The 55,673-nt window shown below is 74.0% G+C and carries 51 protein-coding genes (2 of these 51 running past the window's edge); 29 read left to right on the forward strand and 22 right to left on the reverse strand.

Annotation, left to right across the window (positions count from 1 at the left end; translation table 11 throughout):
* On the forward strand, nt 1–731 hold the 3' portion of the coding sequence (gene purU, locus ACIQUQ_RS14910) for a formyltetrahydrofolate deformylase (RefSeq protein ID WP_403975435.1). The gene continues 154 nt to the left of window position 1, outside the view; the window shows 731 of its 885 coding nt (coding positions 155–885); its start codon lies beyond the left edge, outside the window; the stop codon is at nt 729–731.
* Between the two features lie 16 nt (nt 732–747).
* Here purU and ACIQUQ_RS14915 read toward each other — a convergent pair whose 3' ends face one another.
* Nucleotides 748–1,230, reverse strand: coding sequence for a carboxymuconolactone decarboxylase family protein (locus ACIQUQ_RS14915; protein WP_403975438.1), 483 nt, complete (start codon nt 1,228–1,230; stop codon nt 748–750).
* 46 nt (nt 1,231–1,276) lie between these two features.
* Between ACIQUQ_RS14915 and ACIQUQ_RS14920 the strand changes: the two genes are divergently transcribed.
* Entirely contained in the window at nt 1,277–2,692 is a 1,416-nt protein-coding gene (locus ACIQUQ_RS14920; protein WP_403975441.1) for a PLP-dependent aminotransferase family protein, read from the forward strand.
* A 641-nt stretch (nt 2,693–3,333) separates the two neighbouring features.
* Here ACIQUQ_RS14920 and ACIQUQ_RS14925 read toward each other — a convergent pair.
* Both ACIQUQ_RS14925 and ACIQUQ_RS14930 read right to left on the reverse strand, forming a co-directional pair.
* Nucleotides 3,334–4,536: a maleylpyruvate isomerase N-terminal domain-containing protein gene (locus tag ACIQUQ_RS14925; protein WP_403975671.1), complete on the reverse strand. Its 1,203-nt coding sequence runs from the start codon at nt 4,534–4,536 to the stop codon at nt 3,334–3,336.
* A 128-nt stretch (nt 4,537–4,664) separates the two neighbouring features.
* On the reverse strand, nt 4,665–5,249 hold the full coding sequence (locus ACIQUQ_RS14930; protein ID WP_403975444.1) for a sigma-70 family RNA polymerase sigma factor: 585 nt from the start codon (nt 5,247–5,249) through the stop codon (nt 4,665–4,667).
* 255 nt (nt 5,250–5,504) lie between these two features.
* On the opposite strand from ACIQUQ_RS14930, the gene ACIQUQ_RS14935 reads away from it, so the two are divergent.
* Nucleotides 5,505–6,023, forward strand: a complete 519-nt coding sequence (locus ACIQUQ_RS14935; protein ID WP_403975447.1) for an EF-hand domain-containing protein — start codon at nt 5,505–5,507, stop codon at nt 6,021–6,023.
* Nucleotides 6,024–6,174: 151 nt separating this feature from the next.
* On the opposite strand, the gene ACIQUQ_RS14940 is transcribed toward ACIQUQ_RS14935, so the two are convergent.
* Entirely contained in the window at nt 6,175–7,719 is a 1,545-nt protein-coding gene (locus ACIQUQ_RS14940; protein WP_403975450.1) for a class I adenylate-forming enzyme family protein, read from the reverse strand.
* Nucleotides 7,720–7,859: 140 nt separating this feature from the next.
* Here ACIQUQ_RS14940 and ACIQUQ_RS14945 point away from each other — a divergent pair, with 140 nt between their 5' ends.
* The 5 genes from ACIQUQ_RS14945 (at nt 7,860) to ACIQUQ_RS14965 (ending at nt 12,675) form a co-directional block, all read left to right on the forward strand.
* Nucleotides 7,860–9,068 (forward strand): amidohydrolase family protein, encoded by a 1,209-nt coding sequence (locus ACIQUQ_RS14945; protein ID WP_403975452.1) that lies wholly within the window; start codon nt 7,860–7,862, stop codon nt 9,066–9,068.
* Nucleotides 9,068–10,237 carry an acyl-CoA dehydrogenase family protein gene (locus ACIQUQ_RS14950; protein ID WP_403975455.1) on the forward strand — a complete coding sequence of 390 codons (1,170 nt, stop codon included), beginning with the start codon at nt 9,068–9,070 and terminating at the stop codon, nt 10,235–10,237. The genes ACIQUQ_RS14945 and ACIQUQ_RS14950 overlap by 1 nt, the downstream gene beginning before the upstream one ends.
* Before the next feature lie 6 nt (nt 10,238–10,243).
* Nucleotides 10,244–11,134 (forward strand): acyl-CoA dehydrogenase family protein, encoded by an 891-nt coding sequence (locus ACIQUQ_RS14955; protein WP_403975458.1) that lies wholly within the window; start codon nt 10,244–10,246, stop codon nt 11,132–11,134.
* Between the two features lie 342 nt (nt 11,135–11,476).
* On the forward strand, nt 11,477–11,905 hold the full coding sequence (locus ACIQUQ_RS14960) for an ATP-binding protein (RefSeq protein WP_403975460.1): 429 nt from the start codon (nt 11,477–11,479) through the stop codon (nt 11,903–11,905).
* Between the two features lie 221 nt (nt 11,906–12,126).
* The gene (locus ACIQUQ_RS14965; RefSeq protein WP_403975463.1) at nt 12,127–12,675 is read left to right on the forward strand and encodes a GNAT family N-acetyltransferase; all 549 of its coding nucleotides are present in this window, start codon (nt 12,127–12,129) and stop codon (nt 12,673–12,675) included.
* Between the two features lie 41 nt (nt 12,676–12,716).
* Here the strand turns inward: ACIQUQ_RS14965 and ACIQUQ_RS14970 are convergent, their stop codons facing one another.
* The 3 genes from ACIQUQ_RS14970 to ACIQUQ_RS14980 form a co-directional block, all read right to left on the reverse strand.
* On the reverse strand, nt 12,717–13,229 hold the full coding sequence (locus ACIQUQ_RS14970; RefSeq protein ID WP_403975465.1) for a YcxB family protein: 513 nt from the start codon (nt 13,227–13,229) through the stop codon (nt 12,717–12,719).
* Nucleotides 13,230–13,239: 10 nt separating this feature from the next.
* Nucleotides 13,240–13,659 (reverse strand): hypothetical protein, encoded by a 420-nt coding sequence (locus ACIQUQ_RS14975; protein WP_403975467.1) that lies wholly within the window; start codon nt 13,657–13,659, stop codon nt 13,240–13,242.
* Nucleotides 13,660–13,816: 157 nt separating this feature from the next.
* Nucleotides 13,817–14,743 (reverse strand): cyclase family protein, encoded by a 927-nt coding sequence (locus ACIQUQ_RS14980; protein WP_403975470.1) that lies wholly within the window; start codon nt 14,741–14,743, stop codon nt 13,817–13,819.
* 107 nt (nt 14,744–14,850) lie between these two features.
* On the opposite strand from ACIQUQ_RS14980, the gene ACIQUQ_RS14985 reads away from it, so the two are divergent.
* From ACIQUQ_RS14985 to ACIQUQ_RS14995, 3 genes are read left to right on the forward strand one after another with little or no spacing between them, the layout of a single operon-like run.
* Entirely contained in the window at nt 14,851–15,762 is a 912-nt protein-coding gene (locus ACIQUQ_RS14985) for an SDR family oxidoreductase (protein ID WP_403975472.1), read from the forward strand.
* A 13-nt stretch (nt 15,763–15,775) separates the two neighbouring features.
* On the forward strand, nt 15,776–16,972 hold the full coding sequence (locus ACIQUQ_RS14990) for an acyl-CoA dehydrogenase family protein (protein WP_403975475.1): 1,197 nt from the start codon (nt 15,776–15,778) through the stop codon (nt 16,970–16,972).
* Complete coding sequence (locus tag ACIQUQ_RS14995; RefSeq protein ID WP_403975478.1) at nt 16,969–18,036, forward strand: Zn-dependent alcohol dehydrogenase; 1,068 nt, start codon at nt 16,969–16,971, stop codon at nt 18,034–18,036. Before ACIQUQ_RS14990 ends, ACIQUQ_RS14995 begins: the two co-directional genes overlap by 4 nt.
* Nucleotides 18,037–18,088: 52 nt before the next feature.
* Here the strand turns inward: ACIQUQ_RS14995 and ACIQUQ_RS15000 are convergent, their stop codons facing one another.
* Nucleotides 18,089–18,694 (reverse strand): flavin reductase family protein, encoded by a 606-nt coding sequence (locus ACIQUQ_RS15000; RefSeq protein ID WP_403975673.1) that lies wholly within the window; start codon nt 18,692–18,694, stop codon nt 18,089–18,091.
* Between the two features lie 226 nt (nt 18,695–18,920).
* Between ACIQUQ_RS15000 and ACIQUQ_RS15005 the strand changes: the two genes are divergently transcribed.
* From ACIQUQ_RS15005 to ACIQUQ_RS15015, 3 genes are read left to right on the forward strand one after another with little or no spacing between them, the layout of a single operon-like run.
* Entirely contained in the window at nt 18,921–19,838 is a 918-nt protein-coding gene (locus tag ACIQUQ_RS15005) for a hypothetical protein (protein WP_403975480.1), read from the forward strand.
* Between the two features lie 17 nt (nt 19,839–19,855).
* Nucleotides 19,856–20,335 carry a hypothetical protein gene (locus ACIQUQ_RS15010; protein WP_403975483.1) on the forward strand — a complete coding sequence of 160 codons (480 nt, stop codon included), beginning with the start codon at nt 19,856–19,858 and terminating at the stop codon, nt 20,333–20,335.
* Nucleotides 20,332–20,769, forward strand: coding sequence for a hypothetical protein (locus tag ACIQUQ_RS15015; protein WP_403975485.1), 438 nt, complete (start codon nt 20,332–20,334; stop codon nt 20,767–20,769). Before ACIQUQ_RS15010 ends, ACIQUQ_RS15015 begins: the two co-directional genes overlap by 4 nt.
* Nucleotides 20,770–21,216: 447 nt before the next feature.
* Here ACIQUQ_RS15015 and ACIQUQ_RS15020 read toward each other — a convergent pair whose 3' ends face one another.
* The 4 genes from ACIQUQ_RS15020 to ACIQUQ_RS15035 all read right to left on the reverse strand — a co-directional run bounded on the left by ACIQUQ_RS15020 (nt 21,217) and on the right by ACIQUQ_RS15035 (nt 27,260).
* Nucleotides 21,217–22,044 (reverse strand): enoyl-CoA hydratase/isomerase family protein, encoded by an 828-nt coding sequence (locus ACIQUQ_RS15020; protein WP_403975487.1) that lies wholly within the window; start codon nt 22,042–22,044, stop codon nt 21,217–21,219.
* On the reverse strand, nt 22,041–24,275 hold the full coding sequence (locus tag ACIQUQ_RS15025; protein WP_403975489.1) for an acetate--CoA ligase family protein: 2,235 nt from the start codon (nt 24,273–24,275) through the stop codon (nt 22,041–22,043). The genes ACIQUQ_RS15020 and ACIQUQ_RS15025 overlap by 4 nt, the downstream gene beginning before the upstream one ends.
* Nucleotides 24,276–24,551: 276 nt before the next feature.
* Nucleotides 24,552–26,012 carry a hypothetical protein gene (locus ACIQUQ_RS15030; RefSeq protein WP_403975491.1) on the reverse strand — a complete coding sequence of 487 codons (1,461 nt, stop codon included), beginning with the start codon at nt 26,010–26,012 and terminating at the stop codon, nt 24,552–24,554.
* 54 nt (nt 26,013–26,066) lie between these two features.
* Complete coding sequence (locus ACIQUQ_RS15035; protein WP_403975493.1) at nt 26,067–27,260, reverse strand: flavin-containing monooxygenase; 1,194 nt, start codon at nt 27,258–27,260, stop codon at nt 26,067–26,069.
* 161 nt (nt 27,261–27,421) lie between these two features.
* Between ACIQUQ_RS15035 and ACIQUQ_RS15040 the strand changes: the two genes are divergently transcribed.
* Nucleotides 27,422–27,874, forward strand: coding sequence for a DoxX family protein (locus ACIQUQ_RS15040; protein ID WP_403975496.1), 453 nt, complete (start codon nt 27,422–27,424; stop codon nt 27,872–27,874).
* Complete coding sequence (locus ACIQUQ_RS15045) at nt 27,871–28,296, forward strand: Zn-ribbon domain-containing OB-fold protein (RefSeq protein ID WP_403975498.1); 426 nt, start codon at nt 27,871–27,873, stop codon at nt 28,294–28,296. Before ACIQUQ_RS15040 ends, ACIQUQ_RS15045 begins: the two co-directional genes overlap by 4 nt.
* 139 nt (nt 28,297–28,435) lie before the next feature.
* Here ACIQUQ_RS15045 and ACIQUQ_RS15050 read toward each other — a convergent pair whose 3' ends face one another.
* Nucleotides 28,436–29,155, reverse strand: coding sequence for a pyridoxal 5'-phosphate synthase (locus tag ACIQUQ_RS15050; protein ID WP_403975500.1), 720 nt, complete (start codon nt 29,153–29,155; stop codon nt 28,436–28,438).
* A gap of 66 nt (nt 29,156–29,221) precedes the next feature.
* On the opposite strand from ACIQUQ_RS15050, the gene ACIQUQ_RS15055 reads away from it, so the two are divergent.
* From ACIQUQ_RS15055 to ACIQUQ_RS15070, 4 genes are all read left to right on the forward strand, one after another.
* Nucleotides 29,222–29,668: a GNAT family N-acetyltransferase gene (locus ACIQUQ_RS15055; RefSeq protein WP_403975503.1), complete on the forward strand. Its 447-nt coding sequence runs from the start codon at nt 29,222–29,224 to the stop codon at nt 29,666–29,668.
* Between the two features lie 211 nt (nt 29,669–29,879).
* Nucleotides 29,880–30,803 (forward strand): MarR family transcriptional regulator, encoded by a 924-nt coding sequence (locus ACIQUQ_RS15060; RefSeq protein WP_403975506.1) that lies wholly within the window; start codon nt 29,880–29,882, stop codon nt 30,801–30,803.
* Nucleotides 30,800–31,240 carry a roadblock/LC7 domain-containing protein gene (locus ACIQUQ_RS15065; RefSeq protein WP_403975508.1) on the forward strand — a complete coding sequence of 147 codons (441 nt, stop codon included), beginning with the start codon at nt 30,800–30,802 and terminating at the stop codon, nt 31,238–31,240. The genes ACIQUQ_RS15060 and ACIQUQ_RS15065 overlap by 4 nt, the downstream gene beginning before the upstream one ends.
* A 130-nt stretch (nt 31,241–31,370) precedes the next feature.
* Nucleotides 31,371–31,808, forward strand: coding sequence for a hypothetical protein (locus tag ACIQUQ_RS15070; RefSeq protein WP_403975511.1), 438 nt, complete (start codon nt 31,371–31,373; stop codon nt 31,806–31,808).
* Nucleotides 31,809–33,159: 1,351 nt separating this feature from the next.
* Here the strand turns inward: ACIQUQ_RS15070 and ACIQUQ_RS15075 are convergent.
* Nucleotides 33,160–34,386 carry a thiolase C-terminal domain-containing protein gene (locus ACIQUQ_RS15075; protein WP_403975514.1) on the reverse strand — a complete coding sequence of 409 codons (1,227 nt, stop codon included), beginning with the start codon at nt 34,384–34,386 and terminating at the stop codon, nt 33,160–33,162.
* A 121-nt stretch (nt 34,387–34,507) separates the two neighbouring features.
* Here ACIQUQ_RS15075 and ACIQUQ_RS15080 point away from each other — a divergent pair, with 121 nt between their 5' ends.
* Both ACIQUQ_RS15080 and ACIQUQ_RS15085 read left to right on the forward strand, forming a co-directional pair.
* On the forward strand, nt 34,508–35,800 hold the full coding sequence (locus tag ACIQUQ_RS15080; protein ID WP_403975516.1) for an acyl-CoA dehydrogenase family protein: 1,293 nt from the start codon (nt 34,508–34,510) through the stop codon (nt 35,798–35,800).
* The gene (locus ACIQUQ_RS15085) at nt 35,800–36,273 is read left to right on the forward strand and encodes a nitroreductase family deazaflavin-dependent oxidoreductase (RefSeq protein ID WP_403975519.1); all 474 of its coding nucleotides are present in this window, start codon (nt 35,800–35,802) and stop codon (nt 36,271–36,273) included. Before ACIQUQ_RS15080 ends, ACIQUQ_RS15085 begins: the two co-directional genes overlap by 1 nt.
* Nucleotides 36,274–36,588: 315 nt before the next feature.
* Here ACIQUQ_RS15085 and ACIQUQ_RS15090 read toward each other — a convergent pair whose 3' ends face one another.
* Nucleotides 36,589–37,236 carry a TetR family transcriptional regulator gene (locus ACIQUQ_RS15090; protein ID WP_399955904.1) on the reverse strand — a complete coding sequence of 216 codons (648 nt, stop codon included), beginning with the start codon at nt 37,234–37,236 and terminating at the stop codon, nt 36,589–36,591.
* 567 nt (nt 37,237–37,803) lie between these two features.
* On the opposite strand from ACIQUQ_RS15090, the gene ACIQUQ_RS15095 reads away from it, so the two are divergent.
* Together ACIQUQ_RS15095 and ACIQUQ_RS15100 are read left to right on the forward strand one after the other, a co-directional pair.
* Nucleotides 37,804–38,583 carry a VOC family protein gene (locus tag ACIQUQ_RS15095; RefSeq protein ID WP_403975521.1) on the forward strand — a complete coding sequence of 260 codons (780 nt, stop codon included), beginning with the start codon at nt 37,804–37,806 and terminating at the stop codon, nt 38,581–38,583.
* A gap of 273 nt (nt 38,584–38,856) precedes the next feature.
* A complete protein-coding gene (locus ACIQUQ_RS15100) occupies nt 38,857–41,343 on the forward strand; it encodes a PQQ-binding-like beta-propeller repeat protein (protein WP_403975524.1) in 2,487 nt (828 codons plus the stop codon).
* A gap of 352 nt (nt 41,344–41,695) precedes the next feature.
* Here ACIQUQ_RS15100 and ACIQUQ_RS15105 read toward each other — a convergent pair whose 3' ends face one another.
* Nucleotides 41,696–42,478 carry a hypothetical protein gene (locus tag ACIQUQ_RS15105; RefSeq protein ID WP_403975526.1) on the reverse strand — a complete coding sequence of 261 codons (783 nt, stop codon included), beginning with the start codon at nt 42,476–42,478 and terminating at the stop codon, nt 41,696–41,698.
* A gap of 153 nt (nt 42,479–42,631) precedes the next feature.
* Here ACIQUQ_RS15105 and ACIQUQ_RS15110 point away from each other — a divergent pair, with 153 nt between their 5' ends.
* On the forward strand, nt 42,632–43,243 hold the full coding sequence (locus ACIQUQ_RS15110) for a hypothetical protein (protein WP_403975529.1): 612 nt from the start codon (nt 42,632–42,634) through the stop codon (nt 43,241–43,243).
* Here ACIQUQ_RS15110 and ACIQUQ_RS15115 read toward each other — a convergent pair.
* The 3 genes from ACIQUQ_RS15115 to ACIQUQ_RS15125 are packed head-to-tail and all read right to left on the reverse strand — an operon-like array spanning nt 43,194 to nt 45,654.
* Nucleotides 43,194–43,997, reverse strand: coding sequence for an enoyl-CoA hydratase/isomerase family protein (locus ACIQUQ_RS15115; protein WP_403975531.1), 804 nt, complete (start codon nt 43,995–43,997; stop codon nt 43,194–43,196). The two genes, ACIQUQ_RS15110 and ACIQUQ_RS15115, sit on opposite strands and share 50 nt — an antisense overlap.
* Nucleotides 43,994–44,476 (reverse strand): Zn-ribbon domain-containing OB-fold protein, encoded by a 483-nt coding sequence (locus ACIQUQ_RS15120; protein WP_403975533.1) that lies wholly within the window; start codon nt 44,474–44,476, stop codon nt 43,994–43,996. The genes ACIQUQ_RS15115 and ACIQUQ_RS15120 overlap by 4 nt, the downstream gene beginning before the upstream one ends.
* Nucleotides 44,477–44,502: 26 nt before the next feature.
* Nucleotides 44,503–45,654: a lipid-transfer protein gene (locus ACIQUQ_RS15125; RefSeq protein ID WP_403975535.1), complete on the reverse strand. Its 1,152-nt coding sequence runs from the start codon at nt 45,652–45,654 to the stop codon at nt 44,503–44,505.
* Between the two features lie 108 nt (nt 45,655–45,762).
* Here ACIQUQ_RS15125 and ACIQUQ_RS15130 point away from each other — a divergent pair, with 108 nt between their 5' ends.
* Nucleotides 45,763–47,379, forward strand: a complete 1,617-nt coding sequence (locus ACIQUQ_RS15130) for a FadD3 family acyl-CoA ligase (RefSeq protein WP_403975538.1) — start codon at nt 45,763–45,765, stop codon at nt 47,377–47,379.
* 79 nt (nt 47,380–47,458) lie between these two features.
* On the opposite strand, the gene ACIQUQ_RS15135 is transcribed toward ACIQUQ_RS15130, so the two are convergent.
* The 3 genes from ACIQUQ_RS15135 to ACIQUQ_RS15145 all read right to left on the reverse strand — a co-directional run bounded on the left by ACIQUQ_RS15135 (nt 47,459) and on the right by ACIQUQ_RS15145 (nt 51,998).
* Complete coding sequence (locus tag ACIQUQ_RS15135; RefSeq protein ID WP_403975540.1) at nt 47,459–48,187, reverse strand: class I SAM-dependent methyltransferase; 729 nt, start codon at nt 48,185–48,187, stop codon at nt 47,459–47,461.
* 260 nt (nt 48,188–48,447) lie between these two features.
* Nucleotides 48,448–48,693, reverse strand: coding sequence for a hypothetical protein (locus ACIQUQ_RS15140; RefSeq protein WP_403975543.1), 246 nt, complete (start codon nt 48,691–48,693; stop codon nt 48,448–48,450).
* A gap of 227 nt (nt 48,694–48,920) precedes the next feature.
* Nucleotides 48,921–51,998, reverse strand: a complete 3,078-nt coding sequence (locus ACIQUQ_RS15145; protein WP_403975546.1) for a BTAD domain-containing putative transcriptional regulator — start codon at nt 51,996–51,998, stop codon at nt 48,921–48,923.
* Between the two features lie 162 nt (nt 51,999–52,160).
* On the opposite strand from ACIQUQ_RS15145, the gene ACIQUQ_RS15150 reads away from it, so the two are divergent.
* The 3 genes from ACIQUQ_RS15150 to ACIQUQ_RS15160 all read left to right on the forward strand — a co-directional run.
* Nucleotides 52,161–53,381: an amidohydrolase family protein gene (locus ACIQUQ_RS15150; RefSeq protein ID WP_403975549.1), complete on the forward strand. Its 1,221-nt coding sequence runs from the start codon at nt 52,161–52,163 to the stop codon at nt 53,379–53,381.
* Nucleotides 53,382–53,674: 293 nt separating this feature from the next.
* Complete coding sequence (locus ACIQUQ_RS15155) at nt 53,675–55,645, forward strand: sensor histidine kinase (RefSeq protein ID WP_403975551.1); 1,971 nt, start codon at nt 53,675–53,677, stop codon at nt 55,643–55,645.
* A protein-coding gene (locus ACIQUQ_RS15160; RefSeq protein WP_403975553.1) for a response regulator crosses the window boundary here: on the forward strand, nt 55,642–55,673 show its 5' portion. 622 nt of this gene lie beyond the right edge of the window; only the first 32 of its 654 coding nucleotides appear in the window; the start codon lies at nt 55,642–55,644; the stop codon falls past the right edge of the window. The genes ACIQUQ_RS15155 and ACIQUQ_RS15160 overlap by 4 nt, the downstream gene beginning before the upstream one ends.

Raw genomic sequence — 55,673 nt, forward strand, 5'->3', positions numbered from 1 at the left:
ACGAGACCGGCCTGTTCTTCATGCGGGTGCACTTCTCCGCCGAGTCCCCGGTGACGCTGGAGAAGCTGCGCGCGAGCTTCGCCGCCATCGGCGACTCCTTCCGGATGGAGTGGCAGATCCACCGCGCCGACGAGCGCATGCGGATCGTCCTCATGGTCTCCAAGTTCGGCCACTGCCTGAACGACCTGCTGTTCCGGTCCCGCATCGGCGCGCTGCCGGTCGAGATCGCGGCCGTGGTCTCCAACCACACCGACTTCGCCGAACTGGTCGCCTCGTACGACATCCCCTTCCACCACATCCCGGTGACCAGGGACAACAAGGCCGAGGCGGAGGCCAGGCTGCTGGAGCTGGTCCGCGAGGAGAACGTCGAGCTCGTCGTGCTCGCCCGCTACATGCAGGTGCTCTCCGACGCCCTCTGCAAGGAACTCAGCGGCCGGATCATCAACATCCACCACTCCTTCCTGCCGAGCTTCAAGGGCGCCAAGCCCTACCACCAGGCGCACGCGCGCGGCGTGAAGCTGATCGGCGCCACCGCGCACTACGTGACGGCCGATCTCGACGAGGGCCCGATCATCGAGCAGGAGGTCGAGCGCGTCGGCCACGAGGTCACGCCCGACCAGCTCGTGGCGATCGGGCGCGACGTGGAGTGCCAGGCGCTCGCGCGCGCCGTGAAGTGGCACAGCGAGCACCGGGTGCTGCTGAACGGCAGCCGCACGGTGGTCTTCGCGTAGCGCCGCCCTTTGTCTCCTACTTCTTGCGCTCGTCCGTGCCGGCGATCTTGCCGGTGGCGATCGAGAAGCGGTTCCAGGTGTTGATCGCGCAGATCGCGGCCACCACCTGGGCCGTCTTCTCCTCGCCGAGCACGTCGGCCGACTCGCGGTAGACCGCGTCCGGGACGCCCCGCTCGGCGATCAGGGTGATCGCCTCGGTCAGCGCGAGCGCCGCGCGCTCCTCGGCCGAGAAGAAGTGCGCCGCGTCGCGCCAGACGGCGACCATGTGCAGCCGCTCCTCGCTCTCGCCCGCCTTCCGGGCGTCCGAGGTGTGCATGTGCAGGCAGTACGCGCAGTTGTTGAGCTGCGAGGCGCGGATCTGGATCAGCTCCACGAGGGAGGGCTCCAGACCCTGGCGGGCCGCCGCGTCGAGACCGATCTGCGCGCGGTAGACCTTCGGGGCGACTTCGGCGATGTTGATGCGGCCGGGGGTCTGGGTGAGCTCGTTCGTCGTCGTCATGTGATCAATCTATGAGCCGTATCGACCGGCTGTAGGGTGCATTTCCATGGCGGAATCCTGGGTCAATTCGGCGGAGCTGACCGGCAGCGACCTGCACCTGGAGCTGGCCCCCACCGGCAGCCGCCGGGCCGCGCTGGCCGATGCGCTGCGCGCGGCCGTACGGGAGGGCCGGCTGCCGCCCGGCACGCGGCTGCCGCCGTACCGGTCGCTGGCCGCCGACCTCGGGGTGGCCCGGAACACCGTCGCCGACGCGTACGCCGAGCTGGTCGCGGAAGGCTGGCTGACCGCGCGCCAGGGCTCGGGCACGCGGGTCGCGGAGCGGGCCGCGCCGCGGGCGGCGGTCCGCCGGCCGAAGCCGGTGCCGGCCCCGGCGGCGCCCTCGTACAACCTCCTCCAGGGGCAGCCCGACGCGGGCTCGTTCCCCCGTACCGGCTGGCTGGCGGCCGCCCGCCGGGCGCTGACCGCCGCCCCCAACGAGGCCTTCGGCCCGGGTGACCCGAGGGGCCGGGTGGAACTGCGGACGGCCCTCGCCGAGTACCTCGCGCGGGCCCGGGGGGTACGGACGGACCCCGAACGGATCGTGGTGTGCGCGGGCTTCGCGCACGGACTGCGGCTGCTGTACGAGGGGGGCGTGCTGCGCGGGCCGCTGGCGGTGGAGGAGTACGGGCTGCCGTACCACCGGGGGCTGCTGGAGCGGGCGCGGGTCCGGCTGCTGCCCCTGCCGGTCGACGGGCGGGGCGCGGACACCACCGCCCTGGCGGGGCTGCCGGGGGTGCGGGAGGTGCTGCTGACGCCGGCCCACCAGTTCCCGACGGGTGTGCCGCTGCACCACGACCGGCGGCGCACCGCCACGGACTGGGCGCGGGCGCGGGGCGGGCTGGTGCTGGAGGACGACTACGACGGGGAGTTCCGGTACGACCGCCAGCCGGTGGGCGCGCTCCAGGGCCTGGACCCGGAGCGGGTGGTCTACATCGGCTCGGTCAGCAAGTCCCTCTCCCCGGCGCTGCGGCTGGGCTGGATGGTGCTGCCGGACGCGGTGCTGGACGGGGTGCTGGCGGTGAAGGGGCAGCGGGAGGCGTGGGTGAGCGTGCCGGACCAGCTGACGCTGGCCGAGTTCGTCACGTCCGGCGGGTACGACCGCCACCTGCGGAAGATGCGGCAGCGGTACCGGCGGCGGCGCGACCAGCTGACCTCGGCGCTGGCCGAACAGGCCCCGCACATCACGGTGAGCGGGGTGGCCGCCGGGCTGCACGCGGTGCTGCGGCTGCCGGCGGGTACGGAGCGGGCGGTCGTGCAGGCCGCCGCGCGGCAGGGCCTGGCGGTGGACGGCCTCTCGGCCCACCGCCACCCCCGGGCCGCCGGCCCGGCCCCGGACGGCCTGGTCATCGGCTACGCCACGCCACCGGACAGCGCGTACACGGCGGCCCTGGCCACCCTCTGCCGCATCCTCCCACCGCCGTAGCCCCGGCGGGCCTGCCGCAAAGCACCGGGGCCGCGCCCGCAGATACGGGCCGAGCACCCGCCGGCCCTACGGGGGCTGTGCCGCCGGTACCGGCCATGCGCCTGCCAGCCCGCTCCCCCTGCCGGCCCGCTCGGCGCGCCCCCGCATGAGGGGTGCTTTCCCCCACCCCACCCTTCTCCCGTTCACCGGGGCTGCGCCCCGGACCCCGGGCTGCGCCCGGACCGGCTTGGGGCTGCGTCCCGGACCTCGGGCTGTGCCCGGAGCGGCTTGGGGCTGCGTCCCGGACCTCGGGCTGTGCCTGGACCGGCTTGGGGCTGTGCCCCGGACCTCGGGCTGTGCCCGGGTTCGCTGCCGCGACGTGCCGCAGTTTCAGCCCCTCCGGCGTTTGAGGAGCGGGGGCGCGGGGGCGGAGCCCCCGAGGGGGTCCGGGGCTCGCCCCGGTGAACGGGAGAAGGGCGGGGTGGGGCACTTTCCCAGCGGTAGCCGGGGGAGCCCCGCAGGGCAGCGGCCCGCGTCCCGGGACAGGGGGTACCCCACGGCGCCGGCTGCGGCAGGGGCACGCCCGAACCCCGGCAGGGGCCCGGCGCCCGCGGCCGGCCCGCGGTGGGCCCGCCACGGAGGGGGCCCGGTACCGCCGGAGGCTAGAGGCGGCTGAGGGACGCCGTCGCGAAGAGGACGTCCCTGATCGCCTCGCGGTCGCCGTGCTGGCCCAGCGCCGCTTCCTCCGGGGAGATGTGGCCCGCGGCCAGCCGGCAGAACTCGTCCCCGTCCAGGGCGATGCTGGCCACCGTGTGCTCCTCCGAGGTGGCCGCCGCCGGCGAGTCCAGGGCGATGTCCCACGTACCGCCGCCCAGCCCCTCGATCTCCAGGTGGAGGGTGCGGCCGGGCGCCCCCGCGGCCACGAGCCGACGGGCCGGGGCCGTCAGCCCCTCCCGGCGCCGCTTCGCCAGCGCCACCGGCAGCAGCCGGGCCGCCAGGTCCAGCATCTGGTGCAGGTGGGCGCCGGACGGCGGCTCGTACGGGTAGTCCACCGCGTCCGCGATGTCGCCCGCGTGCACCCAGCACTCGAAGGCCCGCTCCAGGAACGCGTCGCCCAGCGGCAGCGCGAAGCTCCCGTACGAGACGCCGAGTTCGGCCACGCCGCGCCCCGCGAAGGACACCGTGCGGACCAGGGTGTGCCCCTGCTCGCGCCACGGCTCGCGGACCCGCCGCGTCGAGGGCCGGGCGGCGGACTCCCAGTACTGCTCGGTCCGTTCCGCCGGATCCTTCGGCGCGTCCGCGCCCAGCGGGTCGTCCAGCCCGAGCGCGGTCGCCACCAGGCCGTCGACCGTCAGCAGGTGTCCGATGACGCCCGCCACCGTCGTCTTGCGGCTGCGCCTGCGTTCCTCCTCGAACCATTTCAGCCGCACCGGCGCGTGCCACTCCGCGTCCCCGATGTCCCGCAGCAGCGCGTCCAGCCGTGCGGTCTCAGCGTCGTACGGCGCGGCCCACGCCGGTACGGGGATCCGCGCCGGCCGCCGCCCGAGGCAGCCCTCCAGCACCCGCGACCGCAGCAGCGGGTCGAGGTCCAGGGACTCCTCGGGGTGCAGCAGCGCCACCGCGTCCCGCAGCCGCAGCGCCTCCTCGGCGCAGGGCGCGCACTCGGTGAGGTGGTCCTCGACGGCCCGGGTCTCCTCGGCGGAGCAGGCCGCCAGGGCCCACGCGCCCAGCAGGGACTTCAGCACCCCGTGCGAGGGCGGCGGCGGGGGAGCGAGGGACGGGTCCAGGTCGTCGGCCGCCCCGCGCGGTCCCGGTATCCGCGGACCGCCCGCGCCCGGGCGAGGCCCGTGCGGGACGGGTCCCAGCGGCCCGCCGGGGCCACCCGAGCCCGAGCCGCCGGAACCCGGTCCGCCGGAGCCGCCCGCGCCGCCGGGACCCGCGCCTGCGGCGCCGTACAGGGATTCGTCGTCGCCGCTCCAGCGGCTGTGCGCGTTCACAGCGTGCGTCCGTATCCGGACGGCGGTGCCGAGCCGTCCCGTGGCAGGGAGTTGGCGGTCGAGAGGAGCTGCAGGCCGAGCCTGAGTCTGCGCCGGGCCTCGTCCTCGGTCACCCCGAGGTCCGCGGCCGCCTGGCGGTAGTCGCGCCGCTGGAAGTACGCGAGCTCCAGCGCCTTCCGCAGGGGCGCCGGCATGGACGTGACGATGTAGTCGGCCCGGGCCGCGGCCGAGGCCAGCCGGAGCTTCTGCTCCAGCTCCTCGCGCGTGCCCCCGCCGCCCTCCGCGAGCGAGGCCGTCTCCGCCTGCCGCAGCCGGGCCACGGCCTGCCCCTGGGTGATGCGCGCGACCCACGACCGCATGGAGCCCTGCTTGGGGTCGTACGCGTCGGGGTTCTCCCAGATGTAGCCGAACACCTCGCGGGTGATCCGGTCGGCGGCCTTCTCGTCCCCCAGCACGCGGTAGGCCAGGCTGTGCACCAGGGAGGCGAAGCGGTCGTACAGTTCACCCAGCGCCGCCGCCTCGCCGCGGGCCAGCCGCTGCTGCATCCTGCGGTCCCAGCGCGGTGGTGCGTCCTTCGCCATGGCGGCCCCCAGCCCTGTGTCGACCTCTCGAATGTAATGGCCACGCGCCGCCGTGCGCCCGCTTTGGCCGAACTCCCCCCGTACGGGAACCGCCCGTGCTAGCAAGGGGCTCCGCGCGCCCCGGCGCGCTCCCCGTGCGCGGGCCCGGTGCGGCCACCCGCTTGACCGCTTTCCTTAACGCGCAGGCCACGCAGGCCTTACGCTCCGTCCTGACTGAAACGCAACCACCGCATTAGTGAAGGCGGAACGCCGAATATGGACAGCGCAGAGTACGAGCGCAAGATCGCCGCCCGATTCGCCACCTTCGACCAGGACGGCAACGGATATATCGACCGGGAGGACTTCAGCACCGCCGCGAAGGCCGTCCTGGCCGAATTCGGCACTGCCGCCCGCTCGGACCGGGGCCAGGCCGTGTTCATCGGCGCGGAGGCCTTCTGGCAGGGCATGGCCGGCATCGCCGACGTCGACGGAGACCAGCGCGTCACCCGCGAGGAGTTCGTCACCGGGGCCGCGAAGCGGCTGCGGGACAGTCCCCGGCGGTTCGCCGAGATCGCCCGCCCGTTCCTGCACGCGGTGCTCGCGGTGGCCGACCCGGAGGGCGGCGGCGCCACTCCCGAGGCGGCTGCGCGCGTGCTGCGGGTGCTGGGCACGGAGGCCGGCGTGGCCGCCCTGGTCGCGGCGGCCCTGGACACCGACGGCGACGGCCGGATCAGCGAGGACGAGATCCTGACCGCCTTCGCCGGCTACTGCGGCGTCGAACTCCCGGACGCGTAGGAACTCCGTGCCGGGCCCCCGCGGCCCGGCACCCTCCCCCCGGGGGCCCGCACCCTCCCCCTCGGCCCCGGCACCCTCCCCCTGGGCGCACCATCCGGGCCAGGGCGGAGGGTCCTCGCGAACTCCCCTGTGGGTGCGCGGAAGTGCCGGCCTACGCGAAGCGCTCGCGCAGCTTGTACTTGAGGATCTTGCGGAGGGCGTCGTTGCGGGGGAGGGCGGCGACGAGTTCGAGCTGCTCGGGCAGTTTGTGGGTGGCCAGGCCCTCGGCGCGGAGGTACGCGGTGAGGTCGTCCAGCGTGAGGGGGCCGGCGTCCTCGGGCTGTTCCACGACGGCGCAGACCCGCTCGCCCCGGTCGGGGTCGGGGAGGCCGATGACGGCGACGTCGCCGACGCCGGGCAGCCGGTGCAGCAGGTCTTCGATCTCCTTGGCGGAGATGTTCTCGCCCTTTCGGATGATCACGTCCTTGCTGCGGCCGGTGAGGACCAGGTGTCCGGTCCCGGTGAGGCGGCCGAGGTCCCCGGTCACCAGGAAGCCGTCGGCGTCGAAGACCTCCGCGTTCTGCGCCGGGTCGAGGTACCCCTGGCACACGGCCTCGCCGCGCAGCCGGACCTCGCCCTCCGTGCCGGCGGGCAGCGGCTTGCCCTCGGGGCCGGTGATCCGTATCTCCATGCCGGCCGGGGGCCGGCCCTCGGTGTGGGCGAGGTTCTCGGGGGTGTCGTCCGGTGAGCCCATGGTGATCATGGGGACCTCGGTCATGCCGTAGCCGTGGGTGAGCTGGCAGCCCAGTTCGCGGACCACCGCGTGGTAGATCTCGGGCGGCTTGGGCGCGCCGCCGCCCGCGAGCAGGCGCAGGGTGGGGACGAGCTTCTCGCCCGGGGCCTTGCGCTGTTCGGTGAGGAACATCGAGTAGAAGGCCGTGGAGCCGCCGGCCACGGTCACCCCGTGCCTGCGGTAGCCGTCCAGCGCGTCCGGCATCGCGAACTTCTCGAAGAGGACCGCGGGGAAGCCGTACAGCAGCAGCATCACGAGGTAGTCGGGCCCGCCGATGTGGGCGTACGGGAAGGCGATCGAGCCGACGTCGGTGGGCTGCAGGCGGAGGGCGTGGGCCAGGCAGGAGCCGCCGGCCATCAGGGAGCGGTCGGTGTGCAGGACGCCTTTGGGGTCCGAGGTGGTGCCGGAGGTCCAGTAGATCCAGCGGACGTCGGTGCCGGTGCGCGGCGGCCCGGGGAGCCCGGGGAACGCCGCCGGGTCGGCCTCGGGGAGGTCCTCGTACGCCTCGAAGACCCCGGTGGCGCCGAGCCGCTCGGCCATCGCGGTGTGGTCGAAGCCGCGCCAGGTGCCCGGTACGGCGAAGAACGCGGCGCCCGACGCGCGCAGCGCGAAGCCGACCTCGCGGTCGCGGTAGAAGGGGATGACGGGCGACTGGACGGCGCCGAGCCGGGTGAGGGCCACCGACAGCAGCACGGTCTCGATGCGGGTGGGGAGCTGCCAGGCGACGACCGTGCCGGGCCGGACGCCCTTGCCGTACAGCCCGGCGGCGACGCGTTCGGCGCGCTGGTGCAGGGCGCCGAAGGTGAGGGTGCGGCCGGTCTCGGCCTCGATGAGCACGGGGGCGTCGGGGGTGAGCGCGGCCCGGCGGGTGACGAGTTCCCAGAGGGTGGGTGCCTGGGCCAGTTCGTGTGCGGTGTCGGTCATGCCCTGACCTCCGTCGGGATGCTTAGCTGACGTTTCGTCAGATCGACTGGGAAGCGTAGGGCGCTGGCGCTTGTCGGTCCAGGGGTGGCGGAGCTAGCTTGTTTCTGACGGTGCATCAGAAACCCGGTGAGGGGAACCCCATGGAACTGCCCCGGATCATCAGCGTGGACGACCACGTGATCGAGCCCGCGCACCTCTTCGACACGTGGCTGCCCGCCAAGTACCGGGACCGCGGACCCAAGCCGCTCACCGCGGGCATCGGCGAGCTCGTCTACACCGGTGGCAAGTACGTGATCTCCATGGACCCGGACGGCCCGCCGACCGACTGGTGGATCTACGAGGACCTCAAGTTCCCGTACAAGCGGAACATCGCCGCCGTCGGATTCGACCGCGACGAGATGACCCTGGAGGGCATCACCCGCGAGGAGATGCGCCGCGGCTGCTGGGACCCCAAGGCGCGGCTGGCCGACATGGACCTCAACCACGTCGAGGCGTCCCTCTGCTTCCCGACCTTCCCCCGCTTCTGCGGCCAGACCTTCGCCGAGGCGCACGACAAGGAGGTCGCCCTGGCCTGCGTGCGCGCGTACAACGACTGGATGGTCGAGGAGTGGTGCGGCGACAGCGGCGGCCGCCTCATCCCCCTCTGCATCGTCCCCCTCTGGGACATCGGCCTCGCCGTCGCCGAGATCCGCCGCAACGCCGCCCGCGGGGTCCGCGCCGTCACCTTCTCGGAGATCCCCACCCACCTCGGGCTGCCCTCGATCCACTCCGGCTACTGGGACCCCTTCTTCGCCGCCTGCCAGGAGACCGGCACGGTGGTCAACATGCACATCGGGTCGAGCTCCCAGATGCCCGCCGCCTCCCCCGACGCGCCGCCCGCCGTCCAGGCCTCGCTCAGCTTCAACAACGCGATGGCCTCGATGATGGACTTCCTCTTCAGCGGCGTCCTCGTGAAGTTCCCGCAGCTCAAGCTCGCCTACAGCGAGGGCCAGATGGGCTGGATCCCGTACGCCCTGGAGCGCGCCGACGACGTGTGGCAGGAGCACCGCGCCTGGGGCGGCGTCCGCGACCTGATCCCCGAGCCGCCCTCCACGTACTACTACCGGCAGATCTTCTGCTGCTTCTTCCGCGACAAGCACGGCATCGAGGCCATCGACGTCGTCGGCCGCGACAACGCCACCTTCGAGACCGACTACCCGCACGTCGACTCGACCTTCCCGCACACCAAGGAGGTCGCCCTCGACCACGTGAAGGGCCTCGACGAGGAGACGGTCTACAAGCTGATGCGGGGCAACGCCATCCGCATGCTCGGGCTGGACCTCGACCGCGACCGCCGCAGGACGGTCTAGTGGACCTCACGTACACCGAGGAGGAGCGGGAGTTCCGGGCCCGCCTGCGCGAATGGCTCGGCAAGACGCTGCCCGAGCTGCCCCCCGCCCCCTCGCCCGACGACTGGCCGGGCCGCCGCGCGTACGACCTCGGCTGGCAGCGCCGGCTGTACGACGCCGGGTACGCCGGCCTGCACTGGCCCCTCGACGCGGGCGGCCGGGGCGCCACCCCCACCCAGCACCTGATCTTCCTGGAGGAGACCGAGCGCGCCGGGGCGCCCTACGTCGGCGCCAACTTCGTCGGGCTGCTGCACGCCGGGCCCACCATCGCCGCCGAGGGCACCGCGGAGCAGCGGGCCCGCTGGCTGCCGCCCGTGCTGCGCGGCGACGAGGTGTGGTGCCAGGGCTTCAGCGAGCCGGACGCGGGCTCCGACCTGGCCGCGCTGCGGACCAGGGCCGTGCGGGACGGGGACGAGTACGTGGTCACCGGCTCCAAGATCTGGACCTCGCACGCCGAAGTGGCCGACTGGTGCGAGCTGCTGGTGCGCACCGACCCGGCCGCGCCCAAGCACCGCGGGATCAGCTGGCTCGCGATGCCGATGGACGCCCCGGGGGTGTCGGTGCGGCCGCTGCGGACCCTTGCGGGGTCCACCGAGTTCGCCGAGATGTTCCTGGACGAGGTGCGGGTGCCGGTGGCGAACCGGGTGGGCGCCGAGAACGACGGCTGGCGCGTGACCATGGTGACCCTGTCCTTCGAGCGGGGCACCGCCTTCGTCGGGGAGGTGGTGGCCTGCCGCCGGACGCTGGCCGGGCTGGCCCGGGTGGCCCGGGACAACGGCCGCTGGGACGACCCGGTGCTGCGGCGGAAACTGGGGCGCCTGTACGGGGAGTTCGGCGCCCTCTGGCGGCTGACCCAGTGGAACGTGAGCGAGGCCGAGGGGTCGGGCGGGGTGCCCGGCGTCGGCGGCTCGGTCTTCAAGCTGCGGTACTCGCACGCGCGGCAGGAGCTGTACGACACGGCGGCCGAGGTGCTGGGGGCCGGGTCGCTCGTGCTGGGCGGCGACGGGGCGGGCGCGGAATGGGTGCCGGCCCGGCTGTCCTCCCTCTCGTACACCATCGCGGCCGGCACCTCGCAGATCCAGAAGAACATCGTCGCCGAGCGCATCCTCGGCCTCCCGAAGGGCCGGTGAGCCTCGTTGCGGTTCCAGTTGACCGAGGACCAGCGGGACCTGCGGGCGGGGGTGCGGGAGCTGTTGCGCGGCCGGTTCGGGCGGGACGCGCTGCGGGCCGCGGTGGACTCCGGCGAGCCCGTGGACCGGGAGCTGTGGCGGGAGCTGGGGGAGGCCGGGTTCTTCGCGCTGCGGGTGCCCGAGGAGGCCGGCGGGGTCGGGCTCGGGCTGCCGGAGGCCGTGCTGGTCTTCGAGGAGGCCGGGCGGGTGCTGCTGCCGGGGCCGCTGGTGGCCACGGAGCTGGCGGCGGGCTCGGTGCCGGCCGCGGCGGAGGGGGCCGCGGTGGTGACCGCTCCGGACCTCTCCGGGGGGCTGGTGGCGTACCTGGCGGAGGCGGACGTGCTGCTGGGGGCCGCGACGGGGGGCGAGGAGCCCGTACGGTCCGTGGACCCGCTGACGCCGCTGCACCGGGTGCCGGGCGCGCGGCCGCCGGAGGCGTGGCGGGCCGAGGGGGCGCTGCTGACGGCCGCGTTGCAGGTCGGCAGCGCCCTCGCGACCTGTGGGACGGCCGTGCGGTACGCCGGTGAGCGCGAGCAGTTCGGGCAGCCGGTCGGCGCGTTCCAGGCGGTCAAGCACCTGTGCGCGGAGATGCTGGTACGGGCCGAGGTGGCGCGTACCGCGGTGTACGCGGCGGCCGTGACCGGGGCCGCCGGCGAGGTGGCGGCGGCGAAGCTGCTGGCCGACGAGGCGGCCGTGCGCAACGCCCGGGACTGCCTCCAGGTGCACGGCGGCATGGGGTTCACGTGGGAGGCGGACGTGCACCTGCACCTGAAGCGGGCGTGGGTGCGGGCCGAGCAGTGGATGACCGCGCGGGAAGCGGAGGAGGTGCTGGCGGGGGAGCTGCTGGCCACGCTGTGAGGGGTGCAGTGAGCCGTGCTGTGAGAGGGCACCGCGGGTGACGGGTGGGACGGCGCGGGACGCATGTCCGATTACAGAGAGTTGATATCGGTTTGTGTCCTTCGTCCGACTCGTTACGCGGCGGAGTCGGGGGCGCCCTCCGGTACGCTCCCACAAATGCGAGCGGTTGAGCGGCGAGGGCGTCGCACAGTATGCACCACGCTTACTCCTTCGCGCTGGAATATGCCCGAAGCGCTTGTTGTCGTGACTGTATGTCAACCATGCTGCTCCGCAAGGGGGTCACGGTCGGTGATCCCGTTCTCTCGCGAGGCGAAGTGTCCGCCGGTTCGGATGGTGTGAGCGGTGCAGGTGCTTCAGGTTCAGCTGGAAGTCGGTGCGGATCCCGCCGAAGTGGGCCGCGCCCGCAGATGGGCGCGGTCCCGGCTGGCGGGGTGCGGCATAGGAGTGGACGAACCCCTCGCCGAGACGCTGATCCTGTTGATCTCCGAACTCGTGACCAACGCCGTGGTGCACACCGGCTGCCCCGCGGTGCTGCGGATGCTCTTCGGTGAGCCGGGGGTGCGGGTGGAGGTCGCCGACGTGAGCGCCCACCCGCCGGCCCGCCGTCACGCCGACGGCGAGTCCACCAACGGGCGGGGCCTGGAGCTGGTCGACGGCCTCGCGGACCGCTGGGGCTGGCAGCCGGAGGGCGCCGGGAAGCGCATCTGGTGCGAGGTCGACCGCGACGCCAAGGCCGACGATCCGGCGGACGTCCCTCTAACGAGGTGTTGACGGGCCGTCATGCGTTGATCACCCTGGAGGGGAGCGATTCGTCGCGAGGGGACGCCGAGGTATATGCCCTTGGCGAGTGCGGGTCGTGGGGTGGCGGCCCGCCGTGCCGCGCTCGGGGCGAGCACGAAAGCTCGCCGCCACCCGCAGGTCCCGGGGCCCCGCCCGGAGCACGGGCGGAAAGCGGTGGACAGGGGCGCGGTGGTCGGCGAGCATCTGCGGCGATGACCAACGAACTCGTACCCGAACCCAAGCGCGTCCGCTTCGTCGAGCTCAACGCCGAGGCGCTGCGCGCGCTCGCCGACGGGGACCTCGCCCGCGGCAGCGCCGTGGCCGGTGTCGCGCTCGACGAGCACTTCGTCGGCGACCGGGCCCGCCACATCTTCGGCTACCGCGCCGACCAGCTCGCGGGCGACCCGTCCGCCGGCCCCTGGCTCACCCGGGCCGCGGTCTCCGAGCCGGACGGCACGGTCGTCGGCGACGCCGGGTTCCACGGGCCCCCGGACGCGGACGGCGTGGTCGAGGTCGGCTACAGCGTCGTACCCCGCCACCGGCGCCAGGGCTATGCCCGCGCCATGCTGAGGGCGCTGCTGGTCAGGGCCGCCGCCGAGCCGGGCGTCAGGACCGTACGGGCCACCATCGGCTCCGACAACGCCGCCTCCCTGGCCACCATCGGGGGCTTCGGCTTCACGCGCGTCGGCGAGCGGGGCAACGAACAGGACGGCATCGCGTACGTCTTCGAGGTCCCGGCGGACGCGATCACGTCCGGGTGAGCACCGGGGGAGGTCCCTTCCGGAACCTCCCCCGGATGCCCTCAGCCGCGGTCGCCGGCGCGTGCGTGGGCGAAGGCGCCGAACAGGTCGCTCTCGCCGGGGCCGGTGAACAGCCGCTTGGGCAGCACCAGCAGGCAGGTCCGCCGGCCCGACCGCCCCACCAGCACGTGGGTGCCGGGGGTGTCGTGGTACCAGCGCACCTCGTCCCACGTCATGCGCATCGTCTCGCCGCCCCGGGACACCGTGATGCCGGCGTCGTCCACGACGGTGTGCTTCTCCGCGGCGGCCCGGCGCGCGTGGGAGAGCCGTACGAGCAGCCGCGGCAGGACCACGAGCATCACGACCGCGTAGGCCGCCGCGATGACGAGCGGCGCGGGGTGCACCGTGACGCCGTCCGCGTCGAGGGTGATCCCCGCCGCGGCGAACCAGACGGTTCCGAGCACGGCGGCCACGCGTGCCCACCGGAACGTGCCCGCAGCCTTGACGGCTTCCGCGAACTCGGCCCGGCTCACGGCGCCGGTGACGCTGAAGGACGCGTCGTGGCCGCCCGGCACCACCTCCACCTCAGGCGACCGGCTGGCCGACGATGTGGTCCAGCAGCCGGTCGAGTTCCTCGCGCCAGATGCGGTGGACGTTCATGCGGGCCGGCTTGGCCTGGCCGGGCAGCTGGAAGCGGAACCAGCTCCAGAGGGTGTTCCGGTTCACGTCGCTGACCAGCCAGGTGGCCTCGGTGCGCGGTATCGCGAAGGCCAGCTCCTTGGGCCGGTTGCTCAGTTTGCTCGCCTTGTGGACCAGCACGGCCTGCTCGGTGACGGTGATGAAGTAGTACGTGAGGAACGCCTGGCCGATCAGGCCGAGCATGCTCATCAGCCACACGCTCGGGCCCGCGACGGCCTGGATGGTCACGAGCGGCTTGTCGGCGGGGTTGGCCTCGGTGATGGCAGCGGCGACCTGCTGCTGGATGGTGGCCTTCTTGACGGCCATGTACGTCTCCTGAGCGATCTGAACGCCCCCCGGATGCCCGGGGGCACCGCACGCTATCCACCCCCGGGCGAACGGCGGCACCCCACGGAGATCACGAATTGGCCACTGGCGCGATCTGTTCACCTGGTTGGGGAATCGGGGCTGTCTCCCGGGGCGTCTACAGGATCGCCACCGGGGCCACCGGGGTGCCCGTGCCGCCCACGAAGGGTTCCGGCATCGCGCTGAGCAGGAACGTGTACTGCTGCTGGTCCGCGCAGGCCGTGGACAGGGCTTCCAGGTTCCAGTTCTGGCCCTGGTGCATGCCCATTTCCACCAGGTCCAGGGCGTGTACGGGGAGCCACAGGTTCTCGATCTCCGGCGGGAAGATCTCGAAGGTCAGGGTGTCGTTGGCGACCGCGGCCACGTCCCGGGCGTGGAACCACTCCGGGGTGCGCACCGACAGGCCGGGCGACGGGAAGCCGTAGCCGTGCTTGTCGCCCGCCAAGTAGACCTGGACCTGGCCGGTGCGGACCAGCACGATGTCCCCGGCGCGGACCGTGACCCGGCCGAACTCCTCGGCCTCCGCCAGGTCTTCCGGGGTCACCGCGTGGTTCCCCGGCAGCCGGTCCAGGCCCTTGGCGCGGGCCACGTCCAGCAGCACGCCGCGCGAGACGATCGGGCCGGCCTTCTCGATGCCGCTGTACTGCGCGCGGGTGTGCGGGGTGATGCTGTCCGCGGGCCGGCCGTTGTAGATCTTCCCCGAGTGGGAGACGTGCGTCAGGGCGTCCCAGTGGGTGGCCGCCTGCAGGCCCATGGTCACCGCGTCGTCGCTGCAGGCCACCGTGCCGGGGCCGAAGATCTCCTGGTTGATCTGGACCATCGTGTGCAGCGGGTTGATCCGGCCCGGGATCATGCCGGCCTGCACGCCGTCCTCCTTGAGCGGCAGCGCCAGCGGGACGCGGCGCCCGCTCGTGATGCCGGCCGCGGCGGCCCGTACGACCTCGTCGGTGATCAGGTTCAGCGTGCCGATCTCGTCGTCGGCGCCCCAGCGGCCCCAGTTGTTGACGCGCTTGGCGATGTCGTGGAACTCGGCGGGCAGGCTCATCGGTTGGTCAGCTCCTCGATTCCGGGCACGGACTGGGGCTTGTGCGGGTCCGTCCGACTGCCCATAGAATCTAACGGTCCGTCAGAAACCGCGGGAAGGGTCGGGACGTGGGGAACTTCTTGGCAGGCAAGGTCGTCGCCGTCACGGGCGCGGGCCGGGGCATCGGCAGGGCCGTGGCACTCGCCGCGGCGGCCGAGGGCGCCCGGGTCGTCGTCAACGACTACGGCGTGTCCATCGAGGGCGGCGAGCCCACCAGCGAGATCGCCGAGGAGGTGGTCAAGGAGATCACCGCGGCCGGCGGCGAGGCCGTCGCGGTCGCCGACGACATCTCCACCATGGCCGGCGGCCAGCGCATCGTCGACACCGCGCTCGCCGAGTACGGGCGCATCGACGGCGTCGTCTGCGTCGCCGGCATCCTGCGCGAGCGGATGCTCTTCAACATGTCCGAGGAGGAGTGGGACCCGGTCGTCGCCACCCACCTCAAGGGCACCTTCACGGTCTTCCGCGCCGCCTCCGCCGTCATGCGCAGGCAGGGCTCCGGCACCCTCATCGGCTTCACCAGCGGCAACCACCAGGGCTCCGTCGCCCAGGCCAACTACTCGGCGGCCAAGGGCGGCATCATCTCCCTGGTCCGCTCCGCCGCCCTCGGGCTGCACAAGTACGGGGTCACCGCCAACGCCGTCGCGCCGGTCGCCCGGACCCGGATGTCCGCCAACGTCCCCATGGAGCTGAAGGAGATCGGCGAGCCCGAGGACGTGGCGGCGCTCGTCACCTACCTGCTCAGCGACCGGGCCAGGGCCGAGAACATCACCGGGCAGGTCTACACGATCGCCGGACCCAAGATCGCCGTCTGGGCGCAGCCGCGCGAACTGCGCGCCGGGTACGCCGAGGGGACCTGGACCCCCGAGAAGATCGCCGACTTCCTGCCGGGGACCGTCGGCACCGACCCGATGCCCATGCTCGCCCAGCTGGAGGCGATGGCCAGGGCGGCGGCCGCCAAGGACCGCCCCAACGCCTAGAGGGGGGCAGCTCGTGGACTTCGGCTTCGGACCGGCGGACGAGGAGTTCCGCACCCGGGCCCGGGAGTGGCTCGGCGCGCACCTGGTCGGCCCGTACACCGCCGCCGTGGGCCTGGGCGGCCCCGGCAGCGAGCACGAGGGCGTCGCCGGACGCCGCGCCTGGGAGCGCGAGCTGGGCCGCGGCGGCTGGATCGGCCTCGGCTGGGAGTCGGGGGAGTACGGGCAGCAGCGGGCCTCCCTCACCCAGCAGGTGGTGTGGGCCGAGGAGTACGCCCGCGTCCGCGCCCCCGGCCGCGTCGGCCACATCGGCGAGAACCTCCTCGCCCCCACCCTGATCGCGTACGGCACGCAGGAGCAGCGCGACCGCTTCCTGCCCGCCGTCGCCCGCGGCGACGAGCTGTGGTGCCAGGGCTACAGCGAGCCCGGGGCCGGCTCCGACCTCGCGGCCCTGCGCACCGCGGCGGTGCGCGACGGCGCCGGCTGGCGGGTCACCGGCCAGAAGATCTGGACCTCGCTGGCCCAGGACGCCGACTGGTGCTTCGTCCTGGCCCGCACCGAGCCCGGATCGAAGCGCCACCACGGGCTGTCGTTCCTGCTGGTGCCGATGGACCAGCCGGGCCGCGTCGAGGTGCGGCCGATCCGCCAGATGTCCGGCACCAGCGAGTTCAACGAGGTCTTCTTCGACGGGGCCGCGGCCACCGAGGTGGTGGGCGGCGAGGGCAACGGCTGGCAGGTGGCCATGGGCCTCCTCGCGCTGGAGCGGGGCGTCTCCACGCTCGTCCAGCAGATCGGCTTCGCCGCCGAGCTCGACCGCGTCCTGGCCGCCTTCCTCGCCGGGCCCGGCGCGGACGACCCGGTGCTGCGGGACCGGCTGGTCCGGCAGTGGGCCGAGCTGAAGACGATGCGGTGGAACGCGCTGCGCACCCTCGGCGGCTCCGGCGACGAGGGCGCCCCCAGCGTGGCGAAGCTGTTGTGGGGCGGCTGGCACAAGCGGCTGGGCGAGCTGGCCGTGGCGGTACGGGGCGCCGCCGGCGCCGTCGGCCCGTACGACTGGTCGGCGGAGCGCCCGTACGAACTCGACGAGGAGCAGCGGCTGTTCCTCTTCACCCGCGCAGACACCATCTACGGCGGCTCGGACGAGATCCAGCGCAACATCATCGCCGAGCGCGTGCTCGGCCTGCCCAGGGAGCCCAAGGAGGCGGCACGGTGAGAGGTGTGGTGTTCGACGGCAAGCAGGTCCAGGTGGTCGACGACCTGGAGGTGCGCGACCCGGGACCGGGCGAGGTGCTGGTCGCGGTGAAGGCGGCGGGGCTGTGCCACAGCGACCTGTCGGTGATCGACGGGACCATCCCCTTCCCGCCGCCGGTGGTGCTCGGGCACGAGGGCGCGGGCGTGGTGGAGGCCGTGGGGGCGGGCGTGACGCACGTGGTGCCCGGCGACCACGTCTCGCTGTCCACCCTCGCCAACTGCGGTGCCTGCGCGGAGTGCGACCGGGGGCGGCCCACGATGTGCCGCAAGGCGATCGGGATGCCGGGGCAGCCGTTCTCGCGGGGCGGGCGGCCGCTGTTCCAGTTCGCGTCCAACTCCGCCTTCGCGGAGCGGACCGTCGTGAAGGCCGTGCAGGCCGTGAAGATCCCGGAGGAGGTGCCGCTGACCTCGGCGGCGCTCATCGGCTGCGGGGTGCTGACCGGCGTCGGGGCGGTGCTGAACCGGGCGAAGGTGGACCGCGGCGAGTCGGTGGTGGTCATCGGGACCGGCGGCATCGGGCTGAACGTCATCCAGGGCGCCCGGATCGCGGGGGCCAGCACGATCGTGGCGGTGGACGCCAACCCGGCGAAGGAGGCGGTGGCCCGGCAGTTCGGCGCCACGCACTTCATCGACGCCTCGGCGGTCAAGGACACCGTGGAGGCGGTCAAGGGCGTCCTGCCGGCCGGCGCCGACCACGCCTTCGAGTGCGTGGGCAACGTGAAGCTGATCCGGCAGGCCGTGGACCTGCTGGACCGGCACGGCCAGGCGGTCCTGCTCGGGGTGCCGGGCTTCGCGGACGAGGCCTCGTTCCAGGTCTCCTCGCTGTACCTGGACAAGTCGATCCTGGGCTGCCGGTACGGGTCCTCGCGCCCGCAGCGGGACATCGCGCTGTACGCGAAGCTCTACCGGGAGGGCCGGCTGCTGCTGGACGAGCTGGTGACCCGTACGTACCCGGTCGAGGACTTCGCCCTCGCCGCGGAGGACGCGCACGCGGGCCGCGTGGCCCGGGGGGTGCTGACCTTCTGACGCGGGTCCTGGCGTACCGCTGCTGAGCGGCCGGCCCTCCGGGGCCGGCCGCTCAGGCCGTGAAGCGGCCGAACCTGCCCTGGTGGAAGAGGAGCGGGTCGCCCTCGCCCGGGGCGCCGAGGGCCTCGACGCGGCCCACGACGATGAGGTGGTCGCCGCCGGTGTGCACGGCGTGGATCCGGCAGTCGATCCAGGCCGGTACGTCGGCCAGTTGCGGCGAGCCGGTCACCGGGGCGGGCCTGTGGGTGACGCCGGCGAACTTGTCGGCCCCGCTGACGGCGAAGGAGCGGCACAGCTCGCCCTGCCGGGCACCCAGGATGTTCACGCAGAACACCCCGGCGCGGGCGATGCGGGGCCAGGTGGTCGACGTACGGGCCACCATGAACGTGACCAGCGGGGGGTCCAGGGAGAGCGAGGCGAAGGACTGGCAGGCGAAGCCGGCCGGGCCTTCCTCGCCCTCGGCGGCGGGGGCGGTGATGACCGTGACGCCGCTCGCGAAGTGCCCGAGCACGGCCCGGAACTCGCCCGCCCCGACGGGCGTCCGCTCGTCGTCGGCCACTGCGCGCAGCTCGGGGCGGGGGTGCGGGTCCACGGCCGTGGGGGTGCCGGTGTTCCTGAGGTAGCGGATGACGGTGGCCGCCATCCCTGCGTGTCCCATCATGGACCGATTGAACCTGACGGCTCGTCAGATTGGAACCCCGGTGGAGGGGTGGCGGGGCGTCGGCGGGGCGTCGGCGGAGTGTCGACGGAGTCCGGCGGGGGCCTTGAATGCGTTCAGGAACTCGCTTGAACGTGTTCAACGGCGAGGTGTACGCTCCTCGCGGGAACTTGAACATGTTCAAGGCGGTGTCCGGGGCAGCGCTCCGGCCGGGGGTGGGTGGGCTGTGGAGCTGCAGGAAGCACTGGCAGGGCCGGCCGTGGCGGCGCGCGCCGGCGGGCAGCGGGTGCTGTGGGACGGGAGGGCGCTGACGGCCGCATCACTCGTCTCCACGGTGCAGGTGGCGCTGGTCTGGCACACCTGGGCCCTCGATGTGGTGACGGTCTCCGACGAGTACGGCCGTGATCCCGGCTACCTCGCGGACATGATGGTCCTTGCGGCTGCGGTGGTGCTCGGCCCGCTCGTGGCACTGGGGGCGGGCCTGGTCCTGGGTGCGTGCGGGGCGATGCTCGCCGCGTCGCTCGGCCGCCTGCCGGCCGCGCGGATCGGCGGACCCCGGGTGGTCTGGACGGCAGTCGCGGTCGCCGCGGTGGCCGCCGCGGCGGCCGTGCCCCTCAGGGGGCTCGGCGCCTCGTTCCCGGTCCTCTGGGGCTGGGCCGCGGGGATGCTCGCGGTGCCGGTCCTGGCGGCGGAACTCTTCGCGGACGGCCGGCGCCTGCGCGGGCTGGCCGTAGTGGGGGCGATGCTGCTCGTGCTGCCGTTCCAGGGCTGGGCCGCGTCGCTCACCTTCGAGGACTACCGGTCGCCGGAGCTGTCCCCGAAGGACTACGCGGGACTGTGGACCGGCGAGGGCGGGTCGGCCCTCCTGCTGCAGCCTGAGGGGCGCGCCGAATTCACCTCGCTCGCGTACGCCGACGGCCTCGCCGAGGGCGCTTGTACGGGCGAGGGCACGTGGGAGTACCGGGAGCCGCGCGAACGGCAGCGGGAAGGCGTGGCCCTCTCCGCCCCCGGTTGCCCGGAGATGCCGGTGAACGGCTGGGAGATCGCCGGCACCGCCGAACAGCCCGAACTGTTCCTGCTGGTCGGGGACCCGGACGACGGGGACGTCCGGGTGCTGCGCAAGAACCCGGCGGTCGCGCGATGAGCGGGGAGGGGGAAGGGGTGGGGGAGGGGGAGCGGGCGGCCCTGTTCGGGTGCCGGTCGCTGCGGAACGGGGCGGCCGTCGCGGCCGCGCAGTTCACCGTGCTGGGCCTCGGGTACGCCGTGTGGTCCTGGGGCCGGTACGGGCTGCCCGAGTACGGGGCCGACCTGGCCTGCCCGTTCCTCGTCGTACCGGTGGCCGCCGCGGTCTTCGGCACGCTCCAGGCGGTCTTCCTGACCGGCCCGGCCGTGCTGACCGGGCAGTACCTGGCCGGACGGCTGCCGGGTCCCGGCGCCCTGTGGCGGCTGCTGCCGCTGCCGCTGGTCGCGGGGGTCGTGGCGGGGCTGCTCTGCCGCGACCAGGGCCCGTACCTGCCGGACTTCGGCGTGGTGTGGGCGTGCGTGACGGCACTGGGACTGCTGCCGGCGCTGGCAGCGGGAGTCCTCGAACGCCGTGCCGCGGAGAGGGCGGAGAGGGCGGAGAAGGGGGTACGCGCATGATGTTCGGAGGCGGTGACGGATGGCAGGTGCTGGTCTTCCTGCCACCCCTGCTGTGGTTCCTGGGCGGGCCCTTCATCATGCTCGCGACGGGGGTGTGGTGCGCCCGCCGGCCCGGCTGGAAGCCACGGCTGTGGTCGGTGCTGCTGCCGGCGGAGCCGGTGCTCGCGCTGCTGGTCGTGTTCCTGGTGCGGCTGCAGGACCCGGACTCGCGGTGGTGGGACGACTTCAGCGGCTACCTGCTCTGGTACGTCGGGGTGATCACGGCACTGCCGTGGCTGCTCGGCTGGGGCATCACCCGCATCGTCGGCGCGGTACGGGCCCCGCGCGCCCGGCGCCTGGCCGAGCTTGCGGCGCTGGAGGCGGAGGAGGCTGCCGCCGCCGGCCCCGGGGGAGGGACAGCAGGGGCGGGGCCGGCCGAGAAGGCGGCCGAGTAGGCCGGTAGGGGGAGCCGAGTCGGCTGGCCGACCGGGCGGCCCACCTCCGCCGACGCTTCTCGGGCTCGACTCGTCGCCATGGCCTGGCCCGAAGCCGGGCCGGGAGCCGGCATCCGATACCTGCGCGCCCGCATTCCCCCCGCCCCCCTCGGCCGCCACTCCCCTTGGCAGGGCCTGGTGGGTCGTGTGGTGTGTGGGGGAGGTGCTTGAGGCGTCGTGGCAGGCTGGTCCGGAGGCAGGCCCGGGCCTGGGGTGGCCGAAGGCCAGGGCGAAGCCCCAAAGCCCCAGGGGTGGGCCTGCCGCAGGGCCTGCAGGCCACGACGGGTCAAGCACCGAGGGGACCCACACACCACACGACCCACCACCGAAGCTCCGGCGAGCGGCACCCGAAGCTCCGGCGGCCCGAACAGCCCGAAGCTGCAGCTGGCCACCCGGCCACCGCGGCCCCTACAGCCCCCGGTATTTCGGGGTGCGGCGTTCCACGAAGCTGGCCACGCCCTCGTTCGCGTCGGCGGTGGACATGTTCAGTTCCTGGGCCACGGCCTCGGCCGCCAGGGCCGTCGAACGGTCCGTGTCCAGAGAGGCGTTGACCAGCTGCTTCGTCAGGGCCAGGGCGCGAGTCGGGCCCTGGGCCAGGCGCTCGGCCCAGCCGCGGGCCAGGGACTCCAGTTCCGCGTCCGGGACCACCCGGTTCACCAGGCCCAGGCGCAGCGCCTCGGCAGCCGGGACCGAGTCGCCGAAGAACATCAGTTCCTTGGCCCGCTGCGGGCCGACCAGCCGGGGCAGCAGGTACGCGCCCGCCCCGTCCGGCACCAGCCCCCGGCGCACGAACACCTCGATGAACCGCGCCGACTCGGCCGCCAGCACCAGGTCGCAGGCGAGGGCCAGGTGCGCGCCGATGCCCGCGGCCGTTCCGTTCACCGCCGCGATCACCGGCTTCTCGCAGTCCAGTACGGCCGTGATGAACCGCTGCGCGCCCTGCCGGATCATCCGGGCGACGTCCCCCACGACCCGCTCGCCGGCGGCCGGCGAGCCGCGCAGGTCCGCACCGGCGCAGAAGCCCTTGCCGGTGGCGGTGACCACCACGGCCCGGACGGCCGGGTCCGCCGAGGCCTCGGCCAGCAGGGCCATGACGCGTTCCCGCTGGTCCCAGGTGACCGCGTTCATCGCGGCCGGCCGGTTCAGCGTGATCCAAGAGACGCCGTTCTCCAGCCGGTGGAGTACGTCCGGCTCCTTGGCCTCCGGGCTCACCGGCTCCTCCGCCGCCCCGCTCACCGGCACACCGCCAGCGCGTCAAGCGCCACCGCGCCCTGCCCGCGGGGCAGCACCATCAGTGGGTTGATGTCCAGCTCCGACAGCTCGTCCCCCAGCTCCAGCGCCATCCGCTGCACCCGCAGCACCACCTCCACCAGCGCGTCCACGTCCACCGGCGGCGCGCCCCGCACCCCCTCCAGCAGCGCATGTCCGCGCAGTTCGCGCAGCATCGCCCGGGCCTGGTCCTCCCCGAAGGGCGGCACCCGTACCGCCGCGTCGTGCAGCACCTCCACCAGCACGCCGCCGAGTCCCACCGTCACGGTCGGCCCGAAGAGCTGGTCCTGCGTGACGCCGACGACCATCTCCACGCCCCGCTCCACCATCTGGCACACGAGGATGCCGTCGAGCGGGATGTCCTCGTACCGCGCGATGTCCGTCAGCTCCCGGTACGCGTCCCGGATCTGGCTCGCCGAGGTGAGCCCCACCTTGACCAGGCCCAGCTCCGTCTTGTGCGCGAGCTGCGGGCCGGACGCCTTCATCACCACCGGGTAGCCCACCAGCCCGGCCGCGCGCACCGCCGCCGCCGCGCTCGTCACCAGCTGCTCGCGGGGCACCCGTATCCCGTACGCCCTGAGCAGTTGCTTCGCCGCGTGCTCGCTCAGCTGCTGGCCCGGCCGCATCAGCGCCTGCGCCTTGCGGTACGAGGGCGAGGGCGTGCGCGGCGCGTCCTCGAAGGGCGAGCGGTAGCCGCTGGTGAACCGGTGGTGGTCCAGGTAGGCGCGGACCGCCGTGATGCAGTTGCCGAAGGTGCGGAAGGTCGCCACCCGCGACGAGCCCAGCAGGGTGGTCCGGTACGCCTCCTCCGTGCCCACGGGCGAGCCCCACACCACGCAGACCAGCTTGTCCGTCTGCTCGGCGGCGTCCACCAGGTCCTGCGCCAGCCGGTCGCTCATGGGCGGGAACGGCCCGGTGATCGGACAGATCAGCACTCCGACGGACGGGTCCGCCAGGATCGCGTCGATGATCTTCCGGCCGCGCCAGTCGCCCACCGGGTGGCCGCCGTTGTCGACGGGGTTCGCGACGTTCAGGTACTCCGGGATCCACTGGTGCAGCTCGTCCTGCTTGGCCCCGGAGAGCGTGGGCAGGTGCAGGCCGGCCTCCGTCGCCAGGTCGGAGAAGTGCGCGCCCGTTCCGCCGGAGATCGAGTAGACGACCACGCCGTCGGCCTTCGGCTTCCTGGCCCGCGCCAGGAGGGCGGCGGTGTCCTGGAGTTCGTCGAGACCGTCCACCCGGATCACGCCGAACTGCCGCATCGCCGCGTCCACCACCGTGTCCGCGCCCGTCAGCTTGCCGGTGTGGGACGCCGCCATCCGCGCACCGGTCTCCGTACGGCCCACCTTGACCGCGACCACCGGCACGCCGTTGCGGGCGGCCCGGTCGGCGGCGAGCAGGAAGGAGCGGCCGTCCTTGAGGCCCTCGACGTAGCAGGCGATCGCGCCGACCTCCGGGCGCTCGGCGAAGTACGAGATGAAGTCCGAGGTCTCCAGGTCCGCCTCGTTGCCCGTCGGCGCCCAGTGGGAGAGCCGGATGCCCAGCTCCTGGAGGGTGTAGACGGGGCGGCCCTGGTGGCCGGACTGGGTGATCAGGGCGATGGCCGGGCCTTCGAGGTCCTCGCGGAACTCCTCGAAGGCGTTGAGGTTGGTGTTCGGGCCAAGCAGGCGCAGGCCGGAGCGCCGGACCGCGGCCGCCAGCCGCGCCTGCGCGGCCGCGCCCTCGTCCCCGGTCTCCGCGAAGCCGGACGCGAACGCGACCGCGAACTTCACCTTCGCCTCGGCGAGTTCCTCGATCACCGGCAGTGGGTCGCCGACCAGCAGCACGGCCAGGTCTACCTGCTCGGGCAGGTCGGCCACGGACGCGTGGCAGGGGATGCCGAAGACGGTCTCCCGCGTGGGGTGTACGGGGTGCAGCCGTGCCCCGACGCGTCCGGCCCAGGCGATGAGCTGGCGGGTGATGCCGGTGTTGGGTCTGCCCTCGGCGTCGGACGCACCGATGACGGCCACGGACTCGGGCCGGAAGAACCGGTCGAGGTCGGGCACGTCGGCGTGCAGGGGGCGCCCGCTCACATCCAGGTCCGGTGCCCCCTCGGAGGGGGATCCGGCCGTGGAGTGGACGGCCCTGCGGGGGTGCTCCCCGCAGGCCTCGACACGGGCGCGGAAGTCGGTGGTGAGGGTGCCGTGAGTAGATCCAAGCATCGTTCCGCCCGCTCCTGCTCGATGACTCTCCAGGACTGACGCCATAGCTGACGCTTAGTCAGATTACTGAACTGACGGGCAGTCAGGAACAGGTTGCAGTGGCCGGATTTCCCGGCCCTGGCCGAAGAGGCGCGTACGGAGCCCCGCGGGAGGGGTGGGACGGGTGCCCGGGGACGGGGTGGAGCGGGTCCTCGGGGGTGCGACGCCGGCCCGCGGATGGGGTGGGACGGATGAGCGTGACGGGCGCGGGTACGTCGTACCCGCGCCCGCCCCGCATCACGCCCCGCGGACCGCGCCCAGCGGCAGCTTGGCCGAGACCGCGCCCGGAATCGGCTCGTCACCGGTGGTGGTGCCGGTGAACTTCAGCCGCCAGTACCCGGCGCCCCGCCCCGGCACGGTCTGCGTGAAGGCCTTGCCGTACGGGGTGCCGAAGCTGCTCACGGTGGTCCAGCCGGTCCTGCCGTTCGCCGAGAACTGCACCTTGACCTTGGCGGAGGCCGGCGGCAGGGCCGGGCCCTCGTACAGCGCGAGCTTGCCGGCGACGGTCACCTTGCCGTCGGAGCGCTGCCGGGCGCGGTAGTCCTCGAAGGCCGTCCGCGCGGTGGCCGTCACCTCGATCCGCTTCGCCATCGGATCCGGGTACACCCACGGGTTGGCCGGGAGCGCCGGGTCGAAGCCGACCATCCACGTCCCGTCCTCCAGCACCTTCCGGCTCAGCGAGAACCGGCCCTTGGAGTCCGTCTTCACCACCTGGAGGCGCTGCTGCGGCGCGCACCCGGCGGTGGGGCAGTAGCCGGTGCTGACCAGCACGGAGATCCCCGGCACGGTCACCAGCTCCGGCTCGTCGGCACCCTTCCAGGCCTTCCGCACGACCGTCCCGGTGACCTTGGCCGTCGAGCCGTGGCGCGCGGTCAGCTCCGCGGCCGAGTCGAGGCGGATCTCCGGGTAGCGGTTGCTCGACCAGACCTTGCCCGAGGCGCTGACCGTCTGCTCCGCGGGCACGCTGCGGTACGAGACCGTGAACTCGGTCGAGGTCTCGGTGCCCGCGAAGGCGTGCGGCAGCACGAAGCGCCCGTCGGCACCGGTCTTCACCGGCTCCGCCGGCAGGGCGTCCCCGGTGAAGTCCACCTTCACCGCGGTCCCGGGCAGCGGCACCTCCTGGCCGTCGCGCGGGTCCGTGGCGGTCAGCCGCCCCTTCACGGCGGTGCGCAGGGAGTCCAGGGACACCGAGCCGCCGACCGGTCCCACCTCGGAGAGCCAGGGCCTGACCTGGTACGTGAGCCGCCCCAGGTCCTTCCTGAGCACCGGTACGCCCCGGGCGTCCTGGTACTCCAGGTCCAGGGCGTAGTTGCCGAGCTCCGCGAGCTTCAGGGCCGCCGACTGCAGCGGCAGCACCTTCCCGGCCACCGTCTTCCCGCCGTACGGGAACTCCGTCACCGTCGCGAGCCGGGTGTCGCTCCCCGGCATGCGCACGTGCACCGCGAGACCGGCCGGGCGCGGCGCGCCGCCGAGGTCCACGGTCACCCCGTTCCAGCCGAGGCTGGTGCCGAGCACGACCCGTGCGTACGGGTCCTCCGCGGCCGCCCCGAAGGCTGCCCCGGCGGCTCCGGGCACGGGCGCCGCCAGGGCGGCCGGCGCGGCGAGCGCGGTGGTGGTGGCCAGTACGACGGCCGCGGTGCCGAGGCCGGTGGCCGCGGCGCGGGTCAGGCGCGCGGGCAGGCCGAAGCTGAACGTCATGTTCCCCCCATGTTCGATCTTGCAGGGGAGCTTATGGGTACGGATCCGGCCGGGTTACCGGCGGGTCGCGGAAGTGCCCGCTCCACCCCGGGCGCGGGCCAGCGCCTTCGCGATCCGCTCCGCGTCGAGCGCCATCTCGCGGAACATGCCGCTGATCGGGTTCGTGTAACCGGTGAAGTACAGCCCCGGCGCCCCCGCGGGGGTCCGGGCGCCGTGCACCACCGGACGCCCCCGCTCGTCCAGCACCCCGAGGTGCCCGACCAGCCCTTCCAGCGCCCGGCCGTACCCGGTGGCCGCGACGACCACGTCCGGCGTCACCCGGCTGCCGTCCGCCAGCACCACCTCGGCACCCTCGAACGACGCCACGGCCGCCACGGGCTCCACCCGCCGCTCCCGCACCGCGTCGATCAGCCCCACGTCCTGCACGGGGATCGCCCCTTCGCGGACCCGGGTGTACAGCCCGGTGTCCGGGCGCGGGAGCCCGTACTCCGACAGGTCGGGCACCGACAGCTTCCCGACCGCCGCGCCCAGCCGGTCGACCAGCCGCACCGGCAGCCGCCGGCACAGGATCCCGGTGCGCTGGGCCGGCCAGCCCAGGGTGGAGCGGCGCACGATGTGCGGGGCGGTGCGCACCGCCAGCCGCACGCGCCCGGCCCCGCCCGCGGCGAGGTCGACGGCTATCTCGGCGCCGGTGTTGCCGACGCCGACCACGAGCACGTCGAGCCCTTCGTACGGGCCCGGGTTCCGGTACTCGCTCGCGTGCAGCAGCTTGCCGGTGAAGGTGTCCGCGCCCGGCCAGTCCGGCAGTCGGGGGGTGTGGTTGAAGCCGGTGGCGACGACCACGGCGGAGGCGGCGAGCTCCCGTCCGCCGGTGGCGTGCAGCACCCAGCCCGCGCCGTCCTCGGCGGGGTCGACGCGGGTCACCTCGACGCCGGTGACGAGCTCCAGCTCGTGGTGCTCGGCGTACTTCTCCAGGTACCGGACCACGTTGTCGCGGGCCACCCACCGGCCGAACCTGCGGGGCATCGCCAGCCCCGGCAGCGCGGAGAGCCGCCGGGTGGTGTGCAGCCGCAGCCGGTCGTAGTGGCGGCGCCAGGAGGCGCCCACGGCGTCGGACTTCTCGACGACCACGGCCCGTACGCCCCGGGCGCGCAGCGCCGCGGCGGCGGCGAGCCCGCTGGGCCCGGCGCCGATGACGTACACGGGGCGGGGTTCGGTGTGGTTCTCGAGGGGGGTGGTGTCCAGCATGAGCTGTGAGCGTATCGGCACACAGCGTTGATGGGTCTCGGTCAAGGCGGGATCCGGTTGCGAATCGATCACGGCACCGGGGTCTTGTGCGGAACGGGTCCGATCCGCTGAACTGACGTACCGTCAGATACGTGCGTGTGGGTGAGGGAGGTGGACGGGCGATGCGGACCATCCTGCTCGGCGGGGCCGAGTGGGTCGCCGTGCTCCGGATAGGCCTCGGCCTGTGGTGGCTGGAGAGCTGGCGGCACAAGGACAAGAAGGGCTGGTTCGAGCGCGGCACCGGCATCGCGTGGGCGGCGGACGTCGCGAACAAGCACCGCTGGCCGTTCGTGAAGACCGGCTTCGCGAAGGTCGTACAACCCCGCCCGCGGCTGATGGCGTACGTCGTCGTCTACGCCGAACTCGCCCTGGGGCTGGGTCTGGTGGCCGGCTTCCTCACGCCGGTCGCGCTGATCGGCGGCCTGCTGCTCAACCTGCTCTACCTGGTGCTGATGATCCACGACTGGGCCGAGCAGGGGCAGAACGCCATGATGGCGCTGATCTCCCTCGTCGCGCTGTTCACCATGAGCTGGCAGGCCTGGTCGCTCGACCACACGATGGGACTCTTCCTGTGACCGCCGCCGCGCCCGCGCCCCGCTTCGACCTGCCCGACGTGGACGCCTTCACCCGGCCCTGGTGGGAGGCCGCCGCTCAGGGGCGGCTGCTGCTGCGCCGGTGCGGCAGCTGTGGGCGGGCGCACCACTACCCGCGGGAATTCTGCCCGCACTGCTGGAGCGAGACGGTGGACTGGGAGCCCGCGAGCGGCCGCGCCACGCTCTACACCTGGTCCGTCGTGTACCGCAACGACCTGCCGCCCTTCGGCTCCCGGGTGCCGTACGTCGCCGCCGTGGCCGACCTCGCGGAGGGCCCCCGCATGATGACAGAGGTGATCGACTGCGCGGCGGACGGCCTGCGCGTCGGCATGCCGCTGGAGCTCGCCTTCCGGGTGGAGACGGACGGGATCCACGTCCCGGTCTTCCGCCCGGCGCGCGCCTGACCGGGGGCCGTGGCGCGGTCGGCGCGGCGAGAGGGCGGGGCCCCGGCCGGTGCTCCCCGGCCGGTGCTCCTCGGCCGGTACTCCCGGGCCGGTACTCCCGGGCCGGTACTCCCAGGCCGGGACTCCCGGGCCGCGGGCCTCAGGGCCAGAGCAGCTCGCGTACCCAGGCGCCGCCTCCGCCGTGGCCCGCGTCGTCGTCACGGCCCGCGTCGCCGTCGGCGCCCGCGTCGTAGCGGCGGTAGCGGAGCCGGACGTGGCGGCGCTGGGCGTCGCCCTGGAAGAACTCCACCTCGCGCGGCTCCAGCACGTACAGCGTCCAGCTGGGGGCGGGCGCGTCGGGCTCGGAGCCGGCCCGCTCCCAGGCGGCCGACGAGGCGGCGTACAGCTCGTCCAGGGACCCCAGCACCTCGCTCTGCCGCCCGGTGAGCGCGGCGGCGAGCGCCCCGCGCGACCGTACGGCGAGACTCGCGCGGGCCTCCTCGGCGCCGCCGGTCACCACCCGGCCCCGCACCCGAACCTGCCGCCCCACCGCCGGCCAGTAGAAGCCGAGCGCGGCCTCGGGCCGGCCCGCCAGCTGACGCCCCTTTGCGCTGCCGGAGTGCGAGGCGAAGTGCCAGCCGCGCTCGTCGGCGTCGTGCAGCATCAGCGTCCGCACGTCCGGCCGTCCCTCGCCGTCGGCCGTCGCGAGGGACATGGTGTGCGGCTCGGCCTGGCCGGCCGTGACGGCGTGCGCGAACCACTCGTGGAACAGCCCCAGCGGCTCCGCGGGAGCCCGGTCGACGTCGAAGGCGGGCAGCTCGGTGTCCCAGACGCGCAGGGAGTGCAGCGCCTTGCGGAATTCCTCGGCGGTGGTCGTCATGGCCCCATCCTCCCAGCACACAAACACGATTGACGGGCGCGGGCCCGGCCGGGTTGGCTGCCCGCCATGGACCAGCTGCGGATCGTGCGGCCGGTGGGCGACGAGATGCTCGACCACTGGCGGCACGTACACAACACGATCATCCCGACCCACCTGCTGTCCCTGGTGGACGTGCGGGAACGGGCCGGGCGCCACCACCTCGACGTGGCGTACCTGGGCGACGAGCCGGTGGGCAACACGACGGTCCGCCCCCCGGACGAGAACCCCGACGCGGCCATGGTCATCGCCCGCGTCCTCCCGGCGCACCGCGGACGCGGCCACGGCCGGACCCTCTACGAGCACGCCCTGACGACGGCCCGCGCCATGGGGGTCACCCAGGTCGAGACGGTGGTCCTGGAGACCAACAGGTCGGGCCTGGCCTTCGCCCTGGCCCGGGGCTTCGAGGAGTTCGACCGCTACGTCCTGGACGGCGACGAGATCGCGTACGTGGAACTGCGCCGCGCATTGCCGTAATCGCTGCCGACCCCGAAAACAATCGAATAAGCAATCAACCGGGTCCCGAACGCTCGGGTCGTGACATAAGCCGATCACTACTGAATATTCATATCGAATGATCAGTGAGCATGGCTACGGTGCGGTCAGCGAGTTGGCATATGCGACAACGGCTGATTGCAGGGGCATGGCAGAAATCGACGCACCGGCGCCACGTCGGAATCCATCGAGGGTGACGGGGCTCGACCTGGCCAGGGCGCTCACCGAGGCGTCACGCGACCGGCTCTCCGGAGAACTGCTGGTCTCCGGAGAGCCCGGCGGCTCCTTCCACCTCCGCAGTGGCGCACTCCTGGAGGTGGCCTCCCCGGGCGCCCCGGGCGTCGAGACCCTTCTCCTGCGCTCGGGCCGGGTGAGCGAGGCCGAGTGGGCGTCCGTCACCCGCTCCGCGGCCGGTGACGGCCGCCTCGGAACCGCGCTGATCGCCCAGGACCTGGTCGGCAGCGCCGAGTTACAGCTGATGTGCACGATGGCCGCCCTGGACGGCGCGCTGGCCGTCGGGATGGGCCGCATCAACGGCTTCACCCTCGACCGCGACGCGGACACCTGCCGCCTCGCCGCCCCCGCCGGCATCGAACCGGAATGGCTGGTGGAGGAGGCGGGCCGGCGGATCCGCGTGCTCAGCGCCCTGGGCCAGTGCCCCTCCCCGTTCCGCACCCGCATCGCCCGCACTGCCGCGGGCTCGGCCCGGCTCGCCGGCCCGGCCACCGGCGAACGCAGGGAGATCCTGCTACGCGCCAACGGCCGCCGCAGCGTCCGGGACATCGCCTTCCTGCTCGGCCGGAGCCTGTACGCCGTCACCGTCGAGGTCTCCCGACTGCTGGACGAAGGCCTCCTCGAAACGGTGCCCCGGACCGACCAGCCGACGACACCCCCGCCCCCCGCACCTCCGCCCCCGGGCCAGCCCTCAGGCCGGCCCGGCCACGCCCGGCTCCCACAACGCCGCCCCGGCGCGAGCGGCATCGGCGACGTACTGCCGCTGCGCCCCGTGACCGGGCCCTGGGAGCCCCCACCGGCGTTCCTCGCCAGGTACCGGGCGCTCGGCGGCACCCGCTGGGCCCACGAACAGGCAACACGCAGCGCGACAGGAGAAACGTGACCACCAGGAATGCCCAGCTCGCCACGGAGATGCGGGAACTGCGGGACCGCGTCGTGGGCGTCACCGACGTCGTGGTGGCGTCCGCCGACGGTCTGCTGATCACCGCGGAGACCGACGACACCGCGGACGCGGAGAGCCTGGCCGCACTCACCGCAGCGGCCGTCAGCCTCGCCCGCCGCGCCGGCGCCATGACCAGCAAGGGGCTGCTGCACCACACCGTGTCGCGCTTCACCGGCGGCTACCTGGTCGCCCACCCCGTCGGCGACATGGCCCTGATCGGCGTACTGGGCGACACGGGCCTGGACGTCCGCCGCCTCCACACCGAGACCCAGGCCACCCTCCAACGCCTGACGGCGCTGCTGACGGCGCCGGAGGGGCCGGAGGGGCCGGAGAGGCCGGAGGCACCGGAGGCGCCGGAGGCGCCGACGGGCACGTGACGCGGCCGGCAACGCCCCGGGAATCCCACCACCACACTGCATCGCCACGCTTCACCCCACTTCACCCAGCTTCCTCTCACTTCCTCTCACTTCCTCACACTTCACTTCACCTCACCAAGGAGCACGCACGATGAGCACCCCGACACCCCACGGGGGTCCGAGCATGGCCGAACAGGTCGCGACCCTGGTCAAGAGGCTGCGTGCGGAGGTTCCCGACTGCGTGGCCGCGGGGGTCATCGACATGTCGACCGGCATGCTGCTGTCCGTCGAGACCGTCGACTCCCACCCGGCGGAAGTCCTCGACATGCTGGCCGCCGCGACGCTCGAACTCTTCCAGGGCCGCAATGTCGTGATGATCGAGGGCATCTTCAAGGAGCGCCGCGGCATCGTCAGCGACCGCCACTACTTCCAGGAGATCCTGGTCAACAGTGACAACCTGGCCCACCTCTTCCTGCGCATCGACAGCACCGACGAAGTGGTGGCGGTCGTCGTCTGCCGCAAGACCGTGAACGTGGGCATGCTCTTCGCCCAGGCCCGCCGAGTCCTCCGCGAACACGGCCAGCTCTGAGCGCTGGGTGGGCGGTGTCGAGGAGGTGGGCGGGGACCGGTACCACCTGGGCCGGTGTGGGGGAGGTGGCCGGAGGAGCGGTAGCTCCCGGGCCGGTCTCAGGGAAGTGGACGTATCTGGGGCCGTCCGCCGACCGAGGGTTTCCGGGCCGGGGCACCCTGTCAAGGGCGCTCCGCTGCGCTCCGCGTCGCCTTCGGCGATTCCACTTCGTTCCACCCTTGACAGGGCACCCCGGCCCGGAAGGCAAAGACCTCGGCGGACAACCCCAGGAAAGACGCCCTGGCCACTCCTCATGCATTCCGGTACCGGGTGCGTGACACGGTGCCGGGGTGCAGCCCCGCCCCACGGGGCGGACGCGTCCCCGTCCGTAGGCCCACCGGCCGTCTCAGCGGCCTCCGGGCCGCCTGTGCCCCTTCACAAGCCGCCAACGATCGCTACGCGCTCCTGCCGGCTCGGCGGCAGACAGCCGTCTTGGGCCGGGAAGGAACGTGAGAAGGACGGGCGTCGGGGATGACCCGGATCCAGTGTCCATTTCCCGCAACTGGCGGGCGGGACGGCCCGTCGGCCGTCCCGCGAGAGCCGCACGCGGCCGTCGTGGGCGGCTCTTGTCTCACCACGACCGGCCGGGCGGACGCTGAGACGTGAAAAGCGCCTACCCATCGCTGGCGGCCTATGTCCCACCACGACGGGCCGGTCATCGCGTGGCGGGAGAAGCACATGCGATCGCTGGCGGCCTATGTCCGGCCCCAGACGGCCGTCGGTCGCCGTGAGGCAGGAGCGCGTAGCGATCGTGGGCGGCTTATGAAGGGGCACGGGCGGCCCGGAAGTCGCTGAGATGGGCGGAGGGCCTACGGACGCTGACGCGTCCGCCCCATGGGGCGGGGGCCCACCCCGGCTCCGGGCACCCGGTGCCGACTCCGGGCTCCCGGCCGGTGCCTGGGTGGCGGAGCCACCGGGCACGCCCCCATCGCCACTGGCCGGCCCTGGGCTTTGCCCCCTGACCGTCCCTCCTGGAGCCTCCCGCCACTCGTCGTACCCCCGGGGCGGGGTGGGCAGTCAAGGGTGGAACGAAGTGGAATCGCCGCAGGCGACGCGGAGCGCAGCGGAGCGCCCTTGACGGCCCGCCCCGCCCCGGAAACACCCTCAAGTGGCGGGTGGCTCCAGGACCCACCCACAACACCGGCCCACTGCGGATGCACCCGGCTCATGCCATGCCGCGGACGTGTGTGGGACCCCCCGGCCCACCCCGATGCTGCTCGACGGCGGTGGGTGGGCAACTCGGGCTCGTCGGGTGCCGAGTGCGGGGACTCGTACCCGTACCCGTACCCCGCCCCCGACCCTCACCCGACCCCTACCCCCTCCCCAGCAGCACCGTCCCCGACGAGCAGAACCACCCCCCGGTACCCGAGGCCACCGCCACCTCCGGCAGGCGGCCGCCGGACTTGCGGACTTGGCCCTCGCCCGCACCGCCCCGCAGCTGGCGGACCGCCTCCACGATCAGGAACAGGCCCCGCATCCCCGGATGGCAGGCCGAGAGGCCGCCGCCGTCGGTGTTGACCGGCAGTTCGCCGTCCCGGAGCAGCCGGCCCTTCTCCACGAAGGCGCCGCCCTCGCCCTTCGCGCAGAAGCCCAGGTCCTCCAGCGTCACCAGGGTCATGTACGTGAAGGCGTCGTAGATCTGCGCTACGTCGACGTCCGCGGGGCGCAGCCCCGCCCGTTCGAAGGCCAGCCGCCCCGAGACGGCGGCCGGCGAGACCGTGAAGTCCTCCCACTCCGACATCGTGGTGTGCGAGACGGACGTGCCCGTGCCCAGGATCCACACCGGGGCCTTCGCGGTGTCCGGTACGTAGTCCTCGGCCGCCAGCAGTACCGCGCAGCCGCCGTCGGAGCGGATGCAGCAGTGCAGTTTCGTGAACGGGTCCGCGATCATGTCGCCGCCCAGCACCTCGTCCACGGTGATCGGGGTGCGGAACATCGCGTCCGGGTTGGTGGCGGCGTTGGCTCGGGCCTGGACGGCCACCGAGGCGAGCTGTTCCAGCGTCGTGCCGTACTCGTGCATGTGCCGGCGCGCGGCCATCGCGTACTTGGCGACCAGGGTGTGCCCGTAGGGGACCTCGAACTGCAAGGGGCCGCGCGCCCCGAAGGAGAGGTTCGACGTTCGGCGGCGGGCCTTGATGTCGGCGCGGGCCGTGGAGCCGTAGACCAGCAGGACGGCGTTGGCGTGCCCGGCCGCGATGGCGTCCGCCGCGTGGGCCGCCATGACCTCCCAGGTCGCGCCGCCGACCGAGGTGGAGTCCACCCAGGTCGGCCGCAGCCCCAGGTACTCGGCGACCTCGACCGGCGCCAGGGTGCCCAGCCCGGCCGACGCGAAGCCGTCGATGACCGAGCGGTCGAGCCCCGAGTCGGCCAGGGCGCGGCGGGCGGCCTGTGCGTGCAGCGCGTACGGGGTGGCCTCGTTGACCCGGCCGCAGTCGGAGAGGGCGACGCCGACGACGGCGACCCTGCGTCGGCCAGGGGCGGACCGGCCGGCGGACGGCCCCGCGGCAACGGACGGCTGCGTGGTGGTGGATGACGACATGAATCTGACGGTACATCAGATAGTGGCCCCCGCGGCAGGAGTCCGACGCTCCCGCACTCTGTGCATCCGCGCCCGCCCGCCCTAATATGACGCGCCGTCAGATACGGGGAGGAGCCCGCCGATGGATGCCGCCTTCACCGCGGAACAGGACGAGATCCGCCGCACCTTGAGGGAGCTGCTGGGCAAGCGCAGCGGACCCGACGAGGTCAAGGCCGCCGTACGCACCCCAGCCGGATACGACCGCGAGCTGTGGCAGCAGCTCGCCCGGCAGCTCGGCCTGCCGGGTCTCGCCCTCCCCGAGGACCGGGGCGGCGTCGGCTGCACCCTCGCCGACCTCGCCCTCGCCTGTGAGGAGACCGGCCGCGCGCTGACCCCCTCGCCGCTGCTGGCCACCTCCGTGCTCGCCGCCCCCCTGGTCGCGGCCCTCGGCACCCCCGCCCAGCAGGCGGAGCTGCTGCCCCGCATCGCGGGCGGGGAGCTGACCGCCACCCTCGTGGTGCCGGGCGCCGCACTCTCCACAGCCCTCGCTCTGACCTGCGACAACGCCCCCGGCGGCTGGGCCGGCGGCGGCCGTGCCGGCGGCATCCAGGCGCGGGTGGACATGGAGGCGGGCGGCTGGCTGCTCTACGGCGAGGCCGCCCAGGTGCTCGACGGGCACAGCGCGGAGCTGCTGGTCGTGGCCGCGCACACGGGCGGCTTCGCCCGCAGCCGGGCGCAGCTGTTCCTGGTACGGGCGGACGCGCCCGGACTGGTGCGGTCCCGGCAGACCGTGCTGGACGAGACCCGCCCGCAGGGCCGCGTACAACTGCGCGACACACCGGCCGAGTTGCTTGGCGCGGACGATCAGACGGAGATCTGCGCCGCGCTCGCCGCCGCCGGGCTCGGGGCCGCGGCCGTGCTGGCCGCTGAGGCGGCCGGGGCCGCCGCGCAGGCACTGGCCAGGACCGTCGAGTACGTGCAGGCGCGCGAGCAGTTCGGCCGGCCCGTCGGCTCGTTCCAGGCGGTCAAGCACCGGCTCGCCGACGTGTACGTACAGCTCCAGGCGGCCCGCTCGGCCGCGTACTACGCCGCCTGGGACCCGGGGCAGGGCGGCCTGGCCCTCGCCCAGGCGCTGGAGGCGCTGCGCACCGCGGCCGCCGAGGCCGTCCAGCTGCACGGCGGCATCGGCTTCACCTGGGAGCACGACGCGCACCTGTACTTCAAGCGGGCCGCGGCCGACGAGCTGCTCTTCGGCCCCGTCCACCGGCTGCGCGCGTACGCCGCACAGCGCGCCGGCCTGTTCGCCCCTGCCGGATCCGCTTCCGGAGCCGCGCCCGGAGCCGTGCCCGGAACCGCCCCCGGCACCCCAGCCGGAACCGCCCCCGGAACCGCCCCCGGAACCCCCGCCACGACAGAAGAGAGGGTGGCCGTCTGATGCCTCCCGGTGTCCGCCTGATGCAGAAGGTTTCCTCGACCCGTGCCTTCGCGAAGATCGCCCCGCACTTCATCCCCGCCATGGACCGCGCCGTCCACAGGCTCACCCGCGGCAAGGTGATGCTCAGCGCCCAGATGCTGCCCGGCGTGATCCTCACCGCCAAGGGGGCCAAGTCCGGGCAGCCGCGCACCACGCCGCTCGCGTGCATGCCGGAGGAGGCGGCCGGGACCTGGATCCTGATCGGCTCCAACTTCGGCCGTCCGGGGCATCCCGCCTGGACCGGCAACCTCCTCAAGCACCCTGATGCGGAGGTGAGTTGGCAGGGCAAGGACATCGCGGTGCGCGCCCGGCTGCTGGCGGGCGAGGAGCGGGCGGAGGCGTGGCAGGCGGTGCTGAGGTTCTGGCCGCCGTACGCGACGTACCAGGCCAGGATCGAGCGCGAGATCCGGCTCTTCCGCCTGGAACGGCGCTGACCGGAGCGGGCACGCGCCGCGGCCTCCGCGCACCCCGCCCGAGGGTGGCGTCGTCGGCCGTCGGCACCCGCACGCGGCGCGGCGCCCACCGCACCCGCGCCGGGCAGCCCGCCCGAGCCGCGGTACCGGCCCGCCCGAGCCGCGCCGGCAGCCCGCCCGAGCTGCGCCGCCGGCCCGCCGGGGCCACGCCACCGGCCCGCCCCGTACGCACCACGGCGGCGGACCCCCTAGTGGTCCGCCGCCGCGCAGACAGGATGTGCCGGTGTCCGGCGCCGGCCGCGGGCCCTCTCCCGGGAGCCCTCCGGCCGGCCGGCCCTACTTGGTCGGCTTCTTGCCCGTGATGCCCAGGTGCACCAGGAGCGCGAGGTTCGGCCGCAGCTCGGCCTGCTTGACGCCCCAGGTCTGGAAGCCCTTCTGGTGCGAGGCCACCGCGGCGAGCATGGCGACCAGCGAGCCGGCCATGGCGGCCGGGCTGACGTCCTTGTCGACCTTGCCCTTGGCCTGGAGCTCCTTCATGGACTCCGTCAGGGAGTTGGTGACGGAGTTCAGGATCTTCATGCGGATCTTGTAGAAGCGCTTGTCGCCCTCGGCGGCACCGAGGTCGACCACGCGGAGGATGGCGTCGTTCTTGCGCCAGAAGTCGAGGAAGCCCTCGACGAGTTCCTCGGAGGTCTGCCAGGCGGCCTTGCCGACCCAGGCGCGGCCCTCGACGAGCGCGGTCAACTGCGCTCCTTCGGTGGCCATTTGCTCCGCGATCTCCAGAACCGCCCCCTCGACGTCGGGGAAGTACTGGTAGAAGGTCGCGGGCGAGGTCCCGGCCTTGCGTGCGACGTCGATGACCTTGACGTCGCGGTATGGCGAGGAGCTGAGCATCTCGCTGAGGCAGTCGAGCAGCTTCTGCCGCGTCGCCTGACCGCGCCGACCGGCCACGCGGCCGTCGACGGTGCGTACTTGTCCTGTCATGCCGTCAGCTTACCGAGGGGTGATCGGCGCGCGATTCGGCCGCCTGCAAATGGGGTTACGGGCGCTGCATGCCCGGTTTCCGCACGGTTCGGGGTACCTCCGCAGCGCGGTTTCCGGCGCCCCTGCGGCGGCGGCCCGCACCTCCGCACCCACCACTCCGAGGCCCACTCCGGGCCCCGCCTCCCCCTCGCTCCCCATCCCGAGCCCCGCCCCGGGCACCGCCACGGACCCCTCTCCCGACCCCTCGCCCGACCCCGTCCCCGAACCCGCCCCCGACCCCCCTCCCCACCCACCCCGTCCCCCGAATAGTCTTATCAACAGCCTGTGGACAACTTCGGTGGACAAGCCCCCACCACCCCCCGGAACCCCGGCGCCCCAAGCCCGGACCCCGTCCGGCCGCCCGCCACACCGCCTACGGTGTTCGATTCCTCTCGCTGCGTGACCGCCGGGAGCCCATTAGCTTGACAGCACGTACCGCGTTCACGGCACGTACCGCGTTCGCAGACGTACCGCGTTCACAGCACGCACCGCGGCGCCGCGCACCGCGCGCAAGGAAGGGACGGGGCCATGGCCGCATTCACGGAGGGCACGCCCTGCTGGGTGGACGCCTCGCTCCCGGACGTAGAGGCGGGCAAGCGGTTCTACGGTGAGCTCTTCGAGTGGACCTTCGGCGAGAGCGCCGGGCCGGAGTACGGCGGCTACACCCAGGCCTTCAGCGAGGGCCGCAACGTCGCCGCGCTCGCCCCCAAGCCCGACGGCCGCATGCCCACCGTGTGGAACGTCTACCTCTCCGCCCGCGACGCCCGCGCCACCGCCGCCCGGATCACGGACGCCGGCGGCCAGGTGATCATGCCCCCGATGCCGGTCGGCCCCTACGGGAGCATCGCCATGGCCGCCGACCCCGGCGGCGCCGTCTTCGGCCTCTGGCAGCCCGGCACCCACCACGGCTTCGAGCGGCAGAACGAGCCCTTCTCCTTCTGCTGGGCCGAGGTCTACACCCGCGAGCGCGACGCGGTGGACGTCTTCTACGCCCGCGTCTTCGGCTACGTCCCCGAGGACCGGGACGACGCGGGCGTCGAGTACCGCACCTGGTCCCCGCCGGGCAGCGAGCCCGGCCCCGACACGGCCGTGATGGGCCGCAGCGTGATCACCGAGGCCTTCCCGGCCGCGATGCCCGCGCATTTCCTCACGTACTTCTCCGTCCAGGACTGCGACACTTCGGTGGGCACCGTCCAGCGGCTGGGCGGACGCGTCACCGCGGATCCCTTCGACACCCCCTACGGGAGGATCGCGGTCGTCGCGGACAATCAAGGGGCGGCCTTCGCCATGCTCTCCGAAACGTCGTGACCGGACGGAACGGGGGAGCGGGCGCAGCATTCGGCGTGTGACCAGGCAGAACGCCCGGTACGCGAGCGGGTGGGACGCCCGACGTGTCCGGATCGCGGTAAGACACCCCGATCCGCCCCTGGGTTCGCCCATCGGGCCCGGGCCAGACAGAATCAGGGTGCGCACCACCGGGTGTCACCCCGTGGTGAGACGCTGAGACGCTGCGGTGAGACGCTGCACCGGGCTGTAGGAAGCGGGTCCTGAGAACGGCCCGTACGGGGAGGTGGCAGACGAGTGGAGCAGCTGACGCAGCACGACCCGAGACGGATCGGCCCGTTCGAGGTGCTGGGCCGGCTCGGCGCGGGCGGCATGGGTCTGGTCTATCTGGCACGCTCGGCCTCCGGCCGACGCGTGGCGATCAAGACCGTGCGGACCGAGCTGGCGGAGGACCAGCTGTTCCGCGTGCGGTTCACGCGGGAGGTCGAGGCGGCGCGCGCCGTCAGCGGCTTCTACACGGCCGCCGTGGTCGACGCCGACCCGCGGGCCGCCGTGCCGTGGCTGGCGACCGCGTACGTACCGGCGCCCTCCCTGGAGGAGATCGTCAACGAGTGCGGGCCGATGCCCGCGCAGGCGGTCCGCTGGCTGGCGGCCGGCATCGCCGAGGCGCTGCAGTCCATCCACGGGGCGGGTCTGGTCCACCGCGACCTGAAGCCGTCCAACGTGCTCGTCGTCGAGGACGGCCCCCGCGTCATCGACTTCGGCATCGCCAGCGGTGTCTCCAACACCCGGCTGACCATGACGAACGTCGCCGTCGGCACCCCCGCCTACATGTCGCCCGAGCAGGCGAAGGACTCCCGCAGCGTCAAGGGCGCCAGCGACGTCTTCTCGCTCGGCTCGACGCTCGTCTTCGCGGCCACCGGCCACCCCCCGTACCACGGCGCGAACCCCGTGGAGACGGTCTTCATGCTGCTGCGCGAGGGCCCGAACCTGGAGGGCCTGCCGGAGGAGCTGCGGCCGCTCATCGAGTCCTGCATGCAGATGGACGCCACGCAGCGGCCCACCCCGGCCGACCTCCAGGCGCAGCTCGCCCCGCACCTCTTCGCCGCGGGCGACGACAGCGGCACGGCCTCGGCCTGGCTGCCGGGGCGCGCCGTGGAGCTGATCGAGCAGCGCCGCGCCGGGGCCTCCGGACGTACGACGACCACACCGGGCGGCGGCGCGGGCGGGCGCGGGGCCGGCGGCCACGGCGCCAGCGGCCACGGGTCCGGTCCGGCCTCCGGGCCGGCCACGCACCGCCGGGACCGGGCCGTGCCGCCGGGCCGGGAGCCCGGGCACGCGCCCGTCAGGGAGTGGGCCGACCCGCGTACCGGGCCGGCCGTCGCCCCGCCGATGCCGCAGCACCCGCCGGTGGCGCCCGTGGGGTCCTCCGGGGCCTCCGTGGCGTCCGGTGAGCCCGTACGGCTGGCCGGTGCGCCCGTACCGATCGGGCCCGGCCCGCGGGTGTCCCGCGGCTCGGCCGCGGCCGTCGCCGAGGCCGGCGCGGCCACCGGCTGGATCCGGCCGCCCGGCGGGGTGGCAGCGCCACCCGCGCCGTCGAACGCCACCGGACCGTCCGCCGCGGCCGTGCCGCGGCCCGCGGCGGCGCCGGACAGCGGGCGCTGGCGGCCGTGGCGCTTCCGGATGTCGAACGAGGTCTGGGGCACCCCGGCCGTCGACGGCGACCTGCTGTACGTGACCTCCTTCGAGGTGCACGCACTGGACGTGGCCAGCGGCCGGCGGCAGTTCAAGACGCGGGACGTGGCCTGGGCCATGCAGGTCGCGGACGGCCGCATCCACGCCTCCGACGGCCCGACGCTGTACGCGCTGGACGCCCAGGACGGCTCCGAGCGGTGGCGGCTGGGCACGGACGCGTGGGTGTACGCGCTGAAGGCCGACCGGGGCACCGTCGTCACCGCCACGCGGGGCGGCGGCGTGCAGGCCTGGGAGGCGTCGAACGGCCAGAAGCTGTGGGAGGTCACGGGCGGCCAGACCGACTTCGAGACCCCCGAGGCCGGTCCGGTGGTCCACGACGGCACGGTGTACGTCTGGCAGGACGCGCGGCTGCGCGCCCTGGACGCGCGCGCCGGCACCGAGCGGTGGTCGTACCCGATCGGCGACGCGGCCTCCTGTGGGAACGTCCCGGTCCGGGTCACCCCGGCGGCGGACGGCTACGTGTACGTGGCGGCCGGCACCCGCGTGCTGGGCATCGACGTGGCCTCCGGCCGGGTGCGGTGGCACTTCGAGGCGCCCGCGGTCTTCCTGGCCCCGCCGGCCTTCGCGCCGGGGCCGGCGGTGACCGGCGGCGGCGTGTACCTGGTGGACTACCTCGGCACCGTGTACGCGCTGGACGCCACCACCGGCAAGGACCGGTGGCGCATCGCCACCGAGCCGCGGCAGTCCGCCGAGCCGGTGATCGTGGCGGACGGCAGCATCCACCTGGGGGCGGGCAGCGCGCTGTACACGCTGGACGCGGTGACCGGCACCCCGAAGTGGCGTTTCGCCGCGGGCGGCGAGATCACCGGCGCCCCTGCCGTGGCGGAGGGCCGGGTCCACTTCGGCTCCGCCGACCACTGCCTGTACACGCTGGACGCGGCGGGCGGCCAGCTGCGCTGGAAGCTCGCGACGGGCGGCGAGATCACCGGCTCGCCGGTGGCGAAGGCGGGCGTGGTCTACGCGTGCAGCAAGGACCGCTGCGTGTATGCCCTTGACGCGGCGAAGGGTACGGGCACCCGCACCACCTGACCGCCCCGGCGGCCGTACCGGTCCCGTGCCGGGTGCCGTTGCTTGCCGGGGGCGCGGGTCCCGTGCCGGGTGCGGGTCCGCGGTGGTGCGGGCCGTTGCCGCTGCGCGGAGCCGGTTCCCCACCCCGCCCCTTCCCGAAACCGGGGCTCCGCCCCGGACCCTCCCCCAGACTCCGTCTGGGGGGACCCCACGCCTCAAACGCCGGCGAGGCTGGAAATGCCCCCGGGGGTAGATCCAGCCCCTCCGGCGCTTGAGGAGCGGGGGTACGGGGGCGGAGCCCCCGAAAGGGTCCGGGTTGCCCCGCAGGGAAGGGCCCCGAAGGCGGCCTCGGCGTAAGCGGCTCGGCCGGCGGTCAGTCCTTGTTCAGCGGGGGGCCCAGCGGGGGGCCGTGGTCCGGGCCGTTCGGGGCCGGGTCCTGCTCGTGCAGGGGGGAGCCCAGGACCGGTCCGTGACCGTCATCCGGAGAGGCCGGCTGCGGGTACTCCCGCGTCGCCCCGGGTCCCGGGTGCCGGGCAGCGCCCGCGGAATCGGGCCCCGGGTACTCCCGGGTCGCATCCGGCCCCGGGTACTCCCGGGTCGCATCGGGGTCCGGGCCCGCCGCCCCGGCACCCGTACCCGTCCCGGCACCGGAACCCGCAGCCCCACCCCGCGGAGCCCACTCGTGGGCCGACGTCGGAGCCGACGGTTCGTGGGCCGGAAGCGTGCGCCGCGGCGCACGACGCCGGCCGCTCATGACCACCGCGCCCAGCAGCATCAGCACGCCGCCCCCGAACGCGTTCGCCACCCCGTCGCCCAGACCGCCCGCGTCGCCGCCCACCGTCAGCGCCCCCGCAGCCTGCCCCTGCCGCACCATCCACAGCACGGTGAAGCCCAGTACCAGTACGCCCGCCACGGCCATCAGCAGCCGGGACCGCAGGAGGGCCGCGACCAGGGCGAGGATCGCGGCCACGAGGAACGGCAGGAAGAGGGAGGCGAGGAGCGCGGCACCGTCGGGCGTGATCCCGGAGCCTGAGAAGAGCTCCTCGATGCGGTAGTCGCTGCCGTGACGGCCGTCGTACCAGGCACGGAAGGGGCTCCAGACGGCGGCCGTCGCTCCGATGAGGCCCATCAGACCGCCGAGGAGATTGCGGATCATGCTCGGCCTCCTGAGTCGGGCTCTCGCTCCCGACGCTACGCCCGGCCCCGGCCCACCGCACCCCGGCGGCCCCGGCCCACCGCACCCCGACGGCTCTGGCCCGCGGCGGCCCCTGGTAGCGTGGCGCGCCGTCATTCCGGGGAGGGAGCGCACGTGCTGCGCCGTCGTATCAAGTTCGCGTCCGTGCTGACCGTCGTGGTCCTGTCGCTGACCGGTTTCGCCACCGGGCACGGCCACGGCTCGTCGGGCGGCGGGAGCAAGTCCCGCTCCGGCTCGGACTCCGATTCCGGCGGCGGCTGCTCCAGCTCCAAGAAGCACAACGGCACGCACAGCGACAGCGACTACCAGGAGGACTCCGGCAACGGCAGCGGTGCCACCGCCACCGCCACGGCCGCCGGCGGCCAGGAGCCCGTCTCCGTCGTGATCTGGGAGTGCGCGGGCCCGGACAAGACGGCCGGCACCCGGAAGTCCAAGTCCGTGGCCGGCTCCAAGCCCCGCACCTCGGCGCTCGTCCAGGTGACCAGCAACATCGGCCGGCCGGTCACCGTGGAGGTCGAGGTGGACTTCCTCGGCGGCGTCACCTCGACGGAGATCGACGAGCGGAAGGTCACGGTCACCCTCGGCGCCCACGCGACCAAGGAGGTCGAGGTGCCCATGACCAAGCCCCGCAAGGCCGCCGACGTGAAGAAGTGCGAGGTCAACGGCGTCAGCGAGGTCACCGAGTCCGGAAGCCCGGCCCCGGGCCCGTCGCCTTCCGCGAGCTGAACAGCTCCGCCTGCCGCTCCGGCGCGAGGTTCCCCAGCGTGATCAGGTGCGGGGCGTGGGCCAGGGCCTGCGCCCTGGCCGCCTCCTTCGCCGACCAGACCGCCCGTACGGTGCCCTGGACGGCCTCCGCCGGGTAGCCGGCCAGCGTCTCCGCGCAGCGGACGGCGGCGGCCAGCTCCTCGCCGGGCTCGGTCAGCTCCGAGACCAGCCCGATCTCGTACGCGCGCCGGGCCGAGAGGCGCTCGGCCGTGCCCATCAGCGACATCCGGGCCACCTCGCCGAACGGCATCCGCTGGGCCATGTAGACGGCCTCGTACGCGCTGACCATGCCGTACGTCGTGTGCGGGTCGAAGAAGGTGGCCTCGGTGGAGGCCACCAGGAACTCCGCCTCGCCCAGCAGGTAGAAGGCGCCGCCGCAGGCCATCCCGTTGACGGCGGCGATCACCGGCGTCCACAGGCCGTTGGCCTTCGGCCCGATCGCGACCATCGGGTCCTCGATCGCGTACGGGGAGCTGGGCTGCGGCACGTCCACCGACCGGTCGATGCCGGTGCAGAAGGCGGCCCGCCCGGCGCCGGTCACGACCACGGCCCGTACGGACGGGTCGAAGCGGAACTCCTGCCAGGTTGCGGTCAGTTCGGCCGCAGTGGCGAGGTCGACTGCGTTGTGCCGCTCCGGCCGGGACAGGGTGACCACGGCGACGCCGGTGGCCTTGTCCCGGTCGACCTGCAGACCTCCGCCCGGCCCCCCGCTCACTGGCGCTCCAGCAGCCAGCGCGGCACGGTCACTCCGCCCACCTCGGCGAAGGCGACCTGCACCCTCGCTCCGATGCGCAGCCGGGCCGGGTCGACGGAGTCCAGCGGTGCGTCCGGCGCGCTCACCAGGTTCCCGGCGAGGCGGATGTGCGGTGCCTCGGCCAGCTCCACCAGGACCACGTTGTACGGGGCCTGGGCGGCGTACGCGGGCAGCAGCGGCGGGTGGGGGAACACGTACGACCAGATCCGTCCGCGCCCGCTCATCGGCCGCCACTCGCTGTCGAAGGACTGGCAGTGCGGGCAGCAGGGGCGGGGCGGGAAGCGCAGCCGGCCGCAGGAGGTGCAGGCCTGCACCCGCAGTTCGCCGCGGGCCGCGTACTCCCAGAAGGGCGCGCCGTCCTCGTCGGGGACGGGCAGCAGCAGCCCTTCCCCGGCCCCTGCAACGGCCTGGTCCGTGGCCGTCGTTCCGTTCGCGGTCATCTTCGGGCTCCTCTCGGGCGTGCGGGTCAGGCGCGCAGCAGGATCGCGGAGGTCGGGACGCCCTCGCCCGCGGTCACCAGGCAGGTGGCCGCGTCCGGGACCTGGGCGGTGGAGGTGCCGCGCAGCTGCTTGACGCCCTCGTTGATCAGGTTGAAGCCGTGTACGTAGGCCTCCGAGAGGCCGCCACCGCCGGTGTTGACCGGCAGCCGGCCACCGATCTCCAGCGCGCCGCCCTCGGTGTAGGCGGCGCCCTCGCCGCGCCCGCAGAAGCCGTAGCCCTCCAGGGAGAGCGGGATCAGGGGGGTGAAGGCGTCGTAGATCTGGGCGACGTCCACGTCCTGGGGGCCGAAGTCGGCCTGCTTCCAGAGGTGCCGGGCGGCGGTCCAGGCGGGGCCCGAGAGCGGGTCGTCGTTCCAGTAGTTGACCATCCCGTGGTGCTGGGCGGGCAGGCCCTGGGCGACCGAGTGGACGTACACCGGCTTCTGGCGGCAGTCGCGGGCCCGCTCGGCGGAGACGATCACGCACGCGAGCGCGCCGTCGGTCTCCAGGCAGTTGTCGAAGAGGCAGAGCGGGTCGCTGATCCACCGGGCGGTCATGTACATCTCCCGGGTCAGCGGGCGCTCGTACATCATCGCGGCGGGGTTCTGGTTGGCGCGGTTGCGGCAGGCCAGGGCGACGTTGAAGAGGTGGTCGCGGGTGGCGCCGTACTCGTGCATGTAGCGGCGGGCCAGCATGCCGATCTCGTCCGCCGGCCGGAGCAGCCCGAAGGGCCGGGTCCACTGGCCGGGTGTGGGGAGCTGGACGGCGGTGTTCTTCCAGGGTCTGGGGCCCGAGCCGCGCTTGCGGGAGCGCCAGGCGACGCCGACGGTGGCCTGACCCGTGGCGACGGCGCTCGCGAGGTGGCCGACGGTCGCGCAGGAGCCGCCGCCGCCGTAGCCGACCTTGGAGAAGAAGGTGACGTCGCCGGCGCCGATGGCCTTGGCGACCTCGACCTCGTCGGTCTCCTCCATCGTGTACGAGGCGAAGGCGTCCACCTCGGACGGCGCGATCCCGGCGTCCTCCAGGGCCGCGAGGATGGCGCGGCAGGCCAGTTCCTTCTCGGTCTGGGGGAGTCGTTTCGCGAAGGCGGTCTGGCCGATCCCGACTATCGCCGTAGCGTCCTTCAGGGTTGCCGCCATCGCCACCTCCGGGTACTCCACTGCTGACAGCCGGGAAGGGTACAGCTAATCTGACGGATAGTCAGCTACTGGGTGCCGGGCCGACGGTCCGGCGGCGGGGAGGCCTTGATGAGCCGGGAAGAACGCGGGGATCTGCGCTGGGTCAGCATTCCGGGGCTGGTGCGCGACGCGGCCGTACGGTTCGCGGACCGCGAGGCGGTGGCCGACGGCCGCACCCGCATCTCGTACGCCGAACTCGGCGAGCGCGTCGAGCGCGCCGCCGCGGCCTGTCTGGCCTCGGGCGTCGAGCCGGGGGACCGGGTCGCGGTCTGGGCCCCCAACACCCTGGAGTGGATCGTCTCGGCCCTCGGCGCGGTCTCGGCCGGGGCCGTGCTCGTCCCGCTCAACACCCGCTTCAAGGGCGCCGAGGCCGCGTACGTGCTGGAACGCAGCCGGGCGCGGCTGCTCTTCGTCACCGGCACCTTCCTCGGCACCTCGTACGTCGCCTCGCTGCGGCGCGCGGCCGCCGAGGGCACCGGCACCGGGCCGCTCCCCGGCCTGCCGCACCTGGAGGACGTGGTCGTGCTCGCCGAGGACGCGCCGCCCTCCTTCCGCACCTGGAAGGAGTTCCTCGCCGACGGCGACTCCGTGTCCGCCGCGGCCGTGCGCGAGCGGGCCGCCGCCGTACGCTCCGACGCCCCCTCCGACATCATCTTCACCTCGGGCACCACCGGCCGGCCCAAGGGCGCCGTCATCACCCACGCCCAGTCGCTCCGCTGCTACCAGGTCTGGAGCGAGCTGGCCGGGCTGCGGGAGGGCGACCGCTACCTGATCGTGAACCCCTTCTTCCACACCTTCGGCTACAAGGCCGGCATCATCGCCTGCCTGATGCGCGGGGCCACGATGGTCCCCCAGCCGGTCTTCAACGTCGACACGGTCCTCGCCAACGTCGCCGCCGAGCGGATCTCCGTGCTCCCCGGCCCGCCCACCCTGCACCAGTCCCTGCTCGACCACCCCGCCCGCGACCACCACGACCTGTCCGCGCTCCGGCTGGTCGTCACCGGCGCCGCCGTGGTCCCGCTCCAGCTCGTCGAGCGGCTGCGGGCCGAGCTGCGCATCGCGACCGTGCTCACCGCGTACGGGCTCTCCGAGGCCAGCGGCATCGTCACCATGTGCCGGCAGGGCGACCCGGCGGAGGTCATCTCCGCCACCTCGGGCCGCGCCATCCCGGACACCGAGGTACGGGTGGTCTCCGCGGACGGCACCCCGCTGGCGCCGGACAGCCCCGGCGAGATCAGGGTGCGGGGCCACAACGTCATGGGCGGGTACTTCGAGGACCCGGCCGGGACCGCGAGGACCGTCACCCCGGACGGCTGGCTGTGCACCGGGGACGTCGGCGTGCTCGACGCCGACGGCAACCTGCGGATCACCGACCGGATCAAGGACATGTTCATCGTCGGCGGGTTCAACGCGTACCCGGCCGAGATCGAGCAACTCCTGGGCCTGCACCCGGACATCGCGGACGTCGCCGTCGTCGGCGTACCTGACGCGCGTCTGGGCGAGGTCGGCAAGGCCTATGCCGTACGCCGCCCCGGCTCCACCCTCACCGCCGACGACCTGATCGCCTGGTCCCGCCGGGAGATGGCCAACTACAAGGTGCCCAGAACCGTGGAGTTCGTCGCCGAACTGCCGCGCAACGCCAGCGGGAAGGTCCTGAAGACGGAGCTCCGCACGCGGGCGGCCTGAGTCGCCGGGGCCGGGTGGGCCGGGGCCGGGCGGTCCCCGGGGCCGGGGGGTCCGGGTCAGGGCACCCTGGCGGCCCGGATCACCCCGCCTTGCGGGCCACCAGCAGCCGCCAGTGCGGGCTGCCGTCCGGGCGGCGGCCGAAGTGCTCCAGCGGCAGCAGCTCGACGCCGAACCCGGCCCGCACCAGGTCCTCGCGCACGCCCCCGAGCGGGAAGGTCCGGTAGTACATCACGAACGGCGGCCGCCACACGGCATTGCGCACCCGCATCGCCGCGTCGAAGCCGAGCACGGCCCAGTACCCCGCCGAGGACAGCGGCAGCGGTGCCCCGATGGGGAAGGCGAACACCCCGCCGGGGCGCAGCGCCCGGTGCACGCCCTCGAAGAGCGCGGGGCGTTCGCCGGGCAGGAAGTGCCCGAAGGCGCCGAAGGAGACGGCCAGGTCGTACGCGTCGGCGAAGGGCAGCGCGCGGGCGTCGGCCCGTACGAAGTCCACCGCGGGCGTCACCGCGCCGGCGTGCGCGGCCCGCGCCCCGGCCAGCATCCCGGCACTCAGGTCCACGCCGGTCACCCGCTCCCGGCAGAGCTGCCGCAGCACGCCGATGCCGGCGCCGGTGCCGCAGCAGACGTCCAGGCCCGCGTCGAAGGGGGCGAGCAGGCTCAGCGCCTCGGCGACGGAGTCGAGCATGCGGTCCGGCGTGCGGAAGGGGGTGTGGTCGAACTTCGGGGCGAGCAGGTCGTAGCCGCGCTCCACGGACGAGAGCGCTTGGACGGTGAGCTCGCGCAGACTGGGTCCCTCGGTGGTGAACACACCGCCAGCCTAATCACCCGGGGCCGGTCCCGGACGTGCCGAAACGGCGGCGGTCGCGGTGGCTCCCCCTCCGGGCCACCGCGACCGTCCCCCCGTATTCCCCCCCGTGGGTCCCCCGATTCCCCCGTGGTTCCCCCGTGTCCCCCCGTGGTTCCCCCGTACGTACGTCCGCGCGGTTCCCCCGTGATCCGCGCGGACCCCCCGTGTCCCCCGTGTCCCCCGTGGTCCTCCGAGTCCCGTGGGGCCCGGCGGCCGGTGGGTCAGCCCGCGTGGTTCTCCGCGGGCTTGAAGATGTCGTCCTGGACGCTGCCGGCGTGGTTCTCCAGCGGCGTCGTCTCCTCGGGCAGGCTCTCGGCCGCCGGGTCCGGCACCGGCGTGAGGACGGGCTTGGCGGCCGGGTCCGTGATCAGGGCGTCGGCGCCGACGAGGCCCGCGTGGTTCTCCATCGGCTTGATGGTGCCGGCGTCGGTGCTGGTGCCGATCACGGGCTTCTTGGCGTCGCTCATCTTCAACTCCCTGAAAAGGACTGGTGGGAAACGCCCGCCCGGGGATTCCCCCGCGAACCACCGGACGGGCGTTCCAGGGTCGTTCACCCTAGCGGTGAACCACTCCTGGTGGTCCGCCTGCCCCCCGACGCGACGGACCGTTGGAAAGAAGCATGACGCCCGGCGATAAACGTTCGATGAACGTGCCCGATTATCGCCGGTGACCCGGGAAAGCCCCAGGTCAGAGCCTACGCCGCCTGCGTCGGCCGGAGCAGTGCCCGGACCTCCGCCGCCTCGCTCGCGCCCGTCTGCTCGTAGATGCTCAGCGCCTCCCGCCAGCAGGCCCGTGCCCGGTCGGCCTGGCCCAGGCTGTCCAGGGCCCGGCCAAGGGTGGTCAGCACGTTCCCGCGCATCCACTCCCCGCCGATGCAGCGCAGCGCCAGCGCGCGCTCCGCGTGCTGTGCCGCCAGGGCGAAGCGCTGGGCCGACAGGTGGGCCTCGGCGATCCGGAAGTTGGTCGTCCCCTCCCACAGCCGCTGCCGGTTCTCCTGGAACACGCGCAGCGCCTCGCCGAGTTGCTCGAGGGCGTCCGCGGGCCGGCCCGCCCTGGTGAGCGCGATGCCCAGCGCGAAGCGGCCGTTGGCCACCCGCAGCGCCAGGCCCATCTCCTTGAAGATGGCCAGCCCGCGCTCGGCGAGCTGGACGGCGCTGGTCGTACGGCCCATGTTCACGTGGATCCGGGACAGGTTGCACAGCGCGCTGGCCTCGCCCGGCCGGTTCCCGTCCGCCCGGTAGTTCTCTATGGCCTCGCTGAGCAGCGCTTCGCCGTCCGCGTGCCGGTTCTGGTAGAAGGCGATGATGCCGCGGTCGTTGGGCGCCACGCCCGCCGGCATCGGGTCGCCGGTGAGCCGGGCCAGCTCGCTCGCCACCCGCGCCTCCTCGTCGGCCTGCGCGAAGCGGCCGGAGACCAGCAGCAGCGTGGTGAGCGCGATCCGCGCGCGGGCCTCGGCCCGGGCGTCGCCGGCGGCGCGGGCCGCCTCGCGCACGGCCGTCGCCGTGGTCTCGTACTGCCGGGAGTTGGCCCCGGACTCGGCCAGGTCCTTCGCCGCCCACAGCAGGTCCACGGCCCGCCCCAGAGCACCCCCCGAGGCGTTCTGGTGCACGCAGGCCAGCAGGCAGGCCGCCTCCGAGTACAGCCAGTCCACGGCCGACCGGCCGTCCGGGAAGACCAGGCCCGGGTACGCCGTGGCGGAGAGGTGCTCCACCAGCCGGTCGCCCGGCCGCTCCAGCGCGTACACGCCGGCCGCGGTGGCCAGGTAGAAGTCCAGCAGCCGGGACATGGCCGCCGTGCGCTCGCTCGGCGGCTGCTCGTCCCGCTCGGCGCACGCACGCGCGTAGAGCCGTACGAGGTCGTGGAAGCGGTAGCGGCCGGGCGCCGCCGACTCCAGCAGGGAGCAGTCGACCAGCGCCTCCAGCAGGTCCTCGGCGTCGTGCTCGGCGAGGTCCAGTACGGCGGCGGCCGCGGCCAGCGAGATGTCGGGGCCGTCGGCCAGGCCCAGCAGCCGGAAGGCCCGCGCCTGGGCGGGTTCGAGCTGCCCGTAGCCGAGCTCGAAGGTGGCCTTGACGGCCAGGTCGCCGGCCTGGAGCTCGTCGAGGCGGCGCCGCTCGTCGGCCAGCTTCGCGGCCAGGACGGACACCGTCCAGGTGCGCCGGGCGGCCAGCCGGGAGGCCGCGATGCGGATGGCCAGGGGCAGGAAGCCGCAGGCTCCCACCACGTCCAGGGCGGCCTGCCGCTCGGACGCCACCCGCTCCTCGCCCACGATCCGGGTGAAGAGCTGGATCGCCTCCTCCGGGCTCATCACGTCCAGGTCCACCAGGTGCGCGCCGGCCAGGCCGTTCATCCGCACCCGGCTGGTGACCAGCGCCGCGCAGCCGGCGGTGCCGGGCAGCAGGGGCCGTACCTGGGCGGCGTCCTTGGCGTTGTCGAGCAGCACCAGCACCCGGCGCCCGTCGAGGGTGGAGCGGTACAGCGCCGCCCGCTCGTCGGCGGTGTCGGGGATGGCGGAGTCGGCGGTGCCGAGGGCGCGCAGGAACGCGCCGAGGACGGCCTCGGGTTCGGCGGCCCGCGGGTCGGTGCCCTGGAGGTCCACGTACAGCTGGCCGTCGGGGAAGTGCGGGCGGGCGGCGTGCGCGACGTGTACGGCGAGCGTGGTCTTGCCGACGCCGCCGATGCCGGCCAGGGCGGACACGGCCATCACCCGGCCGTCGGTGCCGGCGGCGGTGAGGATCTCGCTGAGTTCCTGTACGAAGGCGGAGCGGCCGGTGAAGTCGGGAACGGTCGCCGGGAGTTGGGCCGGCCGGATGATCACGGCGGGCGCGGCCGGGGCGGGCTCGGCGACCCGCGCCAGTTCGGCGTCCGCGCGCAGGATGCGCTGCTGGAGTTCGGCGAGCTCGGGGCGCGGGTCCACGCCGAGCTCGTCCGCGAGGAGGCGGCGCGTGTCGGCGTACACGGCGAGGGCCTCGGCCTGGCGGCCGCCGCGGTAGAGGGCGAGCATCAGCAGCTCGCGGAGGCGCTCGCGGAGCGGGTGGGCGGCGGTGAGCGCGGTCAGTTCGGAGACCGCCTCGCCGTGCGCGCCGACCTCGAGGTCGAGGTCGAGGCGCGTCTCCAGGAGGGTGAGCCGCCATTCGGAGAGGCGGGTGCGCTCGGTCTCGGCGTACGGGCCGGGGACCCCGGCGAGGGGCTCGCCGTCCCAGAGGGCGAGGGCGTGGTTGAGGAGCGTACGGGCCTGGCCGCGGTTCCCCGAGGCGCGGGCCTTGTCGGCGTCGGCGGCGAAGCCGCGGGCGAGGCCGAGGTCGAGGGCGGCGGCCGGGGTGCGGATGGCGTAGCCGCCGGACTCGCTGACCAGCAGGCCCGGGTCGAGGACCTTGCGGAGCCGGGAGGCGTACGTGCGGACCGCGGCCAGAGCCTGGGAGGGCGGGTCCTCGCCCCAGATGGCGTCGATCAGTTCGGGCGCGGTGGCGGTGCGGCCGTCGCGCAGCAGCAGGGCGGCGAGCAGGGCGCGCTGCTGCGGGGAGCCCGAGGGGATCGGCTCGCCGCCGCGCCAGGCGCGGACGGGGCCGAGCACGGCGAAGCGGGCGGTGTCGGGGGTGGGGGCGGCGGGGCCGGAGGCTCCGGTGGGGGCGTCGGTGGTGGTGCCTGCGGGGCCCGTGGTGCCCGCGGAGGTGTGGGTGGGCGCGCCCGTGGCTTCGCCGGATGCGGAGGGTGCGGGTCCGGGCGCCGATTCGGGGTGCTTCCGCTGCCGCGGTATGGGCGGTGTGCCGTCCATCTGCTTCCCCCTCGCCTTTCCGGAGCCGTGTGTACGCATTGGTCAGTCTGCCCTGTCTTGGGCGGGCGCGTCAGCCCGGCCGGTGTGTGTGGCACAGCTGGTACACACCGATCACCACCCGAGTAGCTGACGGTACGTCAGATAAACGCTACCGTGGAGGACATGGAGACCTTCCCGAAGATCATCTCGGTGGACGACCACACGGTTGAGCCTCCCCACGTCTGGCGGGACCGGCTCCCGTCCAAGTACGCGGACGTCGCCCCGCGCGTCGTCCGCGCCCCCCTCAAGGAAATGACCTTCCTGGGCGGCAAGTTCGCCCCCGTCATGGGCGCCAAGGGCGACGACGGCCCCATCGGAGACTGGTGGGTGTACGAGGACCTGCACCGCCCGCTGACCCGCCTGGACACCGCCGTCGGCTACGACCGCGACGAGATCCGGCTCGAGGTCATCACGTACGAGCAGATGCGCCCCGGCTCCTTCTCGGTCCCGGACCGACTGGCCGACATGGACGTCAACCACGTCCAGTCCGCGCTCTGCTTCCCCACCTTCCCGCGCTTCTGCGGCCAGACCTTCACCGAGGCCAAGGACCGTGAGCTGGGGCTGCTCGGCGTCCGCGCGTACAACGACTGGATGGTGGAGGAGTGGTGCGGCCCCCTCGCGCAGGGCCGGCTGATCCCGCTCACCCTCGTACCGCTGTGGGACGCCCGCCTCGCCGCCGAGGAGGTGCGGCGCAACGCGGCCCGCGGCGTGCGGGCCGTGGCCTTCTCGGAGATCCCGCCGCACCTCGGGCTGCCGTCGATCCACACCGACGAGTGGGACCCCTTCCTCCAGGCCTGCGACGAGACCGGCACGGTCATCGCCATGCACATCGGCTCCTCGTCCCGGATGCCGTCCACCTCGGCGGACGCGCCGCCGGCGGTCGGGTCCACCATCACCTTCGCCAACTGCTGCTTCTCGATGACCGACTGGCTGATGAGCGGCAAGTTCGAGCGGTTCCCCAACCTCCGGATCATGTACGCGGAGGGTCAGATCGGGTGGATCCCGTACATCCTGGAGCGCGCGGACGTGGTCTGGGAGGAGAACCGCGGCTGGGGCGGCGTCGCCGACAAGGTCACCCGCCCGCCGTCGGAGCTGTTCGCGGAGCACGTCTACGGCTGCTTCTTCGACGACGCCTTCGGACTGCGGAACCTGGACGCGATCGGCGTGGGCAACGTCCTGTACGAGACGGACTACCCGCACTCGGACTCCACCTGGCCGAAGTCCCGCGAGGTGGGCGAGGCGCAGATGTCCCACCTGGCCCCGGACGTGGTGGACCGCATCGTCCGCGGCAACGCGATAGCCCTGCTGGGCCTGACCCCGGACGGCCTCTGGGCCGGCGCCTGACCCCTCCGGGGGTGCGAGGGGGCGGACCGCCCGGGCCCGCCCTTCCGCGGCGCCCGCCCCCACGGGGGTGCCCGCCCCGCACGGGGCTGCCGCTCCGCCGGCTCCGCCGGCCCCGGGTGGGGCCGCCGGCCCCGGGTGGGGCCGCGCCCAGCCGCCGGCTCGGCCGCCGGCGCTCGGCGTGTCCGGGGCGGAACCCTGTGACAGGGCCGCTGCGGGGTGTCATCTTGGGCCGTATGGGGGACTCGGGGGGAACGGCCGGGAAGGGCGGGGGGTGCCGGCCGGCCGCTGCCGCCGTGCTGGTGCTGACCTGGGGCGCGGCAGCCGTCGGGCTCGGGCTGTGGGCCGTGGCCCATCCGCCCTGGAACCCCGACCAGGTCTACTTTCTCGTCGACACCGCCGACGCCCTCGTCTACGGGCTCACCGCGGCCGTCGTGCTCGGCCGCCGCACCCACGCCGTGGCCTGGCTCGTCGCCCTGTGCGCCGTTGGCGGCGGTGCGGCGGCGGTCGTCGCGCAGCTCGCCGCCCGGTACGGGACCGCCGCCCCGCCCCCCGCCTGGGGCATCCTCCAGGGCACCGCCTGGGTCCCCGGCACGCTCTCCCTGATCCTCGTCGTCCCGTACCTCCTCGGCCGCGAACGCCCCTCCCGGGCCGCGTACGCCGCCGTCGGGGCCGGCGTCGCCGTGATCGCCGCGCTCCTCGCCGTACGCCTCACCGATCCCTGGCCCTGGCCGGCCGCGCCGCACCCCTTCGCCCCGCTCGCCGTGCGCAGCGCCGCCTGGGCCCGGCTGGCCGGACCGCTCGCCGACGCCCTCGTACTGGCCGTGATCGTCCTCGGGCTCGCCGCCGCGGCCCACGCCGCCCTGCGGCGGCACCGCGACCCGTCGGCCCGCGGCCTCGGCTGGCTCGCCATCGGCACCGCCCTGATCGCGCTCACCTTCGTCCCCCTGGTCGTCCGCCCCGAAGGCCCCGGCGGCTGGCCGGAGTTGCTGACCCCCGTCACCCACCTCGCCTCGCAGGCCTTCTTCCCGGCGGCCGTGCTCGTCGTGGTCCTGCGCCAGCGCCTGTGGGGCATCGACCTCGTCATCAGCCGCACCCTCGTCTGGGCCCTGCTCACCGGCCTGCTGATCGGCGGCTGCTTCGCCGCCCTCGCCCTGCTGGGCGCACTGCTGCCCGGTTCCGGAACGCTCGGCGCGGTCCTCGCCACCGCCGCCACCGCCGCCGGCATCCAGCCCGCCCGCGGCTGGCTCCAGCGCCGGGTGGACCGCCTCGTGCACGGCGAGGCCGCCGCGCCCGCGCTCAGCCGCGTCGGCCGCCACCTGGGCAGTGCGGCGACCCCCGAGGAGGCCCTGGCCGGCATGGCGGAGAGCGTGGCGGCTTCCTTCAACCTCGGCTCGGTCCGCGTGCTCGGCCCCGACGGCCGGGTGCTGGCCGCCGCCGGCGAGCCCGACGAGCCGGCGCCGCTCGAACTCCCCCTGGTGGTGCGGCAGGAGACCGCCGGGACGCTCCGGGTCACCGCCCGCCCCGGCGAGGCGCTGGACCGCCGGGCGCGGGCCGCCCTGGACGAGGTCGCCCCGCTCCTCGGCACCGCCGTCCAGATCGCCGCCGTCACCCGCGCGCTGCGCGAGTCCCGGGGACGGCTCGCCGCCGCCAGGGACGACGAACGCCGGGCGCTGCGCCGCGAGTTGCACGACGGACTCGGTCCCGCCCTGGCCGGCGTGGGCCTCGGGCTGTCCGCCGCCCGCAACCTGCTGCCGCCCGGCGCCGGGGCCTCGGACGCGCTGCTGGCCGCGCTCCGTACGGAGGTGGACCACCAGGTGGAGGCCGTCCGGGTGCTGGCGCGCGGGCTGGTCCCGCCGGTGCTGGCCGAGCTGGGCCTCGTACCGGCGCTGCGCGAGCTGGTCATGCGGTACGAGTCCGACGGCCTGGCCGTGGTGGTGCGCGACGCGGGTGCCGGCGAGCCGGAACGGGAGGTCGCGGGCGCGGTGTACGCGGTGGTGGCCGAGGCCATCAGGAACGTGGCCCGGCACTCCGGCGCCCGGGTCTGCGCCGTGGAACTGGCCGGCGACCGGGGCGCCCTGGCCGTCACGGTCGAGGACGACGGCCGGGGCATCGGCCCGGGTGCCCGCCCGGGCGTCGGTACGCAGTCCCTGCGCGAGCGCGCCGAGCTCGTCGGCGGGACCGTCGCGTGGGGACCGGGCTCCGGGGGCCGGGGCACCCGGCTGGAACTGCGGATACCCGCGCGGCCTGAGGGGGCGGCGGCATGAGGGTGATGGTGGTGGACGACCACCCGGT

Origin of the sequence: Streptomyces sp. NPDC101118 (assembly GCF_044759445.1) — a bacterium.
Lineage (GTDB): Bacteria > Actinomycetota > Actinomycetes > Streptomycetales > Streptomycetaceae > Streptomyces.

Excerpts from the sequence above, each read along its gene's own strand:
- ACIQUQ_RS15105 (WP_403975526.1), bottom strand. The coding sequence starts at position 42,478 with ATGATCCGCAATCTCCTCGGCGGTCTGATGGGCCTCATCGGAGCGACG.
- ACIQUQ_RS15055 (WP_403975503.1), top strand. The coding sequence starts at position 29,222 with ATGGACCAGCTGCGGATCGTGCGGCCGGTGGGCGACGAGATGCTCGAC.
- ACIQUQ_RS15035 (WP_403975493.1), bottom strand. The coding sequence starts at position 27,260 with ATGCTGGACACCACCCCCCTCGAGAACCACACCGAACCCCGCCCCGTG.
- ACIQUQ_RS15070 (WP_403975511.1), top strand. The coding sequence starts at position 31,371 with ATGAGCACCCCGACACCCCACGGGGGTCCGAGCATGGCCGAACAGGTC.
- ACIQUQ_RS14965 (WP_403975463.1), top strand. The coding sequence starts at position 12,127 with ATGACCAACGAACTCGTACCCGAACCCAAGCGCGTCCGCTTCGTCGAG.
- ACIQUQ_RS15090 (WP_399955904.1), bottom strand. The coding sequence starts at position 37,236 with ATGACAGGACAAGTACGCACCGTCGACGGCCGCGTGGCCGGTCGGCGC.
- ACIQUQ_RS15075 (WP_403975514.1), bottom strand. The coding sequence starts at position 34,386 with ATGTCGTCATCCACCACCACGCAGCCGTCCGTTGCCGCGGGGCCGTCC.
- ACIQUQ_RS15095 (WP_403975521.1), top strand. The coding sequence starts at position 37,804 with ATGGCCGCATTCACGGAGGGCACGCCCTGCTGGGTGGACGCCTCGCTC.
- ACIQUQ_RS15125 (WP_403975535.1), bottom strand. The coding sequence starts at position 45,654 with ATGGCGGCAACCCTGAAGGACGCTACGGCGATAGTCGGGATCGGCCAG.
- ACIQUQ_RS15085 (WP_403975519.1), top strand. The coding sequence starts at position 35,800 with ATGCCTCCCGGTGTCCGCCTGATGCAGAAGGTTTCCTCGACCCGTGCC.
- ACIQUQ_RS14945 (WP_403975452.1), top strand. The coding sequence starts at position 7,860 with ATGGAACTGCCCCGGATCATCAGCGTGGACGACCACGTGATCGAGCCC.
- ACIQUQ_RS14930 (WP_403975444.1), bottom strand. The coding sequence starts at position 5,249 with ATGGCGAAGGACGCACCACCGCGCTGGGACCGCAGGATGCAGCAGCGG.
- ACIQUQ_RS15080 (WP_403975516.1), top strand. The coding sequence starts at position 34,508 with ATGGATGCCGCCTTCACCGCGGAACAGGACGAGATCCGCCGCACCTTG.
- ACIQUQ_RS15140 (WP_403975543.1), bottom strand. The coding sequence starts at position 48,693 with ATGAGCGACGCCAAGAAGCCCGTGATCGGCACCAGCACCGACGCCGGC.
- ACIQUQ_RS15015 (WP_403975485.1), top strand. The coding sequence starts at position 20,332 with ATGATGTTCGGAGGCGGTGACGGATGGCAGGTGCTGGTCTTCCTGCCA.
- ACIQUQ_RS14975 (WP_403975467.1), bottom strand. The coding sequence starts at position 13,659 with ATGGCCGTCAAGAAGGCCACCATCCAGCAGCAGGTCGCCGCTGCCATC.
- ACIQUQ_RS15150 (WP_403975549.1), top strand. The coding sequence starts at position 52,161 with ATGGAGACCTTCCCGAAGATCATCTCGGTGGACGACCACACGGTTGAG.
- ACIQUQ_RS15120 (WP_403975533.1), bottom strand. The coding sequence starts at position 44,476 with ATGACCGCGAACGGAACGACGGCCACGGACCAGGCCGTTGCAGGGGCC.
- ACIQUQ_RS15145 (WP_403975546.1), bottom strand. The coding sequence starts at position 51,998 with ATGGACGGCACACCGCCCATACCGCGGCAGCGGAAGCACCCCGAATCG.
- ACIQUQ_RS14940 (WP_403975450.1), bottom strand. The coding sequence starts at position 7,719 with ATGACCGACACCGCACACGAACTGGCCCAGGCACCCACCCTCTGGGAA.
- ACIQUQ_RS15040 (WP_403975496.1), top strand. The coding sequence starts at position 27,422 with ATGCGGACCATCCTGCTCGGCGGGGCCGAGTGGGTCGCCGTGCTCCGG.
- ACIQUQ_RS15130 (WP_403975538.1), top strand. The coding sequence starts at position 45,763 with ATGAGCCGGGAAGAACGCGGGGATCTGCGCTGGGTCAGCATTCCGGGG.
- ACIQUQ_RS14980 (WP_403975470.1), bottom strand. The coding sequence starts at position 14,743 with ATGAGCCTGCCCGCCGAGTTCCACGACATCGCCAAGCGCGTCAACAAC.
- ACIQUQ_RS14915 (WP_403975438.1), bottom strand. The coding sequence starts at position 1,230 with ATGACGACGACGAACGAGCTCACCCAGACCCCCGGCCGCATCAACATC.
- ACIQUQ_RS14920 (WP_403975441.1), top strand. The coding sequence starts at position 1,277 with ATGGCGGAATCCTGGGTCAATTCGGCGGAGCTGACCGGCAGCGACCTG.
- ACIQUQ_RS14935 (WP_403975447.1), top strand. The coding sequence starts at position 5,505 with ATGGACAGCGCAGAGTACGAGCGCAAGATCGCCGCCCGATTCGCCACC.
- ACIQUQ_RS15050 (WP_403975500.1), bottom strand. The coding sequence starts at position 29,155 with ATGACGACCACCGCCGAGGAATTCCGCAAGGCGCTGCACTCCCTGCGC.
- ACIQUQ_RS15025 (WP_403975489.1), bottom strand. The coding sequence starts at position 24,275 with ATGCTTGGATCTACTCACGGCACCCTCACCACCGACTTCCGCGCCCGT.
- ACIQUQ_RS15030 (WP_403975491.1), bottom strand. The coding sequence starts at position 26,012 with ATGACGTTCAGCTTCGGCCTGCCCGCGCGCCTGACCCGCGCCGCGGCC.
- ACIQUQ_RS15000 (WP_403975673.1), bottom strand. The coding sequence starts at position 18,694 with ATGGGACACGCAGGGATGGCGGCCACCGTCATCCGCTACCTCAGGAAC.